The organism is Paramagnetospirillum caucaseum, assembly GCF_000342045.1.
GTDB lineage: Bacteria > Pseudomonadota > Alphaproteobacteria > Rhodospirillales > Magnetospirillaceae > Phaeospirillum > Phaeospirillum caucaseum.
Map to the genome: position 1 here is coordinate 1 of NZ_AONQ01000025.1, position 52,935 is coordinate 52,935.

At 64.6% G+C, this 52,935-nt stretch carries 68 protein-coding genes and 1 pseudogene (1 of these 69 only partly in view); 49 read left to right on the forward strand and 20 right to left on the reverse strand.

The genetic code is table 11. The features are described from left to right. Positions 1-508 (reverse strand): response regulator (locus tag H261_RS10645; RefSeq protein ID WP_235062912.1); only part of this gene is annotated, 508 nt, incomplete at its 3' end. Between H261_RS10645 and H261_RS26040 the strand changes: the two are divergent. Continuing rightward, positions 398-862: pseudogene (locus H261_RS26040) on the forward strand (diguanylate cyclase domain-containing protein). The gene H261_RS10645 and the pseudogene H261_RS26040 overlap by 111 nt on opposite strands. 158 nt (positions 863-1,020) lie before the next feature. Here H261_RS26040 and H261_RS10655 read toward each other — a convergent pair. Both H261_RS10655 and H261_RS24805 read right to left on the reverse strand, forming a co-directional pair. Then, entirely contained in the window at positions 1,021-2,421 is a 1,401-nt protein-coding gene (locus tag H261_RS10655) for a diguanylate cyclase (protein ID WP_008617241.1), read from the reverse strand. A gap of 5 nt (positions 2,422-2,426) precedes the next feature. After that, positions 2,427-3,788, reverse strand: coding sequence for a DcaP family trimeric outer membrane transporter (locus H261_RS24805; RefSeq protein WP_152426822.1), 1,362 nt, complete (start codon positions 3,786-3,788; stop codon positions 2,427-2,429). A 193-nt stretch (positions 3,789-3,981) separates the two neighbouring features. Between H261_RS24805 and H261_RS10665 the strand changes: the two genes are divergently transcribed. After that, complete coding sequence (locus H261_RS10665) at positions 3,982-4,410, forward strand: organic hydroperoxide resistance protein (RefSeq protein ID WP_040476234.1); 429 nt, start codon at positions 3,982-3,984, stop codon at positions 4,408-4,410. Positions 4,411-4,773: 363 nt separating this feature from the next. Here H261_RS10665 and H261_RS25430 read toward each other — a convergent pair whose 3' ends face one another. The 7 genes from H261_RS25430 to H261_RS10695 all read right to left on the reverse strand — a co-directional run bounded on the left by H261_RS25430 (position 4,774) and on the right by H261_RS10695 (position 8,538). Continuing rightward, complete coding sequence (locus tag H261_RS25430; RefSeq protein ID WP_024080711.1) at positions 4,774-4,941, reverse strand: hypothetical protein; 168 nt, start codon at positions 4,939-4,941, stop codon at positions 4,774-4,776. A 125-nt stretch (positions 4,942-5,066) separates the two neighbouring features. Then, entirely contained in the window at positions 5,067-5,312 is a 246-nt protein-coding gene (locus H261_RS10670; protein ID WP_008615258.1) for a hypothetical protein, read from the reverse strand. A 94-nt stretch (positions 5,313-5,406) separates the two neighbouring features. Then, positions 5,407-5,811 (reverse strand): hypothetical protein, encoded by a 405-nt coding sequence (locus tag H261_RS10675; RefSeq protein WP_008617245.1) that lies wholly within the window; start codon positions 5,809-5,811, stop codon positions 5,407-5,409. Continuing rightward, entirely contained in the window at positions 5,808-7,148 is a 1,341-nt protein-coding gene (locus H261_RS10680) for a recombinase family protein (protein ID WP_008617247.1), read from the reverse strand. The genes H261_RS10675 and H261_RS10680 overlap by 4 nt, the downstream gene beginning before the upstream one ends. Further along, positions 7,145-7,594: a DUF2924 domain-containing protein gene (locus H261_RS10685; RefSeq protein ID WP_008617249.1), complete on the reverse strand. Its 450-nt coding sequence runs from the start codon at positions 7,592-7,594 to the stop codon at positions 7,145-7,147. The genes H261_RS10680 and H261_RS10685 overlap by 4 nt, the downstream gene beginning before the upstream one ends. Then, the gene (locus H261_RS10690) at positions 7,591-7,794 is read right to left on the reverse strand and encodes a hypothetical protein (protein WP_008617251.1); all 204 of its coding nucleotides are present in this window, start codon (positions 7,792-7,794) and stop codon (positions 7,591-7,593) included. The genes H261_RS10685 and H261_RS10690 overlap by 4 nt, the downstream gene beginning before the upstream one ends. 72 nt (positions 7,795-7,866) lie before the next feature. Then, positions 7,867-8,538 carry a S24 family peptidase gene (locus H261_RS10695; protein ID WP_008617259.1) on the reverse strand — a complete coding sequence of 224 codons (672 nt, stop codon included), beginning with the start codon at positions 8,536-8,538 and terminating at the stop codon, positions 7,867-7,869. A gap of 97 nt (positions 8,539-8,635) precedes the next feature. Here H261_RS10695 and H261_RS10700 point away from each other — a divergent pair, with 97 nt between their 5' ends. From H261_RS10700 to H261_RS23315, 10 genes are all read left to right on the forward strand, one after another. Continuing rightward, positions 8,636-8,899, forward strand: coding sequence for a hypothetical protein (locus tag H261_RS10700; protein ID WP_008617270.1), 264 nt, complete (start codon positions 8,636-8,638; stop codon positions 8,897-8,899). Further along, positions 8,896-9,375, forward strand: a complete 480-nt coding sequence (locus tag H261_RS10705; RefSeq protein ID WP_008617272.1) for a hypothetical protein — start codon at positions 8,896-8,898, stop codon at positions 9,373-9,375. Before H261_RS10700 ends, H261_RS10705 begins: the two co-directional genes overlap by 4 nt. 99 nt (positions 9,376-9,474) lie before the next feature. Then, the gene (locus H261_RS10710) at positions 9,475-10,311 is read left to right on the forward strand and encodes an ATP-binding protein (protein ID WP_008617274.1); all 837 of its coding nucleotides are present in this window, start codon (positions 9,475-9,477) and stop codon (positions 10,309-10,311) included. 17 nt (positions 10,312-10,328) lie between these two features. After that, positions 10,329-11,078 carry a hypothetical protein gene (locus H261_RS10715; RefSeq protein WP_008617276.1) on the forward strand — a complete coding sequence of 250 codons (750 nt, stop codon included), beginning with the start codon at positions 10,329-10,331 and terminating at the stop codon, positions 11,076-11,078. A gap of 37 nt (positions 11,079-11,115) precedes the next feature. Next, complete coding sequence (locus tag H261_RS10720) at positions 11,116-11,343, forward strand: hypothetical protein (RefSeq protein ID WP_008617285.1); 228 nt, start codon at positions 11,116-11,118, stop codon at positions 11,341-11,343. Positions 11,344-11,483: 140 nt separating this feature from the next. Continuing rightward, on the forward strand, positions 11,484-11,711 hold the full coding sequence (locus H261_RS26045) for a DUF6511 domain-containing protein (RefSeq protein ID WP_235062913.1): 228 nt from the start codon (positions 11,484-11,486) through the stop codon (positions 11,709-11,711). 8 nt (positions 11,712-11,719) lie between these two features. After that, positions 11,720-12,517, forward strand: a complete 798-nt coding sequence (locus H261_RS10730; protein ID WP_008617320.1) for a hypothetical protein — start codon at positions 11,720-11,722, stop codon at positions 12,515-12,517. Continuing rightward, entirely contained in the window at positions 12,514-13,152 is a 639-nt protein-coding gene (locus tag H261_RS24810; RefSeq protein ID WP_152426824.1) for a hypothetical protein, read from the forward strand. The genes H261_RS10730 and H261_RS24810 overlap by 4 nt, the downstream gene beginning before the upstream one ends. A 17-nt stretch (positions 13,153-13,169) precedes the next feature. Then, complete coding sequence (locus tag H261_RS10745) at positions 13,170-14,474, forward strand: ATP-dependent DNA helicase (protein WP_008617326.1); 1,305 nt, start codon at positions 13,170-13,172, stop codon at positions 14,472-14,474. Then, positions 14,471-17,497, forward strand: a complete 3,027-nt coding sequence (locus H261_RS23315; RefSeq protein WP_081608901.1) for a DUF927 domain-containing protein — start codon at positions 14,471-14,473, stop codon at positions 17,495-17,497. Before H261_RS10745 ends, H261_RS23315 begins: the two co-directional genes overlap by 4 nt. A 3-nt stretch (positions 17,498-17,500) precedes the next feature. On the opposite strand, the gene H261_RS24815 is transcribed toward H261_RS23315, so the two are convergent. Then, on the reverse strand, positions 17,501-17,779 hold the full coding sequence (locus H261_RS24815) for a YozE family protein (RefSeq protein ID WP_008617330.1): 279 nt from the start codon (positions 17,777-17,779) through the stop codon (positions 17,501-17,503). A gap of 513 nt (positions 17,780-18,292) precedes the next feature. Here H261_RS24815 and H261_RS10760 point away from each other — a divergent pair. The 6 genes from H261_RS10760 (at position 18,293) to H261_RS10785 (ending at position 23,496) form a co-directional block, all read left to right on the forward strand. Further along, positions 18,293-18,760 carry a crossover junction endodeoxyribonuclease RuvC gene (locus H261_RS10760; protein WP_008617337.1) on the forward strand — a complete coding sequence of 156 codons (468 nt, stop codon included), beginning with the start codon at positions 18,293-18,295 and terminating at the stop codon, positions 18,758-18,760. Further along, the gene (locus tag H261_RS10765) at positions 18,757-18,948 is read left to right on the forward strand and encodes a hypothetical protein (protein ID WP_008617339.1); all 192 of its coding nucleotides are present in this window, start codon (positions 18,757-18,759) and stop codon (positions 18,946-18,948) included. Before H261_RS10760 ends, H261_RS10765 begins: the two co-directional genes overlap by 4 nt. Beyond that, on the forward strand, positions 18,941-19,429 hold the full coding sequence (locus H261_RS10770) for a DUF6362 family protein (protein WP_008617340.1): 489 nt from the start codon (positions 18,941-18,943) through the stop codon (positions 19,427-19,429). The genes H261_RS10765 and H261_RS10770 overlap by 8 nt, the downstream gene beginning before the upstream one ends. 343 nt (positions 19,430-19,772) lie before the next feature. Next, positions 19,773-21,356 (forward strand): DNA cytosine methyltransferase, encoded by a 1,584-nt coding sequence (locus tag H261_RS10775; protein WP_052004220.1) that lies wholly within the window; start codon positions 19,773-19,775, stop codon positions 21,354-21,356. Then, entirely contained in the window at positions 21,353-22,222 is an 870-nt protein-coding gene (locus tag H261_RS10780) for a phosphoadenosine phosphosulfate reductase domain-containing protein (protein ID WP_008617342.1), read from the forward strand. Before H261_RS10775 ends, H261_RS10780 begins: the two co-directional genes overlap by 4 nt. 2 nt (positions 22,223-22,224) lie before the next feature. Further along, positions 22,225-23,496, forward strand: coding sequence for a site-specific DNA-methyltransferase (locus H261_RS10785; protein ID WP_008617343.1), 1,272 nt, complete (start codon positions 22,225-22,227; stop codon positions 23,494-23,496). Here H261_RS10785 and H261_RS10790 read toward each other — a convergent pair. Together H261_RS10790 and H261_RS25780 are read right to left on the reverse strand one after the other, a co-directional pair. After that, positions 23,483-23,698 (reverse strand): hypothetical protein, encoded by a 216-nt coding sequence (locus H261_RS10790; RefSeq protein WP_040476236.1) that lies wholly within the window; start codon positions 23,696-23,698, stop codon positions 23,483-23,485. The two genes, H261_RS10785 and H261_RS10790, sit on opposite strands and share 14 nt — an antisense overlap. Positions 23,699-23,700: 2 nt before the next feature. Continuing rightward, positions 23,701-23,865, reverse strand: coding sequence for a DUF6900 domain-containing protein (locus tag H261_RS25780; RefSeq protein WP_008617346.1), 165 nt, complete (start codon positions 23,863-23,865; stop codon positions 23,701-23,703). 109 nt (positions 23,866-23,974) lie between these two features. Between H261_RS25780 and H261_RS10795 the strand changes: the two genes are divergently transcribed. From H261_RS10795 to H261_RS10805, 3 genes are all read left to right on the forward strand, one after another. Beyond that, positions 23,975-24,166, forward strand: a complete 192-nt coding sequence (locus tag H261_RS10795; protein ID WP_235062914.1) for a DUF7220 family protein — start codon at positions 23,975-23,977, stop codon at positions 24,164-24,166. Positions 24,167-24,241: 75 nt separating this feature from the next. Next, positions 24,242-24,511 carry an HU family DNA-binding protein gene (locus tag H261_RS10800; protein ID WP_040476237.1) on the forward strand — a complete coding sequence of 90 codons (270 nt, stop codon included), beginning with the start codon at positions 24,242-24,244 and terminating at the stop codon, positions 24,509-24,511. 3 nt (positions 24,512-24,514) lie between these two features. Further along, on the forward strand, positions 24,515-24,706 hold the full coding sequence (locus H261_RS10805; protein ID WP_040476238.1) for a hypothetical protein: 192 nt from the start codon (positions 24,515-24,517) through the stop codon (positions 24,704-24,706). Here the strand turns inward: H261_RS10805 and H261_RS10810 are convergent. From H261_RS10810 to H261_RS10820, 3 genes are all read right to left on the reverse strand, one after another. Next, complete coding sequence (locus tag H261_RS10810) at positions 24,682-25,260, reverse strand: DUF3489 domain-containing protein (protein WP_008617350.1); 579 nt, start codon at positions 25,258-25,260, stop codon at positions 24,682-24,684. The two genes, H261_RS10805 and H261_RS10810, sit on opposite strands and share 25 nt — an antisense overlap. 95 nt (positions 25,261-25,355) lie before the next feature. Then, positions 25,356-25,535, reverse strand: a complete 180-nt coding sequence (locus H261_RS10815) for a hypothetical protein (RefSeq protein WP_008617351.1) — start codon at positions 25,533-25,535, stop codon at positions 25,356-25,358. A 42-nt stretch (positions 25,536-25,577) separates the two neighbouring features. Further along, positions 25,578-25,937, reverse strand: a complete 360-nt coding sequence (locus H261_RS10820; protein ID WP_008617352.1) for a hypothetical protein — start codon at positions 25,935-25,937, stop codon at positions 25,578-25,580. Positions 25,938-26,034: 97 nt separating this feature from the next. On the opposite strand from H261_RS10820, the gene H261_RS10825 reads away from it, so the two are divergent. Genes H261_RS10825 through H261_RS10865 form a run of 9 tightly spaced genes read left to right on the forward strand, consistent with a single transcriptional unit; the run spans position 26,035 to position 33,775 of the window. Next, a complete protein-coding gene (locus H261_RS10825; protein WP_040476241.1) occupies positions 26,035-26,586 on the forward strand; it encodes a hypothetical protein in 552 nt (183 codons plus the stop codon). Between the two features lie 52 nt (positions 26,587-26,638). Next, positions 26,639-28,519 (forward strand): phage terminase large subunit family protein, encoded by a 1,881-nt coding sequence (locus tag H261_RS10830; protein ID WP_008617355.1) that lies wholly within the window; start codon positions 26,639-26,641, stop codon positions 28,517-28,519. Positions 28,520-28,521: 2 nt separating this feature from the next. Next, positions 28,522-28,731: a hypothetical protein gene (locus H261_RS10835; RefSeq protein WP_008617356.1), complete on the forward strand. Its 210-nt coding sequence runs from the start codon at positions 28,522-28,524 to the stop codon at positions 28,729-28,731. Between the two features lie 2 nt (positions 28,732-28,733). Next, positions 28,734-30,164 (forward strand): phage portal protein, encoded by a 1,431-nt coding sequence (locus tag H261_RS10840; protein WP_040476260.1) that lies wholly within the window; start codon positions 28,734-28,736, stop codon positions 30,162-30,164. An 8-nt stretch (positions 30,165-30,172) separates the two neighbouring features. Further along, positions 30,173-31,405 (forward strand): S49 family peptidase, encoded by a 1,233-nt coding sequence (locus tag H261_RS10845; protein ID WP_008617359.1) that lies wholly within the window; start codon positions 30,173-30,175, stop codon positions 31,403-31,405. A 12-nt stretch (positions 31,406-31,417) separates the two neighbouring features. Continuing rightward, complete coding sequence (locus H261_RS10850) at positions 31,418-31,807, forward strand: head decoration protein (protein WP_008617360.1); 390 nt, start codon at positions 31,418-31,420, stop codon at positions 31,805-31,807. Between the two features lie 14 nt (positions 31,808-31,821). After that, complete coding sequence (locus H261_RS10855; RefSeq protein WP_008617361.1) at positions 31,822-32,844, forward strand: major capsid protein; 1,023 nt, start codon at positions 31,822-31,824, stop codon at positions 32,842-32,844. Positions 32,845-32,846: 2 nt separating this feature from the next. Next, the gene (locus H261_RS10860) at positions 32,847-33,143 is read left to right on the forward strand and encodes a head-tail joining protein (protein ID WP_008617362.1); all 297 of its coding nucleotides are present in this window, start codon (positions 32,847-32,849) and stop codon (positions 33,141-33,143) included. Beyond that, a complete protein-coding gene (locus H261_RS10865) occupies positions 33,140-33,775 on the forward strand; it encodes a DUF6441 family protein (protein ID WP_008617363.1) in 636 nt (211 codons plus the stop codon). Before H261_RS10860 ends, H261_RS10865 begins: the two co-directional genes overlap by 4 nt. Positions 33,776-33,781: 6 nt before the next feature. Here the strand turns inward: H261_RS10865 and H261_RS10870 are convergent, their stop codons facing one another. After that, positions 33,782-34,207 carry an RES family NAD+ phosphorylase gene (locus tag H261_RS10870; RefSeq protein ID WP_008617364.1) on the reverse strand — a complete coding sequence of 142 codons (426 nt, stop codon included), beginning with the start codon at positions 34,205-34,207 and terminating at the stop codon, positions 33,782-33,784. After that, positions 34,207-34,638: a type II RES/Xre toxin-antitoxin system antitoxin gene (parS, locus tag H261_RS10875; RefSeq protein WP_008617373.1), complete on the reverse strand. Its 432-nt coding sequence runs from the start codon at positions 34,636-34,638 to the stop codon at positions 34,207-34,209. The genes H261_RS10870 and parS overlap by 1 nt, the downstream gene beginning before the upstream one ends. Positions 34,639-34,705: 67 nt before the next feature. On the opposite strand from parS, the gene H261_RS10880 reads away from it, so the two are divergent. Genes H261_RS10880 through H261_RS10935 form a run of 11 tightly spaced genes read left to right on the forward strand, consistent with a single transcriptional unit; the run spans position 34,706 to position 45,352 of the window. Next, complete coding sequence (locus tag H261_RS10880) at positions 34,706-35,134, forward strand: hypothetical protein (protein ID WP_008617376.1); 429 nt, start codon at positions 34,706-34,708, stop codon at positions 35,132-35,134. Between the two features lie 27 nt (positions 35,135-35,161). Continuing rightward, positions 35,162-36,121, forward strand: a complete 960-nt coding sequence (locus tag H261_RS10885) for a phage tail tube protein (protein ID WP_008617378.1) — start codon at positions 35,162-35,164, stop codon at positions 36,119-36,121. Between the two features lie 11 nt (positions 36,122-36,132). Next, positions 36,133-36,648 (forward strand): hypothetical protein, encoded by a 516-nt coding sequence (locus H261_RS10890; RefSeq protein WP_008617379.1) that lies wholly within the window; start codon positions 36,133-36,135, stop codon positions 36,646-36,648. A gap of 26 nt (positions 36,649-36,674) precedes the next feature. Beyond that, positions 36,675-36,860 carry a DUF7697 family protein gene (locus tag H261_RS10895; RefSeq protein ID WP_008617380.1) on the forward strand — a complete coding sequence of 62 codons (186 nt, stop codon included), beginning with the start codon at positions 36,675-36,677 and terminating at the stop codon, positions 36,858-36,860. 3 nt (positions 36,861-36,863) lie between these two features. Further along, complete coding sequence (locus tag H261_RS10900) at positions 36,864-39,848, forward strand: tape measure protein (RefSeq protein WP_008617381.1); 2,985 nt, start codon at positions 36,864-36,866, stop codon at positions 39,846-39,848. Next, a complete protein-coding gene (locus tag H261_RS10905; RefSeq protein ID WP_008617384.1) occupies positions 39,845-40,321 on the forward strand; it encodes a hypothetical protein in 477 nt (158 codons plus the stop codon). Before H261_RS10900 ends, H261_RS10905 begins: the two co-directional genes overlap by 4 nt. Positions 40,322-40,324: 3 nt before the next feature. Continuing rightward, positions 40,325-41,368, forward strand: coding sequence for a hypothetical protein (locus H261_RS23320; protein ID WP_008617386.1), 1,044 nt, complete (start codon positions 40,325-40,327; stop codon positions 41,366-41,368). Positions 41,369-41,382: 14 nt separating this feature from the next. Further along, entirely contained in the window at positions 41,383-42,180 is a 798-nt protein-coding gene (locus H261_RS10920) for a hypothetical protein (protein WP_008617388.1), read from the forward strand. Continuing rightward, the gene (locus tag H261_RS10925; RefSeq protein ID WP_008617396.1) at positions 42,180-43,475 is read left to right on the forward strand and encodes a radical SAM/SPASM domain-containing protein; all 1,296 of its coding nucleotides are present in this window, start codon (positions 42,180-42,182) and stop codon (positions 43,473-43,475) included. Before H261_RS10920 ends, H261_RS10925 begins: the two co-directional genes overlap by 1 nt. A 12-nt stretch (positions 43,476-43,487) precedes the next feature. Further along, positions 43,488-44,723: a radical SAM/SPASM domain-containing protein gene (locus tag H261_RS10930; RefSeq protein WP_008617398.1), complete on the forward strand. Its 1,236-nt coding sequence runs from the start codon at positions 43,488-43,490 to the stop codon at positions 44,721-44,723. A 2-nt stretch (positions 44,724-44,725) separates the two neighbouring features. Continuing rightward, positions 44,726-45,352, forward strand: coding sequence for a DUF1833 family protein (locus H261_RS10935; RefSeq protein WP_008617400.1), 627 nt, complete (start codon positions 44,726-44,728; stop codon positions 45,350-45,352). A 27-nt stretch (positions 45,353-45,379) separates the two neighbouring features. Here the strand turns inward: H261_RS10935 and H261_RS10940 are convergent, their stop codons facing one another. Further along, positions 45,380-46,285 (reverse strand): LysR family transcriptional regulator, encoded by a 906-nt coding sequence (locus tag H261_RS10940; RefSeq protein WP_008617402.1) that lies wholly within the window; start codon positions 46,283-46,285, stop codon positions 45,380-45,382. Between the two features lie 112 nt (positions 46,286-46,397). Between H261_RS10940 and H261_RS24820 the strand changes: the two genes are divergently transcribed. Then, complete coding sequence (locus H261_RS24820; RefSeq protein WP_152426825.1) at positions 46,398-46,667, forward strand: GNAT family N-acetyltransferase; 270 nt, start codon at positions 46,398-46,400, stop codon at positions 46,665-46,667. Here the strand turns inward: H261_RS24820 and H261_RS10945 are convergent, their stop codons facing one another. Then, positions 46,668-47,873 carry an IS256 family transposase gene (locus tag H261_RS10945; RefSeq protein ID WP_008617404.1) on the reverse strand — a complete coding sequence of 402 codons (1,206 nt, stop codon included), beginning with the start codon at positions 47,871-47,873 and terminating at the stop codon, positions 46,668-46,670. A gap of 172 nt (positions 47,874-48,045) precedes the next feature. Between H261_RS10945 and H261_RS10950 the strand changes: the two genes are divergently transcribed. From H261_RS10950 to H261_RS10975, 7 genes are all read left to right on the forward strand, one after another. Beyond that, positions 48,046-48,447: a GNAT family N-acetyltransferase gene (locus H261_RS10950; RefSeq protein WP_040476266.1), complete on the forward strand. Its 402-nt coding sequence runs from the start codon at positions 48,046-48,048 to the stop codon at positions 48,445-48,447. Continuing rightward, complete coding sequence (locus H261_RS23840) at positions 48,438-48,713, forward strand: GntR family transcriptional regulator (protein WP_081608903.1); 276 nt, start codon at positions 48,438-48,440, stop codon at positions 48,711-48,713. Before H261_RS10950 ends, H261_RS23840 begins: the two co-directional genes overlap by 10 nt. A 401-nt stretch (positions 48,714-49,114) precedes the next feature. After that, on the forward strand, positions 49,115-49,519 hold the full coding sequence (locus H261_RS10955; RefSeq protein ID WP_008617407.1) for an NlpC/P60 family protein: 405 nt from the start codon (positions 49,115-49,117) through the stop codon (positions 49,517-49,519). Next, a complete protein-coding gene (locus H261_RS10960; protein ID WP_008617408.1) occupies positions 49,516-51,876 on the forward strand; it encodes a host specificity factor TipJ family phage tail protein in 2,361 nt (786 codons plus the stop codon). Before H261_RS10955 ends, H261_RS10960 begins: the two co-directional genes overlap by 4 nt. 121 nt (positions 51,877-51,997) lie before the next feature. Further along, the gene (locus H261_RS10965; protein WP_008617409.1) at positions 51,998-52,327 is read left to right on the forward strand and encodes a phage holin family protein; all 330 of its coding nucleotides are present in this window, start codon (positions 51,998-52,000) and stop codon (positions 52,325-52,327) included. 64 nt (positions 52,328-52,391) lie between these two features. Further along, positions 52,392-52,829 carry a hypothetical protein gene (locus H261_RS10970; RefSeq protein WP_008617410.1) on the forward strand — a complete coding sequence of 146 codons (438 nt, stop codon included), beginning with the start codon at positions 52,392-52,394 and terminating at the stop codon, positions 52,827-52,829. A 2-nt stretch (positions 52,830-52,831) separates the two neighbouring features. After that, positions 52,832-52,935: the 5' portion of a hypothetical protein gene (locus H261_RS10975; protein WP_008617411.1), read on the forward strand. It continues 496 nt past the right edge of the window; the window shows 104 of its 600 coding nt (coding positions 1-104); the start codon lies at positions 52,832-52,834; its stop codon lies beyond the right edge, outside the window.

The window sequence follows — 52,935 nt, forward strand, 5'->3', positions numbered from 1 at the left end:
AGCCAAGCACCTTCTCCACGCCAGTGTGCAGAATTTTCACGGAGACTGGCTTCTCGAGAAATAGATCGACTCCCGCAGCATAAGCCGTCTCGGCATTCTTCTCACCGACCATCCCAGTTACCAGAACGATAACCGTTTTCGGATCGATCCCGTCTACACCTGCTCGGATTCGACGGGTGCATTCCAGTCCGTCCATTACATCCATCTGCCAGTCCATGAAGACGATGTCTGCCCCGCCAGCCTGGAGGGCGGAAATGGCCTCGGCACCATTGGCAGCCGAGACGATCTCCGTAATGCCGAGAGCCCCTAAAACCATATGGATCAGTTCTCTCATCTGGGCATTAGCCGCGAGGCCAATTTTGATCCGCTGACAGACCTGCCCAACCGCCGCCACCTCATTCACAAACTTGAACGGATAATTGAGAAAGCCTCGGAGGAGCGGCGGCAGCTGGCAGTGTTGTTCGTCGATTTGGACCACTTCAAACCCGTCAACGACACTCTTGGGCACCAAATCGGCGATCGGCTCCTGGTTGAGGTCGCCGTCCGCCTGAAATCTTGTGTTAGAGGTTCGGATGTTGTCGCCCGGCTTGGCGGCGACTAGTTTCTGGTGGTGCTTGAAGCAGTCTCATCCCCGGAGTCCACCGCCATGGTCGCCGACAACATCATTACCGCTATCGGCCTGCCCTACACGATCGAGGATCAACAAATCGAAATTGGCGCCAGCATCGGCGTGGCGGTATTTCCAGGCGACGGCACCGATCCCGACACCTTGATCCAACAGGCGGACAAGGCAATGTACGCCGCAAAGGCTAATGGACGAGGCGGGTTCAGCAACGCGACGGCTGCGGGCGCCAGCCTCTGAGTATTCCTGTCCCGCCCATTGACAGAATTGGCTCAGCCTCGGCAGGTTGGCCCCGGTGCTGAGGCTGACCGCTTGCCCCCATATACCCGCCATTCGGCGAGAACGGTTTCTGCGCTCCCGTTGTGCCATGAGCGGTCTCTTGTTCCAGCGACGGCGGATCAGGTGCCTGTCAGGTCAGCTTCCGAGCAGACCCGGTCGCGACCGCTGCTCTTGCCTATGTAGAGGGCCTGATCCGCGCGGTTCAGCAATTGGTCGATATCGTCAGATGGTCCGAGGGTAGCGACACCTATGCTGACAGTCTGTCGCCGGCCAGTGTCGAAGTCATGATCGCGCACCGCCTGGCGGATACGTTCAGCAAGGATCAGGGCCTGATCTAGGTGGGAATCTGGGCATAGTACCACAAGTTCCTCGCCACCCCAGCGGGCAGGCAGGTCGATGGCTCGCACCGAGCGGCGAACGAGATCCGACATGGCGATCAGGACCTTGTCTCCGACCAGATGCCCGAATTCATCGTTTATCCGTTTGAAATGATCGACGTCGATCATGATCAGCGACAGCCCCTGCCCCAGGCGGCGGGCCCTGGCTAATTCGATGGGAAACTGCAGGTTCAATCGGGTCCGGTTGGGCAGGTTGGTCAGGTTGTCGGTCTGGGAGAGCCGGTCCAGTTCCTGGCTCAGCTTGCGCATCCGCCATCCCCAATAGGCCACTATTGCCAGGACGGCGATCAGGCCCAGTGCAATCTTGATGGTCAGGGCATAGTCAATGCCGGTCTGGACTTGAATTGCGACGTGCTGGTTGATGATCTGGCCCCGTTCGGTGGGGGTGATCGTGGCGATGGCCTTGTTCAGGATATCGCGCAGCCTCGGCTGGTCGCGGAGGACGCCGATACGCAGATTGTTTGAGTAATTTGGCATCTGGCCGGCAATTTTGAGATTGAATAGCCCTTCCTTCCGGATGGTGTAGGCCGCGACAATCAGCGAGCGCAGGGTCATCGATGCCTGCCTCGTCGAGACCATATCGATGGCCGACTTCTCACTGTCAGTGATGATTACGCGCAGATTTGGATAGTCCCGACGGATACGTTCTTCCATCGAGGTGCCGCTAGGCAGGGCGATGCTTTCCCCGCTCAGGATCGCCGGATCAATGATGAAAGGATGTTCCTCGCGGGTGATGAAGACGTTGCTGTCGGTGAACAGGGGATCGGTGAACAAGAGCCACTCGTCCCGCTTCGGAGTCTGGTTGAGAAAACTCAGCAAGGTGCACTGACCGGCTTTGGAGGTGGCGATGCTTTCATCCCAATCCGTGGTCGGCACCAACTCCAGGCTCAACCCCGCCCGGCCGGTCACCAGTCGAAGTAGGTCGGCAGCGATGCCTTGATGCTGCCCTGCCGGTGAAATAATCTCGAATGGCTCCCAGTCCGGATCAACGCAAAAACTCACCTTTCCCAGCGAAGCCGCATAGGCGCGGTCGCTATCGGTCAACTCGGCAGCCCCCGCCGACCACGCTGCCGTGCAAAGCAGCCAGACCACAAGCCAGGTGATGGACGAGAGCGAGCGCATGGGCGTCAGTATCCGTATTTCACCACGCCCAGCACCCGCGAGGCGGTTCCGGTTCCGGTTGGGCTGGCGGTGAATGCCTCGTAGCCATATTCGATGCCGACATCCATGGGGGCGATTGGGCTGTAGACGATATTGCCATGGACCGAAGCCAGGCTGCGAATGCCCAAGCCATTGGTGCCGATATTCCGGCTGGCGTTGGCAAATTGGTCATAGCCGACCGCTAGGGTCGAGCGCAGCTTCGGATTCCAATAATGCTTGTAAGCCAAGGAACCGCCAAAGGCATCGAAGGTCTGAAACGACCTGTTGACTACGGCTGCGGAAAGCCCGGTCCCCTGGTTGAGGGCGCCTCCCACGCCGGTTCCATCCACCGTCTGAAGGGTCAGGATGTCGTCACCGAAGGTCTTGATACTCACGCCGCCGAGAAAGCCCCAGACGATCTGGTCGGCCTTGTCGCCAGTCCCGGTGTCTGACCGCAGATAGCGGACCATGCCGCCAAGCGCATAATGCCCCCAAGATTGCCCGGCCGTGTATTTGAGCACAAGATCCGGAGCGGTATTGATCGCCGAAGGGGCGGAATAGTCGGACGTCGGCACTTCGGCGGCCATGTCCAATTTGTCCCGATCGCCGGTCTGAATGGAATATCGAACCTGGGGACGGCGCAGCCAGCTGTAACCGACCGATCCCCCCGCCGATAGCAGGTCCGGCAGGCTGTCCATGTCCATGAAAGTTGACCAGGTCTGCCCGGCCAGCCAATCGGCATTGGCGATATACGCATGACGAAGCCTGAATGTGGGCGAAGCATCTGTCCCCAGATCGAATTCAAGGAACGATTTCATGTCACCGATTTCGGTGTGGCTCAACGTCCCGAAATTAAACCGCGAACCCGAAATGGATCCGTTCAGAGCGCCATTGCGGTTTGCTTTCGCAGTGCCGCGGGCCGGGATGGCGGTGGCGTCGTCCGTTCGTCCTCCCTGGGTCGATTGAACGTCATCCCAAACCTCGGCACGGATAGCTCCTCCAAACTTGACGGCGGTGCTGGTCCCAGGGACCGGGATGTAGCCTTTCGGCCAGGCTGGCTGCTCCTGTGCTTCGGGGGACGCCGGAGCGGCGGTGTTTGTAGGATGGGTGGACTGGGCGGCTGACGAAGTCGCGGTGGAGACTGTTGTATTCGGGGAGCGAGGGGCAGGTTGGCCGCGTTCTGCCTGCAGCTGTACCTGGATGCGGGATAGGGATTCCTGCAACAACCGAACCTGATCTTCCAAATCAGAAATTCGGTCTGCCTTTACCGGTTCTGCATGAATTCCAATTGCGGTTGCAAGCATCAGTATGGAGAGTTTCCGCACCTGCGCCAAAGACAGAAGCCGCATTTTTTCACCCCATGGCCGCTACCGCCCATAGCTCAGGCAGCACTTGCGCTTGAGGAGGTGCCATACTTTGGTGTGGAGGCATATAAACAAAATGTAACAATCTTTTCGGCTGCCCTCATTGTTATACCTCTAAAGGGCAAGAGTCACCTTGTCGGTGACGTCTCATGTGCCGCACAACCCAGGAGAACTAAGCATGGTGACGAAGTTGGAAAAGATTCTCTATACCGCGAAGGCCCACACAACCGGCGGCCGTGACGGCCGCTCGGTCAGCGATGACGGTCTGCTCAACGTCAAGCTAAGCCCCCCCAAGGCTATGGGCGGCGCCGGTGACGCCACCAATCCCGAGCAACTATTCGCCGCCGGTTATTCCGCCTGCTTTATGGGGGCGCTCAAGTTCGTCGCCGGCGGTAAGAAGATCCCCGTGCCCACCGACGCTGCCATCGACGCCAGCGTGTCCATCGGTCCCATTCCACAAGGGTTCGGCATCTCCGCGCAGTTGGTTATCAGCCTGCCAGGCATGGACCGCCAAGTCGCCCAGGAACTGTTGGAGGCGGCTCACCAAGTCTGCCCCTATTCCAACGCCACTCGCGGTAACATCGACGTCGTACTTATCCTCGCCTAATCCAGAGTTAGGCGGGCGGTGGGGCGGTGTGCAACACAACTCACCGCCCTGCCATACGTTCACTGATCGGGGGAGCGGTTGGGCAGAGGCCAAATGTCTTATGTGGGTCACAAAGGGCCGGTTGGGTGGGGCGCGGTGGGTGGCCGCTGTGCCCCCGGCAGCCGCCAGTCATCGGCAACGTCTGCCATGCCGACTGTGGATCATGTCCGGCACTTCGAGACCGACGCCAGGAAGAAGCTCAACGTGCCACCCCGAACATCTCCCGCTGCTGGTTCCATTCCACCGGCATGTCGTCCATCAGGTCGGCCAGTTGCACGGCCCGCATCTGCCGGTCGCCGGGCATGGCTTACACCCCGGCCGCCTTCACGCCGCGCGGGCGAGACGCTGCCTGACCTCCCTGACGAGGGTCCGCACATGATCGACGGAAAGGCGATCCCGCCGCAGAAAGGCATGCATGGTTGGATCGTCGAGGAGATCGTCCAGCGACGGCTCCCATATCCACCGATCAAGCCCGAAGTCTTGCGCCCGCATTTGCCCCTCCCAAGGTCTGCTATTCTTGACGACGGCTGATGTCTACACCGCATCCGCCCGCTCGTCCGTGAACATTTGCACACAATTACTACCCAGCCGACAAAGCCAGGATGGCCAAGCACAATTCAGTTTTCGGCCTTCGGCACGGACCCCAGACGCTGCAGAAATTCAGGCTCGTCGTAATCGCCCATTTCAGGGTCGGCGGTCTGACGGACGACATCCACGCCGGCAACGCTGCCACCCTCCATCATGCGGCTGGCGCGTTGCAGGGCCTGTGGCTCGGTCTTGTAGGAAATGGGGGGCTGAGGTTTCAGTCCACCCCTTTTGCCGAGGATGTACGGCTGGCAGATGAACAAGGTTTCGAGGGCCATGGCGGTATTCCTGCGGCAAGGGCGACTACCGCAGGGTGTTTCTATTTCGTTCTTTTGTCAATATGCATGGTCGCGCCGGGATTCGCGCCCCCGGTCACCGCGCCGTGATCCCGTACCTTTCCCGCTGCCGGTCCCATTCCACCGGCATGTCGTCCATCAGGTTGGCAAGCTGGATTGTCCGCGGCTGGCGTCCATCGAGGATGGTTTCGACGATGTCGGGGGCCAGCAAGGTCAGGCGGTAGATGCGGGTCAGGTAAGACGGATTGATCTTCTCGGCTTCGGACAATTCGTTCAGGGATGCCACCTTCCCGGATTCAAGCATGCGCTTCCAGCGGTGGGCACGGGCCAGCGCCTTCAGCAGCGTGTCGTCGGGGGTGGGTTTGGCGCGCACCGGCACGCCGTCGCCCTCAGGCACGATCACCAGCTTGCGGCCGCCATATCGCCGCAGAGTCAGCGGCACACGGATGGTCAGGGTGTCGATCCGGATGTCGGCGGTCATGCCGCGCTCCTGTCGCCAGTCTGGGCGGTGATGTCGGCGATGACGCTGGCCAACCCCTCGGCGCGGAGGCGGACCTCGGCGCCGTCGGGGGTGATGGACACTTTCTCGACCAGAAGCTGGAGGATGCGGGCCTGCTCGGCCGGGAACAACTCGTCCCAGAGTGCCTCGAAGCGGTCGAGGGCGGCGTGCAGATCGGCCGGGGCCATGGTTGGTGCCATCCGTTCGGCCCGCGCCCGGATCTCGGGGGCGCGCAACAATGCCCGGACCTGTCCGATGACGGCCGCCTCGATCTCACCGGCGGCAATGCTGCGGACCGGGCAGGACTCGTGGCCGGAATGGATCGCCTTCATGCAGGTATAGTACCGGTACAGCCGCCCCTTCTTGCGGGTATGGCTCGGCGTCATGGCCCGGCCACAATGGGCGCATTGGATCAGCCCCTTCAGCGGAGCCGGGGTCGAAGATCGCACCGCGTTGGCCCGCTTGCGGGGAGCATTATCGGTCTTCACCGCCATCACCTTGTCCCAGGTGGCCCGATCGATGATGGCAGGATGCTCACCGGCATGGACTTCGCCCTTGTGGACGGCCTCGCCGAGATAGACCCGGTTGTCGAGCAGCTTGTAGAGGAAGTTCTTGGTGATGGGCGCGCCGTCGCGGTGCTTGCCGTCCTGGGTGGTCCAGGACTTGGTATGGTGACCGGCGGCGTTGAGTTCCTTCACCAGCAGGGTGGCGGAGCCGACCTTGAGGAAGCGGTCGAAGATGTGGCGGACCAGATCGGCCTCTGGCGGGTTGACCACCAGCTTGCGGGCGACGACGTCGTAGCCGAGCGGCGGCACCCCACCCATCCACATGCCCTTGCGGCGGGAGGCGGCGAATTTATCGCGGATGCGCTCGCCGATCACCTCGCGCTCGAACTGGGCGAAGCTGAGCAGGATGTTCAGCGTCAACCGCCCCATGGACGTGGTGGTGTTGAACGACTGCGTTACCGACACGAAGGTGACGGCGTTTCGGTCGAACACCTCGACCAGCTTGGAGAAATCCATCAGCGAGCGCGACAGGCGGTCGATCTTGTAGACCACCACCACGTCGATCAGCCCGGACTCGATGTCGGCCAGCAGACGCTTCAGGGCGGGACGTTCCAGGTTACCGCCGGAGAAGCCTCCATCATCATAGTGATCGGGAACCGGGACCCAGCCCTCGGCCTTCTGGCTGGTGATGTAGGCATCACAGGATTCCCGCTGGGCGTCGAGGCTGTTGAATTCCATCTCCAGCCCCTCTTCCGAGGACTTGCGGGTGTAGATGGCGCAGCGGACCTTGCGGATAGGCTTGGGCGGGTTCATCGGCTGGCCTCCAGCTTGCCGTGTTTCCGAAGTCCGAAAAACAACGGCCCGTTCCAGCGGGTGCCGGTAATGGCGCGGGCCACCGCCGACAGGCTCTGGTAGCGGCGGCCCTGCCATTCGAAGCCATCGGCCAGTGCGGTCACCTCCTGCAGCACGCCTTGCCATTCCCGGATCAGCTTGGTGCCGACGATGGGGGCTGTCATGTCCTTGGGTTTGGGCTTCTTCTTGCCGTCCAACTCATCGACCAGATCGTCGAGGCGGCGTTCGGCCTGGGCCGACAACCCGCCAAAAGCCAGTTCCTGGATCCGGTAGGCCAGTCGCTTGACCAGGAAGGTGCGGTTGTAGGGCGGCGGCTCGGTGCCGGTCAGCTCCCGCCACATCGCCTTCAACTTGGGCGTCGGCAGGGTCGGCAATTCGGCCACCTGGGAAAGGATCGCGGTTGTCATTTACGGGGTCTCCTGCAATTGCGGTCAGACCCATGGACGCTCTGGTTGGCGGTGAAGTCGACGGAACAGTCTCCGGCGTCAGCAGATAAACGAGTGGACTTCCGCGCCATCAGGCGCATGGCCCCGGTCGCCAGAATCTCGGCGATTTCGTCGAGGCGTTCGGCGGCGGTCATGTGGTCGGGATGGAGGGCGATGGACATGGGGCATACCGGGAATGAGGAACGATTAGTGATCATTCCCTTATGACTCGCCGATATGTATTCGGACTATTCCTAATTGTCAAACAGGCGTCGCGAGACCCAGACGATTCGACCGGCAATGCGGATTTCCTCGGCTATACGCTCATAGGGGCTGTAGCGGGAATTGTCGGAGATGATCCGCAGGGTCGGCGATTCGCCGCCGGAGAGGCGCTCCAGCCGCTTGGCCACCAGACCAAATCCGTCATACAGGACGAAGATGCCGGTGGGCCTTGGATTGGTCTGGGTGGTGTCGATCATCACCACGTCGCCGCTCATCAAGGTCGGCTCCATACTGTCGCCGCGCACCCGGATCAGTCTCAAACCGGCGGGCTTGAGGCTTAAGATGTCGCGCAGCCAATGTCGTGGAAAGTACCAGGGCGCTCCCTCCGGCTCGTCATCGACGGCAGCGCCGCCGCCCATATCGGCCTCGACATTGACGAACGGCACCGCTGCGTAATCGCGCTCCGGCATGGCGTCGTCGTCGGGGGCATTGCTCGCTCCTTCACCATAAACCAGGGCCTCCACCGACATTTTCAGTACGGCGGCGACGCGGGACAATTTCTCGCTGGATGGGTCGGCCGACCTCCCACGCAAGATGTCGTAAACGAATGACCGTCCGACGCCGGCAGCCTCGGCGACGTGCAGCGCCTTCATGTGAAGTTCCTTCATGCGGGCGCGCATGCGGTCGGCCAGGGTCTCGGTCATGGGGGCTCCTCGAATTTGTACTTCTCCATAAAATAGGATTCGTCCTAACTGTGTCAAGCTTGATACGCTCCGGCCATCCGATACGAAGGGGGGCCACATGGGCACCAGCAAAGACAATATCGCCAACCACGTCAGCTCGTTCATCGCCGATGTCCAGCAGGAGGTGGATTCCTATCTGGCGGCAACCGGGACGGCACCGACCATGTTCTGCAAGGCAGCGGTCAACGATCCCAATCTGCTGCGCCATATCGAGCAGGGGCGCCGCCGCCTGACCTTCGCCATGGCTGTCCGCCTACGCGATTACCTTTCCGAACAAAAGCACAACATTGACAGTGCCGGTTGCGGGAGGGTCGCCCAATGACAATCCCCAACCGCCCCAGCCTCGGCGATCTGATCGGCATGCCGGTCGGTGATGTCGCCGCCCTGCCGGCCGATATGCTGGCCATGCTCCAGGAAGAGGTCGACGAGTCCCTGCGTCGTGCCAAGGCCGTCAAGGACCGGCTCGATGGAGCGCTGGACAGGAAATACGGCACCATCGCCGCCGAGTTGCGGAGTCGGGAGGGCAAGGACACCGGCACGGTGCGTTTCGATGATGGCGCCGTCACCGTGGCGGTTGATCTGCCCAAGAAGGTGGACTGGGATCAGGAGCAACTGGCGGCCACCGTCGAGCGCATCCGCGTCGCCGGTGACGATCCGGCCGAATACGTCGATCTCGCCTTCAAGGTGCCGGAGCGCAAATACGCCGCCTGGCCAGCCCACATCCGAACTGCCTTCCAGGCCGCCCGCACGGTGAAGACCGGCAAGCCCAGCTTCGTGCTGAAACCCATCACCCCCTGAGACAACGACGGGGCAGCCCGTACCGCAAGGGCGGGCAGGTATCCCTTCGGCGCCCGGTCAAAGCCCCGTCGTCCCCGCTCTGAATTGGAGAATCTCCCCATGGCCGTTCGCATCATCACCGCCGACGAGCGCCTGTCGTCCGCCGCCAACAAGACCTCGGTGGCCATTTTCGGCCCACCTGGAGTCGGCAAAACCTCGCTGCTGAAGACCCTGCCGCCCGCCCACACCGTCTGCCTCGACTTGGAGGCGGGCATGAAGTCGGTCCAGGACTGGTCCGGCGCCAGCATCCCGGTGCGCAGCTTCGGCGACTTCCGGGACTTGGTGGTGCTGATCGGTGGCCCCGATCCGGCGGCCGATCCCAACGCCTATTACAGCGCCCAGCATCACCAGCATGTGCGTTCACTCTATGCCGGATCGGGCGTCGAAGAATTCCTCGCCTCCATGCCGGTGATCTTCGTCGATTCCATCACCGACCTAACTCGCCAGGCCATGGCCTTCGCCAAGCAGCAGCCGGAAGCCTTCTCCGATCGCACCGGCAAGCCTGATATCCGCGGCGCCTATGGCCTGCTGGGCCGGGAAGTCATCCAGGCGCTGAAGCACCTGCAGCACGCGCCGGGCAAGACGGTGATCTTCGTCGGCGTGCTGGAGAAGGTCACCGATGAATTCAACGCCATCAGCTGGCAGCCGCAGATGGAGGGATCGAAGGCGGGGCGCGAACTGCCCGGCATCGTCGATCAGGTCATCTCAATGCACCTGTTCTCCCACGACGCCGACGGCAACTGGGAACTGAACGAGAAGGCCGCCGAGCGCCGCCTCGTTTGCCGCTCCGGCAATTCCTACGGCCTGCCTGCCAAGGACCGCTCCGGCCGCCTGGAGGTGACCGAGCCGCCCGATCTGGGTGCCCTGCTGGCCAAGATCAACCGTATCCCCGCCTGACCGAGAGGAGATTTCCCATGTCCTACGACTTCAACGACGCCCAACCCCAGATGATGCCCCAGGGCGAAGTGATCCCAGACGGCACCTTCGCCAAGATCCGCATGACCATCCGCCCCGGCGGCACCAACGGCTCGGCCCCCATGGATGCCGGCCTGCTCAAGGCCTCGGCCGACAGCGACGCCAAAATGCTCGACTGCGAATTCACCGTGGTCGAGGGGCGGTTCGTGCGCCGCAAGTTCTGGCAGAACTTCACCGTCTCTGGCGGCAAGCTGGACGACAAGGGCCAGAGCAAGGGCTGGAACATCTCGAAGGCATCGTTCCGCGCCATGGTCGATAGCGCCCTGGGCCTCAACCCCAAGGATATGAGCGAGGCGGCCAAGGCCAAGCGGGTGATCCAGGGCTTGAAACAATTGGACGGCATCGTCTTCGTCGCCCGCATCATGGTTGAGCCTCCCTCCGATCCCAAATTCCGCGCCAGGAACAAGCTGGCTAATGTAGTGCTGCCAGGAGAGCCGCAATTCGACGCGGTGATGCGGGGCGAAGAGGTCGAACCCGATCCGGTTGATGCCAAGCCGCAGAAGTCGGCTTCGGGCACGGTGGCGCAGAACGCCCCCGCCTGGGCGGCCGATGCGGCTCCGGCGCCTTCATCCTCGGCTGGCGCGCAACAGCAGGGTGGTGCGTCGTGGACTCAGCAGCCCCCGGCGGCGGCCCCGCCGCAGGCCTCACCGCAGCCGGCGGCCAACGGCCCGGCTTGGCTCAATGGCTGAGGGAGATGCCGCTCGTCCTCGGGCGGGCGGCCCCACCATGACCGATGATGAATGGCAGGCGCATACGACGCGCCAAGCGGCAAAGGCGATCGGCGAATGGCTCGAAGCCCGAGGAAAACTGCACCAGCCCATAAGGGCGCTGGCCATGTGGGAGTTGGAGGCCATGGCCTCCAACGCCATCGGCAACTTCATCGTGCTTGCCTCGCAGCGGATCAAGGCGGAGCCCGATCAGCACCCGGAGCTGACCCGGCTCTTGCTGGGCTGAACCTTTGCGCCATCTGCGGTCGCGAGGCCAGGGGGTTCGGCTATGTCCACCGGCTGCGCCATGACGAATACCCGTTCCACCGCTTCTGCTCAATGCGCTGCCAGCAGGCCGGCGCCAAGATCGCAAGGGACCATAACGGCATGATCGACAAGACCGCCCGAGAAAACCAGGCCATCCGAGATGCCCGCCGTCCCTTCGCCGAGGCACTGACGGCGCTGGCCCTGATGGAGCCGTTCTACCACCGCACTGCCGAGGATATCGACCGCCTGATCGAAGCCGCCGTGACCGGCTATGTCGAGTCCATGCAGCGCCAAGCCGGTGTCAAGGAACGTTCTGGCCTGCCGTTCGACGACGAAATTCCATTTTGAGGCCCGCCATGCTCGATCTCAACACCGGCTCCGGCTGCCAGTACCAGAAACCCGACCGCGATCCCGGTATCACCGTGGCGGTCAACGCCGCCATTGATGCGGCGCTGGTGGTGCGCAATCGAGAGCAGGCCGCCCGCCAGTATGTCAGCACGTCGGGCATCGGCCGCGAATGCCTGCGCCAGATCCAGTACGACTATCTCGCCGTGCCCAAGGACGACGGGCGCGATTTCGAACCCAAGACGCTCCGCATCTTCGAAGCCGGACACCGCGGTGAAGACGTGGTGGCGGCGTGGCTGCGCGCGGCCGAATTCGATCTGCGCACGGAACGCCGTGACGGGCGGCAGTTCGGGTTCTCGGCGCTGGGTGGACGCTTCAAGGGCCACATCGATGGCTGTCTGGTCGGCGGCCCGGTGGCCATGGCCTATCCCGCCCTGTGGGAGAACAAGGCGCTGGGCGTGTCCTCCTGGAAGGACGTGGTGAAACGCGGCGTGGTGCTGTCCAAGCCGGTCTACGCCGCCCAGCTTGCCCTCTACCAGGCCTATATGGATCTGCCGGCCCCGGCGCTGTTCACCGCGCTCAACCGGGATACCTGGGAAATCCACTGCGAGCTGGTGCCGTTCGATGCGGCCCTGGCCCAGATCATGAGCGATCGCGCCGTCCAGGTGGTGCAATCCAGCGACGCCCAGGAATTTCTGCCGCGCGCTGCTGCCGAACGGACCTCGGTGGTCTGCCGCGGCGGCAAGACGGCAGGCGGCTGGCATTCATCCTGCTCGTGGCAGGACCGCTGCTGGGGAGATGCACGATGACGACGCAACATCGCCCCTTGAGCTACGAGATCCTCCAAATTCGCGAGACTGGCGGCCCCCGCACCATCGCCCGGATCTGGTGCGCCGCATGCGGCGACACCCTCGATCTCACCCTCACCGCGAATCGTCACGCCGACAACGTCGAGCGGCGGGCCAAGGCCAAGGGGTGGGACTGCGACAAGAACCGCGCCAGCCGCACCATCTGCCCCGACTGCAAGGCGGCTCCTCCCGCGAGAATTAAGCCGGCCATGCCCGTCGCACCGAAAGCCTGCCGATCCGCCACTGCGGCGAAATCCGCTGTCCCAATCATCAATATGGAGCCACCGATGACCGCCATCACCCCTGCCGTCCGCCCCGCCACCCCCGACGAGCGCATGCGCATCCGCCACAAGCTGGACGGGGTGTTCGACGATGCCAAGGGCATGTACTTGGATGGCTACAGCGACCAGCGCGTGGCCGAGGAACTGAAGCTGCCGCGCAAGATGATCGAGCAGATCCGCGAAGCCGCCTATGGCCCGATCCGCACCGATCCCGAGATCGAGCAACTGCGGACCGACATCACTTCCCTGGTTTCCCAGGCCAGCGCCCTGGCCAACCGGCTGGCCGAGGTCGAGAAGCGTTTCCAGCCCAGATAACCGGGAGCCTGCCCGCGATGACCGACATCACGCCTTCGGATAATCAGGCCCGCGCCATCGTTGCCATCCGCGACTGGTTCCAGAATCGCAGCGATGAGCAGCCGGTGTTCCGGCTGTTCGGCTTTGCCGGCACCGGCAAGTCCACCGTGCTGAAATTCGCCCTCGACGATCTGGGCCTCAGCCCCCATGCCGAGGATAGGCCCGGCGTGGTCACCGCCACCTTCACCGGCAAGGCCGCCTTGGTGCTGCGGCGCAAGGGAACTCCGGCGCGGACCATCCACAGCCTGATCTACAGCGTCATCGAGGCCACCGACGAGGAGATCGAGGAAGCAGGAAAGCGCATCACTCAGGCGGAATTGAATGCCCGTGGGTTGATCGGTTTCGACCGCACCGCCGCCGAGGCCGCCATCGAGGCCATGCGCCAGACGCTACGCGACATGAAGAAACCGCGCTTCGCCCTTAATCCCGACAGCCCTGCCGCCAGCGCCAAGCTGATCGTCTTGGACGAGGTGTCCATGGTCGGAGACGAGATGGCCCGCGACCTGATGAGCTTCGATCGCCCCATCCTGGTGCTGGGCGATCCCGGCCAGTTGCCGCCGATCAAGGGCGAGGGTGCGTTTACCCAGGCGGCCCCCGACATCATGCTGACCGAGATCCACCGCCAGGCCGCCGAGAGCGCAATCATCCGTCTCGCCACCATGGCCCGCGAAGGCCAGCCCATCGGCTTCGGCCAATATGACGACCATGCCTGGAAGATGCGGATGGCCGACGTCACCCCGCAGCAAGCCCTGCGCGGTGGTCAGGTGATCTGCGGCCGCAATACCACCCGGTTCCAGTTGAACAACGCGCTCCGTCGCGCTGCCGGATTCGGCGGATCGTATCTGCCCACTGGCGCCGACGAGAAGGTGATCTGCCTCAAAAATCAGAATGATCTGGGCCTTATCAACGGCATGTTCCTGACTCTTGCTGACATTGTCGACGAGGGCAGCGTTTATTTCTCCGCCACCGTTACCGACGAGGCCGGCACTCCCATTGGCCCGCCAGCCAAGGATGGCAAGCCGGGGCGACTGATGCTCTACAAGGGGCACTTCGAGGATCATGTCGCCCTTGATCCCCACCGCCATGACCGAGACTGGCGGGACAAGAAGAAGCTGACCGAGGCCACTTTTGGTTGGGCGATCACCTGCCACAAGGCGCAGGGCTCCCAATGGGAGAACGTCATCGTCTGGGACGATGGCCTGGGCCGCACAGAGCAGGACCGCCGCCGCTGGCTATACACCGCCATTACTCGTGCAGAAAGGGGGCTGGTGATACTCGCATGATCGACCTCAATGACGTCTGGCAACCGCCTGCCCGTTTTGACCTGCCCGAAATTCGTGGTCGCCTGGCCGCCACGGCACCGGACTGGCTGCCGGGGCTGTTTCCTCAAGGTCGGCTGTCCCCGGATCGCCGGACGCTGCGCTGTGCCGATTTGTCGGGGCGTTCGCCGCGCAAGGACGGCTCGTGCATCATCCATCTTGGCGGTCACCATGCCGGTTGGGGCTTCGACCATGCCACCGGCGAGAGCGCCGGTCCCATCGATCTAATCCACCACGCCACCGGTCTTGCCGACCGCGACCTGTTCGAGGAAGCCGCCCGGCTGGCCCGCATGGATCTGCCCGCCCCGCAACGAGCCATGACGCCCAAGCCGACGCATGACCTGGAAATCGCCCGCATCCTCGGCGGTGTCCGGCCGCTGGTCGGCACCATCGGCGAGATCTATCTCCGCCACCGTGGTGTCGGCGATCCGCGGTCGCCCGATCTGCTGTACCACGACGACCTTCCCGACTTCGACGGACGGCGAGGCTGGCCAGGGCTGGTGGGGATTGTCCGTGACGGTGCCGGCAACCCCATCGGCGGTATCCACCGCACCTTCCTGCTCGACGATGGCAGCGGCAAAGCGCCACCCGGCAAAAAGATGCTGGGATCGGTGGCCGGCGGTTCTGTCCGCTTGTCACCCATTCCCGCCGACGGCCATCTCGGCATCGGCGAGGGCATCGAGACCGCGCTGTCGGCCTGGGCCATCTTCGGCATCCCCACCTGGGCGGCACTGTCGGCGGGCAATCTGCGCGACTGGCAGTGGCCCGAGGGCATCCGGCGCGTCACCATCTTCGCCGATGCCGGTGATGCTGGCATGCAAGCTGCCGCCACCCTGGCCGAGCGGCTCAACGCGGCCGGCATCCCGTCCACCATCGTCGCGCCCCTGCATGGCGACGACGTCAACGACGATCTCGGGAAGGGCGCGGCGGTTGCGCATTATAATGTGCAGCCCGCTGTCGAGGAGGCCCCGCCCACCTTCGAGAGTCTGATGGCGCAGGTGGAATGCCTGCAAGACGGCGATGCCATCGCCCTGGGCCGCCTCTATGCCCAGATCGCCAGCGGCAACCTGGAGATTTTCCAGCAGGACAAGCTGTTCGCCGCCATCAGAAAGCAGGCCGGCATCGGTATCCCCACCTCGCGGCGACAGGTGGCCGCCCTGCGGAAGACGCTGGATGCTGCGGCGGCGGATCACGAGGCCGACGATGTCAGCTTCGACGACGAAGTACGGCAGATGGCCACCCTCTATCCACTGCCCCGAACCGAGGGTGTCGATCTGCGTCTGTGCCGCGCGTCCCGTTCCGGCGAGATCATGGTCCATCGCAACATGGGCAGCGGCAAGGATGGCCGAACCGTGTGGCAGCCGGTTGCCAGCCCGTTCGGCATTCCCTTCCGGCTGCGCTATCTCGACCAGGACGACGCCTACGGTTTGCGGATGGTCATCCGCGATATGCATGGAACTTCTCGGGTGGTGGACTTTCCCCGTTCGGCCATCGCCCAGCAAGGGGCGCAGGAAATCCGCTCCGCCCTTTATGCCGCCGGTCTGCGCACCTGTGCCGACGGCGATCAGGTCGCCGTCATGCTGCTGAAGGCCGTCAATCCCCAGGCAGAGACCCTGGTGGTCAGCCGTCCTGGCTGGCATCGGCTGGAAGGCCGCGATCATCCAGTGTTTGTTACTCCGGCAGGAAAGGCCATCGGCGATGCCTCGGCATTGGAATTGGCAGCCAATGCCCGCACCGAATCCGTCCGCGGCAGCCTCGACGGCTGGAAGGCGGCGGTGGCGGCAGCTGCTTTAGTCCAGGGCTGTCCGCATTTCCTGCTCGGCGTCCTGGCTGGGTTCTCGGGCGTGGTGCAGTCGCTGGCCGGTCTGGACAGTTGCGGCCTCAATCTCAGCGGCCTGTCGTCCAGCGGCAAGACGACGGCGCAGAAGTTGGCGGTCTCCGCCTGGACCTCCACCGGAATCGGTGCCGGGCTGCTGCAATCCATGCGATCGACCGAGAATGCCGTGGAAGTCATCGCGCAAGGAGCCAGCGGCACCGTCCTCGCTCTGGACGAACTGGCCCATGTCGATGGCCGCACCATCGCCAAGCTGATCTATGCCATTGCCGGCGGCCAGGGTAAGGCGCGCATGACGGCAGGCGCCATGCTCAAGCAACGCTATGCCTGGTCGACCTATGCCCTGCTGTCCAGCGAATGCTCCCTGGAGGAAAAGGTGCGGGCCGATGGCGGTGCCTGGATCGCCGGCATGGCGGTGCGCATTGTCGACGTGGACGTCACTGACGTGGATCGCGCCGTTCCAGCCACCACGCTGCGAGCAATTGCCGGGATCGACGAAAACCATGGCCACGCGGGACCGGCTTTCGTCGAGCGGCTCATCGCCACCGGTCTGCACCAGTCCCCCGACACGCTGCGGGACCGCATTCTGGCCGAGGCCCGCAAGTTGGCGGGCGACACCACCGATTCCGCCCGCATCCGTGCCGCCACCTGTCTGGCCCTGCCACTGGTCGCGGGTCAACTGGCCCAGGAATTCGGGTTGCTGCCGACCTTCATCGACATCGAAACCCCTGTGCGCTGGGCATGGAGCCGCTTCCAGAAATCCTCGGATGCCGAGGCGCTGGAGCCTGGGGAACAGGTCGTCTCAATGCTGCGGGCCTGGATCGCCGAACGCTGGGACGTTACCATCAAGGCGGTCGATGCGGGCGAACTCAGCTTCGACCGCAAGGCCAATAACCGCGAAGCCGTGGCATGGTATGACCACGACGCCATTTACATCCCCGCTCACCGTCTGCGTGAGGCAGCGGGCGAGACTCTCAAAGCGGTGCAGATCAGTAAAATCCTGGCCGACCGCGACATGCTGTCGCGCCGCCACAACGATAAGCGGGCCATCGTCCGCTTCGTGCCGGGCATCGGTCGCCTCGACGCCTATGCGCTGAAACGTTCCGAACTCGGTCGCAGCCCTCGTTGGGTCGGCGAAGACGACGACCTATAAGGCTCAGGCCCCTGCCTGCCGTCGCAGGGCGGCACGATATCCCTGCCAGACGATCTGCGCTGCAGCGATGGCCTCCTCGCAGGCACCCCTCCTCACCAGATAGAGCTTCAGGCCCGGCCACGACTGCACGTCGGGGAAATTTCGGTCGCGCCGAGCATCTCCGACGAAATCGCCCTGGGGATTATCCCCGCAGCGTCTTTGCGCGATGTATTCCCGGAACGTCATGGGCCACCTGTACATGATCAGGTGGCCCACGATAATCGTGTCCGATACCGCGATCAATCTCCGTGTTCCCCGAAAGTTCTCATTGGCTGTGTGCGACCTGGGCCACAGGCACCGCCGTTGGGCCACCAGTGGCCACTTTTGTCGATCAGTGGGCCACCTGAAAAGCACCCGGTGGCCCACTAATTTCTCCAGGAAAATCAATGCAATGATCTGGTTGTGGGCCACTGTGGGCCACTTGGGCCACCTGTTCAGCACGATGTAGAGGGATCGGGATAAAAAAATTCAGCGGCACGATGGCTCAGAAAAAATTTTCGAAGTCGCGTGGCGAGCTTATGTTTTTGGAGAAAAGGTGGCCCACAGTGGCCCACTCTCTTTCAATCTATTGTTTTTAAATAACAAAACTGTGGGCCACCTTGGAAAATTGGTGGCCCACTGGGTGGCCCACTCGCAATAAGCGCAATCATCTGGCATCCATAACCCGAGAACGATTCCGATTGCGCCTGAGAATCGCCCCTCGTAGACTCCGCCCTGACCAAAGCCGAAGGCCCACCGATCTTGTGAGCCTTCACCATGACCACCATTCTTGCCCTTGATTTGGGATCGACCGCCGGATGGGCCATACGCCTTGCCGACGGTGTCATTGTCTCCGGCACCATGGAGTTCCGCCCCGGCCGATTCGAGGGCGGAGGAATACGCTTCCTGCGCTTCCGATCCTGGCTGGACCACCTCGAAGCCGGTGCCAAGGGCATCGGCACGGTCTATTTCGAAGAAGTACGCCGCCACGCCGGCACCGACGCCGCACACATCTATGGCGGATTCCTCGCCCATCTCACCGCTTGGTGCGAACTCAAGCACATCCCCTATCAGGGCGTTCCGGTCGGCACCATCAAGCGCCACGCCACCGGCAAGGGCAATGCCAGCAAGGACATGGTGATCTCCGCCATGCAGGCGCGCGGCTTCAATCCCGAGGACGACAACGAGGCCGACGCCCTGGCCATCCTGACCTGGGCCATCGACACCGATGGAGGAGTGCGATGAACTGGCACCCTCCCGGTTACGGTGGCACCCGCCGCGATCCTGAGCAGGTCAAGCGGGACGGCTGGCAGGAACGTGGCGTCCTGGTCATTGCCGAAGACGACCAGCGCCTGTCCTGGCCCGAGCGGGAACTGATCCGCCAGTTGGGCGCCAAGCTGTATGGTCCGCGCCCGGAGGTGTCCTATGGCTGAGATCCATTGGACGCCTTCCCTGGTCGAAGACCGCCTTGCCGAAGCCGCCGACACCCTGCGTCGACTTCCCGAAACCAGAATCCAGGGGCACGCCAGCACCTGGCCACCCTATGTGCAGGAATGCTTGGAATCCACCGAGGTGAAGCTGCGCCGTCCGCCACCCTCCGCCGCCGCCATCACCCGCATGGACGAAGCCTTGCCCTGGTTACGCCACCTCGATCCCACCGACGCCAAGATCATCTGGCTGCGGGCCACCAACGCGCCATGGAAAGTGATCTGCTGGCAGGTCGGCATGACGCGGGCGACCGCTCACCGGCACTGGCTGTTCGCGCTGTGCGTCATGGCCTGGAAGCTGAACGGCAAGCGCATCCCTCGTCACATTTCCAAGGTCGATCTGATCGCCCGCACCAAGGCGGCGGAGGAAAGCGAAAAGTGTATCGATACATCGCAGGGCGCGACAGTGATGGCCAGTTTGGGATAGATGTAAGTCCAGGCTCGCGGAACGGGCGGCGGCGACGATCACTAAATGATCCGCCGCCCAGAGCGGGCGAAAGATTAGAACACCGTACCGTGGAGAATTGGTTCCTCCCCGGCACCTTTCGCTATGCGGGGGGCATCAGCGCCGAATATCGCTAGCGACAGCCGAAAATTCTGGGTTTCCACTTAGGTTTCCAGTTTCCACCCCGTGAGGCGCGCAAGGCCATGGCCAGCGCGCCTTTCGCGTTTCCGGGCGACCTGGAAGCCGGGGCGGAAACCACCCTGGAAACCTGACCGGGTTTCCACCTGTCGGTTTCCAGTTTCCACCAGCCCAGGTTTCCACCTCCATGCAGCTTGCTCTTCCCGAGCCGGTCCCACCGGCCATCGGCGCGATGTCGTGCGCCTTGGCCGCCGAAGGGCTGGTCTATGGCAGCGTGTGCAGCGGGATCGAGGCGGCGACGGTGGCGTGGGAGCCGCTGGGCTGGCGGCCTGCCTTCTTCGCCGAGATCGAACCCTTCCCGTCCGCCGTGCTGGCCCACCATTACCCCTATGTTCCCAACCTGGGCGACATGACCGCCATCGACGGTCGGGCCTGGCGGGGCAAGATCGACGTGCTGGTGGGCGGCACGCCCTGTCAGGCGTTCTCGGTGGCGGGCCTGCGCAAGTCGCTCGACGATGCGCGCGGCAACCTTGCCCTCACATTCGTGGAACTCGCCGATGCCATCGACCCAGCTTGGATTGTTTGGGAGAACGTCCCCGGCGTCCTGTCCACCCGCGACAACGCCTTCGGATGCCTTCTGGGCGGACTGGCCGGCGAAGATGGTCCGGTTGTCCCGCCAGGGGGCAAATGGACGGACGCTGGTGTTGTCTTTGGACCCACGCGCACAGTCGCGTGGCGGGTGCTCGACGCCCAATATTTCGGCTTGGCCCAACGCCGCCGCCGTGTGTTCGTTGTGGCAGGTCCTCGAGACCGGGCCGATCCCGTCGCGGTACTTTTTGAGCGCCAAGGCGTGCGCCGGGATCATCCGCCGAGCCGAGAAGCGGGGCAAGGCATTGCCCCGACAATTAGCGCACGCACTCGCGGCGGTGGCGGGCTCGGTACCGATTTCGACATCGACGGCGGACTAATCGCCGAGGCCTTCGGCGGCAACAACACCTCCGGTCCCATCGAGGTGGCCACCGCGCTCAATGCCTGCCATTCCGCCAGTGGCCGGATGGATTTCGAGTCCGAGACCTTCGTTGCCACCACATTGCGCGCTCGCGATATGTCCCGTGGCGTCGATAGCGATTGCACCGACACGCTGATCGCCCATTCGCTTCGCGGCGAGGGCTTCGACGCCTCGGAAGACGGCACCGGACGCGGCACGCCGCTGGTGCCGGTCACCATCGCCATTCCGATCCAGGAAGCCGGTGCCCGCACGGGCGTCAGCACCACCGATCCCCGTGCCGGAATCGGCATCGGCTGTGATGGCGATCCCATGTTCACCTTGCAGGCGGGCAAGCAGCACGCCGTGGCGTTCACCCAGAATCAACGGAACGAGATCCGTCACCTGACAATTGCCGGTGCCCTGGCCGCCGAGCCGGGAACCAAGCAGCAGACCTATGTCGCTTTCGACTGCAAGGCCGGCACTGGGTTCCAGACGGTCGAGGCCGATGGCGTCACCCCGACGCTCCGGGCGATGAATGCCCAAGGCAGGGAGAATGCCGGTGGCCAGTTGGCGATCCAGCACGACATGGCGGTGCGCCGCCTGACTCCCCGCGAATGCGAGCGGCTGCAAGGCTTTCCCGACGATTACACCGGCATCCCTTGGCGCGGTAAGCCGGCGGATCGGTGCCCCGATGGCCCCCGGTATCGGGGCCTGGGGAATTCCATGGCCACCACCGTCATGAATTGGCTGGGGCGCCGCATCCAGGCCGCCGGGACTCGATGATGGCCCGCAATCCCTATCGCCTCGACGGCCCGGCGCTGGTGTCGTTCTCGGGCGGGCGGACTTCGGGGTTCATGCTGCGCCAGATCCTGGACGCCTATGACGGCCAACTGCCCGCCGACATCCATGTGGTGTTCTTCAACACCGGCCGCGAGTTCGAGCAGACGCTGCGCTTCGTCCACGAATGCTCGGTGCGCTGGCAGGTCGCCATAACCTGGCTGGAATTCGATCCCGCCGAGCCGTTTGACACCAGCGTGGTGGGCTACAACAGCGCGTCGCGTGATGGCGAGCCCTTCGCCAAGGTGATCCGGGTCCGGGGCTTTCTGCCCAATCCGACCATGCGGCTCTGCACCCATTACCTCAAGGTCAAGCGCGGCATCGCCTTCATGCGCGACATCATGGGCTACGAGGAATGGGTCAATGTGGTCGGCCTGCGCCATGACGAACCGCGCCGGGTTGCCCGCCAGAAGGCCATGAACGAAGCCGACAAGGAACGCTTCGAGACGGTGCTGCCGCTCGACGCCGCCAAGGTGAATCGCCGCGACGTGTCGGCGTTCTGGAAGCGCCAGCCCTTCGATCTCGGCTTGCCCGACAACAACGGCAAGACGCCGCTGGGCAATTGCGACCTCTGCTTCATGAAAGGGGCCGTGACCATCAAGGGGATCATGCGGCTGTTCCCCGACCGGGCCAAATGGTGGATCGACCAGGAGCGTAATGCTCCGGCGCTCGGCACCCTGACCAAACCGGAAATGGCGCTGTTCCGCGCCGACCGGCCCAGCTACCGCGAACTGCTCAATTTCGTCCGCCGCCAGCGGGATTTCGAGGGCGGCCCATCCGATGACTGCCTGCCCTGCGACTGCACGGACTGATCATGACCCATCCGTTTCCCGAAACGGTCGAGGCTTGGCCCATCGACCGGCTGATCCCCTATGGCCGCAATGCGCGGACCCATTCGGATGGCCAGGTGGCCCAGATCGCCGCCAGCATCGTTGAATTCGGCTGGACCAACCCGGTTCTGGCCGACAGCCAGGGCAACGTCATCGCCGGGCATGGCCGGCTGGCCGCCGCCAAGTCGCTGGGCCTGGACACCGTGCCGGTGGTGCTGCTCGATCACCTCACCGAGGCCCAACGGCGGGCCTATATCCTGGCCGACAACAAACTGGCGCTCAATGCTGGCTGGGATGAGGAGACCCTGGCGGCCGAACTGCACGCGCTGAACGGCGACGGCTACGATCTGGGCATCATCGGCTTCTCCGACGAGGAGTTGGAGGCGCTGATGGCCCCTCTTGATGACGAGGATACGGGCCAGGGCGACGGCGCGGGCGAGGATGAGGCGCCGGAACCGCCCGCCGATCCGGTGACGCGGCCGGGTGATCTGTGGATTTTGGGCCAGCATCGCCTGCTTTGCGGCGATTCCACCGTGGTGACCGATGTGGATCGCCTGCTGGGCGGGGCAAAACCCCATCTTCTGGTCAGCGATCCGCCCTATGGGGTCGAATATGCCCCGGAATGGCGCAATGAGGCTGGAGTTTCGACCACTACCCGCACAGGCAAGGTCGCCAACGATGATCGTGCCGACTGGCGCGAAGCCTGGGCGCTGTTTCCCGGCGAAGTTGCCTATGTCTGGCATGCCGGTATCCATGCCGGCGTGGTGGCCGAGTCGCTGCGGGCCTGTGACTTCGAGATCCGGTCGCAGATCATCTGGTCGAAGCCGCGTTTCGTCCTCAGCCGGGGCCATTACCACTGGCAGCACGAGCCCTGCTGGTACGCGGTGCGCAAGACCGCCACCGGCCATTGGCAGGGAGCGCGGGATCAGGCCACCGTGTGGGCCATCGGCTCGGGCGGGGACGAAGACGAGGCCACAGTCCACGGTACCCAGAAGCCGGTGGAATGCATGCGTCGGCCGATGATCAACAACAGCGCCGAGGGTGACGGGGTCTACGAACCCTTCGCCGGCAGCGGTACCACGGTGATTGCCGCCGAGACCACCGGGCGGGTCTGCTTCGCCATGGAATTGAACCCCGCCTATGCCGATGTGACCGTCGGCCGCTGGCAGAAGATGACCGGACAGAAGGCCATTCTGGATGGCGACGGTCGGTGCTTCGAGGAGATTGCTGCCGGGAAAGCGGTCAGCGCCGGGTGATCCGGCGCAGGGAATGCTGGTACTTGGCGTCGGTGGGCTTCCATTTCAGCGGCTTGCAACCGAGCCGCAGATCACGGTTCCAGAATTCCAGGATCTGCTGGTTGGAATAGTCCCGGCCCCGGAAGTACTCGAAGTCGGTCTGCGACCATTGCGGATGTGCCTTTAGCAAGGCGCTTGGGCGAACGGTCAACCGGGCCGCCATGGTCACTTCGCCTCCTGGCCAGCGGTAAATGCGGCTTCCAGGGCCTTCTTGATCTGCCAAACCGACAACTCGTGGAAGTCGAGGCGGTCGCTGTTGCGGGTGTCCAGGGTTTCGAGGTCGAGGATCTGGGTGGCGATCTCGGTCAGGGCTTGGTCTCGGGCTTTCATGCTCTTGGCCTCCGTTGTGGTGGGGCCAGTACCGCTCTATGTCGCCGACAGATCAAGTCGATTAAGCGTGCAATTTCAATAAGGTGATCGATTGGGCCAATCCCACCGCATGTCTATGGTCGAGGCCGTCGCCAACGTGGTGATCGGCTATGGCATCGCCGTCGCCACCCAGGTGGTGGTGTTCCCGATCTTCGGCATTCACATCACCCTGGCCGATGATCTGGCGATCGGCTTGGTGTTTTTGCTGGTCTCTCTGATCAGGAGCTACATGCTGAGGCGGGTCTTTGAACGGCTGCTATGAGGATGATATTGCGGGCTTGGATTCGTCCGCCTCTGAATCTACTCTTCCGGCCTTGATTTCCGAGGGGAGAGCATCATGAGTAAATCCGCCATGTCCAAGGCCATCCGCCAAGCCGCTGGCTGCACTGTCGCCCAGGCTGATGCCGCCGTCGAAGCGGTGCTGGCCACCATCGTCGAAGGCGTCAAGACCGAGGGCCGTTTCAGCCTTATCGGTTTCGGCTCCTTCTCCAAGTCCGAGCGGCCGGCCCGTCAGGGTCGCAATCCGCGGACCGGCAAGACCATCGACATTGCCGCCTCGACCTCGATCAAGTTCAGCACCTCGGCGGCACTGAAGAAGACCCTGTAGCCAATGGCGGTTGATCCCGAGCAGGTGGCGCGCAGCGCGGACGATCTGATCGATCACTACGGTCAAACCGCTCTCGAAGTGGCCCGCCAGCAGGTTGAACGTGCGTCGAGGGCCGGTGATATGCCGGCCCTCGATCTGGCGCTGATGGTGCTGAGCGAAATCGAGCGCCGTCAGACTACAGAATCCAATTTGTAAACCCGGCCCCGGCCTTCGATCTTCTCGCTGGTGACGTCCAGGCCGAGCTTCTTCTTCAAGGCCCCGGCAATGGCTCCCCTCGCGGTGTGTGGCAACCAGCCGAACTCGGCGGTGATCTCGGCGATGCTGCTGCCCTCGGGCCGCTTCAGCATGGCGATCAGCGCCTCCTGCTTGGTGCCTTCGCGGGACTTGCGGGCCGGTTTCGCGACGTGGGCGTCCGTGGGCGGGGATTCTGCCTCGTCGGCCATATCAGTCGCCGGTTCTTCTTCCGGCGCCGTGTCCGCGCCCGTGTCGGCGACAATGCCCAACGCCGTGTAGGCGGCGGCCGTGGCAACTAGCGTTAGCGGGGTTCCGTCCTCGTCTTCGCGCCAGACCGGGGCACCGGCTTCAACCGGAATCGCCTCGATCAGGCCCTTCTTGATCATGCTGGTCAGCACCATGTCGATCGCACCGCCCTTCAAAGATGTGCTGATCGGCAGGACCAGCCCGCCCTCGCGGGCGCAGGCGGTGGCGAGGATGACGGATTGGGTGTCGGAAAGCTGAATCGTGGTCATGGTGGTTCCTCTCGGGTGCGGCGCGGTCAATCCGCGCCCTACCACCTCGAGCCCAACCGGGCGGACCCGGTCGGGCGATGCGGGAACCAAGGGCGTCAGGCGGCCATGTTGGCCAGGAGACGGCGGGCTTCGTAAATCGCCGTCCACATGGCGCGGTCATCGGCGGGCCCGTCGGTTGTTTCGATCTCGGTGGCAGCGCGGTCGATGGCCCGCAGCGTTTCCAGCATGGCGGCATTATCAGTGCGCAGGCGGTCGAGTTCGGCGGAGTCGGTCATCCATGTCTCCTTTCTTGACGGTGCTGCCGGCGAGGTCGGACGTCAGGCTGCCGCGTCGGCCATGATTTCGAAATGGGTAACGAAGCCGGTGAGGTAGGGCAGCCCGTGCGGGATGCCGGTTTCCCGCGCCGTGTGGCGGCTGATGGTCCAGGCCATCCAGCGGGCCACCGCCGCGTCAATTGCCGCCGCCAGCCCGAGACAGCGAAACAATCCGTTGGCGACGTCGTCGGCGAAGTGGCGGCCCTGGGTGCTGTCGAGGAAATCGCGCACCGCCGTGTCCGGGCAGCCGGTGGCGGTCTGGATCGCGGGCATCGCCAGTTTCCAGGCTTCGGCCGGGTCGGCATGATCGGCCATGGTACCGAAGAAGCCCCATTCGGTGTTGTTAGTCGGCAGGATCGTCATGCTGGTCTCCTCTGTTCGTGGAACCATCCATCGCTCTGTCGGCCCGGCACATCAACTGGAATAGCGGATCATTTCCTTTCGTTTTAAGGCTTCGATCATGGGGGTGTCCGTTCGCGAATATGCCCGCAGGCGTGGTGTCAGCCATACCGCCGTGCGCAAGGCGGTTCAGACGGGCCGGATTCCACAGGAGCCCGATGGCACCATCGACCCGGTAAAGGCCGACGCCGCCTGGGATTCCCAGACCGACCCGGCCCGACGGGCGGCAGCACCGCCGCCCTCAATGCCATCCCCCACCCCGAAGCCATCCTCGTCGCCATCACTCCAGCGCGAGACCGTTCCGCCATTGCCCAGCACCTCCGGCGCCACCTTCAACCAAGCCCGCACGGCCCATGAAGTCGCCAAGGCCCAGAAAGCCCGCATCCAGGTGGATCGCCTCAAGGAAGAGGTGGTCGATCGGGCGCGGGCCACCGCCCTGGTGTTCAAGCTGGCCCGGCAGGAGCGCGATTCCTGGATCACCTGGCCGGCGCGGGTCGCCGGGCAGATGGCCGCGGAGATCGGCATCGACCCGCATGTGATGCAGACCCTGCTGGAAGCCCATGTCCACGCCCATCTCGACGAACTCGCCGCCATCGAACCGAACTTCCGATGACGCGCTTGGGTTCCGTGGGGCCGATGCTGTGCTGCTGGCATGGCAGGACGGGATGCGTCCTGATCCCCGCCTGACCGTATCCCAATGGGCCGATCAGCACCGCATGCTGTCGAGCCGGGCCTCGGCGGAACCGGGCCGGTACCGCACGGCCCGTACCCCTTACATGCGCGACATCATGGACGCGCTGTCGCCTACCAATCCGGTACAGCGGGTGGTGTTCATGAAGGCGGCCCAGGTGGGGGCGACTGAAGCGGGTTGCTGCTTCATCGGCTTTGTCATCCACCATGCGCCGGGGCCGATGCTCTGCGTCCAGCCCACGGTGGAGATGGCGAAGCGGGCGTCGCGCCAGCGCATCGACCCTCTGATCGAGGAAAGCCCGGCGATCCGCGATCGGGTCAAACCGGCCCGGTCGCGTGACGCGGGCAATACCATGCTGTCGAAGGATTTCCCCGGCGGCACCCTGGTGCTGACCGGGGCCAACAGCGCTGTCGGCCTGCGCTCCATGCCGGCCCGTTACCTGTTTCTCGACGAGGTCGATGCCTACCCGGCTTCCGCCGACGAGGAAGGTGATCCGGTCGGGCTGGCCGAGGCCCGCTCGCTGACCTTCGCCCATCGCCGAAAAGTGTTCCTGGCCTCGACCCCGACCATCCGGGGCATGTCGCGCATCGAGCGGGAATACGAGGCCAGCGACCAGCGCCGGTTCTTCGTGCCGTGTCCCCATTGCGGGAGTATGCAGTGGCTGAAATTCGAGCGGCTGCGCTGGGACAAGGGCCGCCCCGAGACGGTGCGCTATCACTGCGAATCCTGTGACCAGGAGATCGCCGAGCACCACAAAGGCGCGATGCTGGCGGCAGGCGTTTGGCGGGCGACGGCCACGGGCACTGATCCCGGTACCATCGGCTTTCACATCTCGGCGCTGTATTCGCCGCCGGGCTGGCAGTCGTGGCGGGACATCGTCCGCCTGTGGGAAGCGGCGCAAGGAAATGACGATGCGCTCCGGGTGTTCAAGAACACCGTGCTGGGCGAAACCTGGACCGAATCCGGCGAGGCTCCCGATTGGCAGCGGCTCTACGATCGTCGCGAGACCTGGAGCAACGGCACCGTCCCGGCGGGCGGGTTGTTTCTCACCGCCGGGGCCGACGTCCAGAAGGACCGTGTCGAGATCGATGTCTGGGCCTGGGGGCGCAACCTGGAAAGCTGGCTGATCGACCACATCGTCATCGACGGCGGGCCGGAACATGCCGAAACCTGGGCGGCGCTGGAGCGGGTGCTGGGGCAAACCTGGACCCATGCCAGCGGCGCGGCCCTGAAGATCGCCCGTCTGGCCATCGATTCCGGCTACGAATCCTCGGCGGTCTACACCTGGGCTCGCCGGATGGGCGTCGGCCAGGTCTCGCCGATCAAGGGCGTCGAGGGCTTCAACCGCTCCAGCCCGGTGTCCGGTCCCACCTTGGTGGACGCCACCGAGGGCGGCAAGAAGATCCGCCGCGGTGCCCGGCTGTGGACGGTGGCGGTGTCCACCTTCAAAACCGAAACCTACCGCTTCCTGCGCCTGGAGCGCCCCACCGACGAGGAATTGGCCGAGGGAATCCGTTACCCGGCCGGAACGGTGCATCTGCCATCGTGGGCGGACTCGGAGTGGTGCAAGCAGTTCGTCGCCGAGCAGTTGGTGACGGTCAAAAACCGGCGCGGCTTCACCAAGCTGGAATGGCAGAAGCTGCGCGAGCGCAACGAGGCGCTGGATTGCCGGGTCTATGCCCGCGCCGCCGCCTGGATCGTCGGCGCCGACCGCTGGTCAGAGGCCAAATGGCGGGATCTCGAGAAGCAGGTGGCGATGAACGACCGGCTTCCCGCCAGTGACCCGGAGGCCGGGCAGATCCGCCGCACCGTCCGTCGCCCCCGGCGGATCATCAAGTTCAGCGGGATGCACTGATCATGACTCTCGACGAGATGAAGGCTGAGCGCGAGCGAGTGCTGGCGCGGCGCAACTCGCTGGTCGCCCGTGTCACGGTGGGCGACCGCACTGTCCAATACGACCTGACCCAGGCCAACCATGTCCTGACCGATCTGGACCGCCGCATCGCCGTGCTGGAGGGCAAGAAGCCCCGCCGCCGAATTCTCGCCGTCGCCACCAAGGGGCTGTGATCATGCTGTCGGGACTGCGCAGGAGGATCGGTGCCCTGATCGGTGGCTTCGAGGCCGCCCAGGGCAGCCGCCGGCTCAAGGGCTTCCAGCCCAGCCGCGCCCATGTCAACACCTTGATCTCCGCCACCGGTTCCGACATCACGGCGCGAGCCCGATATCTGGTCCGCAACAACGGCTATGCCCTCAATGCCGCCGAAAGCTGGACCGGCAACGCGGTCGGCACCGGCATCAAGCCGTCATCCCTGATCGCCGACAAGGATCTGAAGACCCTGGTGCAGCAGCTCTGGCTGGCCTGGACCGACGAATCCGATGCCGAGGAACTGACCGATTTCTATGGCCAGCAGCGCCGGGCCGCCCGCGAGGTGTTCATCGCCGGGGAAGTGTTCTTCCGCCTGCGCCCGCGTCGTCCGGAAGACGGCCTGACGGTGCCGCTGCAATTGCAGATGCTGCCCTCCGAGATGCTACCCCTGACCCGAACCGAGGTTCTTCCCAACGGCAACACCATCCGTCAGGGCATTGAGTTCGACCGCATCGGTCGGCGGGTGGCATATTGGTTCCTGCGCCGTCATCCCGGTGATCTCACCGACCCCGGCATGGTCGGCGAAATGGTGCGCGTTCCGGCTGCCGAAATCATCCATGTCATCGACCCGGTGGAATCCGGCCAGCTTCGCGGCGTCTCCCGTCTGGCCCCGGCCATCGTCAAGCTGTTCCTGCTCGACCAGTACGACGACGCCGAACTGGAGCGCAAGAAGATCGCGGCGATGTACGCGATGTTCGTCATCTCGCCGGCACCAACCGATATTATCGATGTGACCCCAGCCGACGATGGTTCCGGCGACCGCATCGTCGAGGTCCAGCCCGGCCAGGTGGTGCCCTTGGAGCCGGGCGAGCAGATACAGACCTCGGCCCCCGCCGATGTGGGCGGATCGTATGAGCCATTCGAGTATCGGACGCTGCTGCAGATCTCGGCCGCCACCGGCATCCCTTACGCCTATTTGTCCAACGACATGCTGAAGGCCAATTACTCCAACTCGCGCATGGCGCTGCTGGAATTCCGCCGCCGGGTCGAGGCATGGCAGCACTCGGTGATGGTCCACCAAATGTGTAGGAAAGTGTGGCAGCGCTGGTTGGATGTGGCCGTCCTGTCCGGAGCGCTCGACATTTCCGGCTATGAACGCAACCGCGCCAGCTTCATCGCCTGTTCCTGGCTGCCGCCGAAATGGGACTGGGTCGATCCGCTGAAGGACGCCAAGGCCGAGATCGAGCAGATCGGGGCGGGTCTGAAAAGCAGGACGCAGGCACTGGCCGAACGCGGCTACGACGCCGAGCAGGTGGATGCCGAGATCGCCGCTGATCGGGAACGCGAACAGCGGCTGGGACTGACCTTCGGTTCCGATCCGACACCGCTCTTGTTGCCCCCACCGACATCGTAAGGACGGACATGCACGATTTGCCCCATCTCGCGGCTCGTCTGTACGGGACGCCGCTGCTGGTCGCCCGCAGTAAGCTGGATGTGATCCTGGGTGCTCTCGGCCCCCGGCTGGCTGGGCAGTCCATCTCCTTCGACGGTGATACGGCTCCATCCGCCGATGTGGCGGTGACGCCCGACGGCATCGCCATCGTGCCGGTGGTGGGAACCCTGGTGGCCCGCTCCGGCTATCTCGGCGCCGCCAGCGGCTTGACCGGTTATGGCGACATCGCCGATGCCATCGAGGCGGCAGCCACCGATCCCGGCGTTCGCGCCATTCTGCTGGATGTGGACTCCTCCGGTGGCGAGGTGGGCGGGTTGTTCGATCTGGTCGACCACATCCAGGCCATCCGCAGCCAGTGTGGCAAGCCCATCTGGGCGGTAGCCGATGAAGCGGCGCTGTCGGCGGCCTATGCCATCGCCTGCACCGCCGACCGCCTCTACGTCACCCAGACCGGCGAGGTCGGGTCCATCGGCGTCGTGGCTGTTCACCGCGACGAATCGGGAGCCGATGCCCAGGCTGGGCTGGCGTGGACCTTCGTCCATGCCGGTGCCGCCAAGGTCGATGGCAATCCCCACCAGCCGCTGTCCGACTCTGCCCGTGCCGGTCTGCAGGCTGACGTCGATGCCCTTTATGATCGCTTCATCGCTCTGGTGGCCCGGTGCCGCAAGCAGCCGCCGGAGGCGATCCGCGCCACCGAGGCTGCGGTCTATCGCGGTGACCAGGCGGTGGCCGCCGGTCTGGCCGACAAGGTCGGCACGCTCCGCGTTGCCCTGGCCGATCTCGGAGCCGTGCTGGCGCGCCCGTCTATCCGTTCCCCCGTCCTGTCCAAACCCAAGGAGACCACCATGTCCGAGCAAACGGGGGACATCCCCGTCATCGAAACCGAGCGCCCCACTCCGGGAGCCATTGTTCCGGTGCCCGGCGAAGTAACCGCCCAGGTGGAACAGCGCCTGCGCGCCGAATATTCCGAAATCAGCGCCATCGCCGCCCAGGCCGCCCGGCTGGGCGTGACCATCGATCCCGCCGAGGCCATGGCCAAGGGCATCCGCCCCGAGGCGTTGCGGCGCACCGTGCTGGAGCAACTGGCTGAGCGCTCCGAGGCCACCGATGTGGTCGCCGCCGCTCCGGCGGGAGCCGCCCCCAAGTCCGAAGCCGAAAGCCCCATCGTCCGGCGTGCCCGTGAAGCCGCCGCCCGTAAGTAAGGAACAGCCCCCATGCCTGTGCTGACTGCTCCGCCCACCCTGGGCGATCTGCTGAAGTTCGAACTGAACGCCAGCTACACCCGCGAGACCGTCACCCTGAAGGCGGGGACCAGTTATCCCCTGGGTTCCGTGCTGGGCCGCATCTCCGCCAGCGATGAATACCGTCTGTCCCCCGCCGCCGAGGTGGTGGGGGACGAAGGGGCGGAGGTGGCCGTCGCCGTGCTGCTGGACGCGGTGGACGCCACCGATGCCGCCGTCACCGGCCTCATCGCCGCCCGCGGTCCCGTCATTCTGGCCGATGGTGCCCTGGCGTTCGATGCCTCGGTCGACCAACCTGCCGAACGGGCCGCCAAGATTGTCCAGCTTGCCACCGTGGGGCTGGTCGCCCGCGCCACCGTCTGATCGGAGCCTTTCCCATGACCCAGATCATCAATCCCTTCGACGTGGGCGGCTACTCGCTCGCCGAGATGACCCAGGCCATCAACATCCTGCCCAACCTGTACACCCGGTTGGGCCAGATGGGGCTGTTCCGCTTCGAGGGCGTCACCCAGCGCAGCGTCATCATCGAGCAGGCCGAGGGTGTCCTCAACCTGCTGCCCACCGTTCCCCTGGGCGGCCCGGCCACCGTCGCCAATCGTGATGCCCGGTCCATGCGCTCCTTCACCGTGCCGTGGATTCCGCACGATGATTCCATCACCCCTCAGGACGTCCAGGGCGTGCGTGGCTTTGGCGTCGCCGATGCCGCCGATCCGCTGGCCACGGTGATGGAACGCAAGCTGACCCGCATGCGGAGCAAGCACGCCCAGACTCGGGAGTTCATGGAGGTCAATGCGCTCCGCGGCATCATTCGCGACGGCTCCGGTGCGACCCTGTACGACTACTTCAGCGAGTTCGCCCTGAGCCGCCAGCAGGTGGATTTCACCCTGGGTACCGCCACCACCAATGTCCAGGCCAAGATCCGCGAGACCTTGCGCAAGGTGGAGACCGAACTGAAGGGCGAGACCATGACCAGCGTGCTGGCCCTGGTCAGCCCGGAATTCTTCGACAAGTTGATCAGCCATGCCAAGGTCGAGCAGGCGTACCAGTACTATTCCTCGACCGGTGCTCAGCCGCTGCGGGAAGACGTCCGCCGCCGCTTCCCCTTCGCCGGCATGGTGTTCGAGGAATACAGCGCCACCGTCACCCTCTCCACCGGTGCGACCGAAACCCTGATCCCGGCCGGCGAGGGCATCGCCTTCCCGCTGGGTACCATGGACACCTTCGTCACCTATGGCGCCCCGGCCAATCTGATCGAAACCGTCAACACCCTGGGCGTTCCCATGTATGCCCGGCAGCTTGCCCGCCAGGATGGCAGCGCCATCGACGTCAAGACCGAGGCGTCGATCCTGCCGGTCAACAAGCGGCCGCGTCTAGCGGTGCGTCTGTTCTCGGGCAACTGACCATGACCGCCTTTGCCGACGCCATCGACGACCTGTTCGCCGATCCGAACATGGCGGTTACCGTCAGCTACCAGGGCCGGTCCATCCGCGCCCTGGTACGGCGGCCCGACCGCGATATCGAATTCTCGGACGTCACCGTGCATACCAGCACGGCGGTGTTCGAGATCCGGCGGCGGGAGGTTCCGGCACCCCAGGCGGGGGATGTGATCGTCCACGATGGCGACAGCTTCGTCGTCCAGGGCGAACCCCGTCTGGATGCCGAGCGGCTGGTTTGGACAATCGACGTGAGACCGGCATGAAACTGGCGGCGGCTATTTCCGGCGATCTGCGCAAGATCATGGCCGAGGAAATCAAGGCCGCCGAGGACGCGGTCACCGCCGCCATGCGCCAAGCCGCCGACGGGTTGAAGGCCGACCTCCGCCGCCAGGTTACCGAGGCGGGCATGGGCCAGCGCCTCGCCAAAACTTGGCGGGCCGAGCTTTATCCCAAGGGTCGCAAAAGCATCAAGGCGGCGGGCTTCGTCTTCACCAGGGCTCCCACCATCATCCGCGCCTTCGACCAGGGTGCCGTGATCAAATCCAAGCACGGCTTCTGGTTGGCCATTCCCACACCCGCCGCCGGAACCGGCGCCCGCGGCAAGCGCATGACGCCCGGCCTATGGGAACAGATGCACGGCAGCCGGTTGCGGTTTATCTACCGCCGGGGTGCCCCCTCGCTGCTGGTGGCCGAGAACATGCGGGTCCGCACCGGCAAGCGGGGTGGTTTCGCCAAGGGCAGCGCCTCGGCACTCCGCTCCGGGCGTGGGATGACCAGTGTGGTGATGTTCATCCTGGTGCCGCAGGTCTCCTTGAAGAAGCGCCTCGACGTGGACGGCGTCGCCGAGCGGTGGGCTTCGGCGCTGCCGGAGATGATCGTCAGGAATTGGCCGTAACGCTGATCAGAACAATCGTGAATCGAACAAAAAGGGCCGCCGCGATATGACCTGAATGTGTTGTGCGTGGCCATGAAGTGGATTGATCAAGACGTTCCATTCTTCGGGCAGGATGATCGACGGCACCCGCAGAATCGCCGATCTCCCCGAGGCGAGCCACGCGTCGCCAAAGGCCCTGGCCGTCTCCACCGCTTGGGGCGGGGCGTCTTCGAATTCCGCGTCGCCGGTCTCTACCGCGAATAGCCGGTAATCCTCGGGCAGAAGGTCGAGAGGCAGGTCCATATGGACGCGAACCTCAAGAACGGCCAGCGCGGCCGACCCGGCGCAATACACGGCGGGCCGCCCTGGTGAATTCCAGCGCCCCCCGAACATGCGGGCACCCTCGCCGTCCAGGGCGGAATGGGCCTCACGGGCCAGTCGCCACAGACGCATCAGGCGGCGATCCCATGGGCTATGCGGCCCAAAATGATTTCGACTTCACGAGCCCCTTCCTCGGTATCGAGCAGATCGAGGGGAACCTCATTCGCCAGCGCGCTGGTGGGCCGCCGTAGCCAGCGATGCGCCTTGTCCTGGGTGCCAAAGACTTCCTCGGCGACAGCCAGGACACGGGCGACCCGCATTAGACGGTCGGATTGATCCACGGTCAGGGTGCCGATGCGCTCCCGATGGGCAAGAGTCTTGCGCGGCAGCACCACCCGGTCGGTCTCCGCTCGGGACAACCGCCCCGACTGCATCAGGGCATGGACGGCGTTGACGGGCAGTCCGGCCCGAACGGCGCGAATCAGGTCGAACTGATTGACGATCAGCGAACCGACGACCGAAGGGCCTCCGACGACGTCGATGATGGCGGTTGGCGTGGGCATAACGGCTCTCCTTGGCGATATGCCCAGTATGTACGTGCAAATGGCCGAAATGCAAGGGTGATGATCCATGCCAACCGTCCGCGAACAGATCCTCGCCGCCCTGCTGGTGCGGCTGGAAACGGTGCCCGGTGCCACGGTCAAACGGGAGGCGCCTTTGCCGGAAGCGGTCCCCGCCGGTGGCCTGATCATCCTGCGTGACGGTGATCCCGGCGACCCGGAGGTGCTGCTATCACCGCTCTCCTATCTCTGGGAACACCAGACCGAGGTCGAGGTGATCATCCAGCGTGGTGCCTCCGACGAAAGCGCTGCTTTGGACACCTTGCTGACGGCGGTAGGGGCGGCGCTGGCCGCCGACCGTTCCCTCGGTGGTCTGGCGGAATGGCTAGACTGGGGCGCTCCCAAGACTTCCGGCCTAGCCATCGACGGAGCTGCTGCCCTGCGCGGCGCCACGGTACCGATCACCATCCATTACGGCTCCAGCGACCCGCTGGGCTGAGCCACATCTTATATATGGGAGTTCCCCATGGCGAAAACTCGGGCCTATGGCGCCGATTGCATCCTGCTGGCCGCCTTCGAGACGGTTTATGGCACCCTGCCTGCCGATGGCTATACCCGGCTGTCGTTCAAGGAATCGAGCCTGGGGGCCGAGCGTCCGCTGGGCTACGACCCGCTGCTGGGCCAGGGCCGTGACGCCCAGGACCCGTTCTACGAGGCGATCAAGGACGAAGGCGAAATCGGCGTGCCGCTGGATGTGCGGGCGCTCGGCTTCTGGCTGAAGGGTCTGTTTGGCACCCCCGCCACCGCCGATAACGGTGACGGCACCTTCGACCATGTATTCACCTCGGGCGGCACGCTGCCCAGCCTCGCCATCGAGGTCGGCCATGCCCAACTGGCGGTACCGAAATTCTTCCGCCATGGCGGGGCCAAGCTGGACAAGCTGTCCTTCGATATGGCCCGCTCCGGTGCCGCCAACGCCACCCTCTCGGTGATCGCCCAGGGCGAGGCCGAGTCCGCCACCACCATTGATGCCACCCCGACCACCTTCGCCCTGAAGCGGTTCAGCCAGGGCAGCGGTGCCATCCGGGTCGGCGGTGGCCAACTGGCCAACGTGGTGGGCGGCAAGCTGTCGTTTTCCAACAACCTGGAGCGGGTCGAGACCATCCGCGCCGACGGGCTGATCGACGGTGTTGATGAGACCGAGGCTACCGCCGAGGGTTCGGTGGATGTCCGCTTCGGTACCGACACCACGCTGACGTCCGCCATCGCCGCCGAGAGCCCGGTGGAAATGGAATACGGTTTCACCATCCCCGGCTCGCCCTTCGCGCTGACCTTCCATCTGCCCCGTGTCTTTCTGCCCAAGAAGAAGCAGGAGATCAAAGGTCCCGGCGGCATCCAGGCCAGTTACGACTGGCGGGCGGCCCGCGGTCCGGTGGCCGGGTATCTGCTGCGGGTCACCCTGGTCAACGACGTCTCCTCCTATTGAAGGCGGCTCCCATGATCCGACTCTCCCTGCCTAAGGAGCCGTACTGGCTCGATCTGCCCCATGGGGTGCGGGTGTTCGTGCGCCCGCTCAATACGGCTGTCTACGAGGCCGCCCGGTCGCGGGGCTGGCGCATGGCCCGCGCCATCGCCGCCGAGCATGCCGATCTGAAAGCCGCCGGGGCCGATATTACCGGCCTGCCGGATCTGTCTGACGAGGACGCCCTGGCCGGACTGTCGCAGATGCTGTTCGCGCAGGGCCTCGCTCGTTCCGCCATCACCAAATGGGAGGGCGTGCTGGACGAGGCCGATCAACCGGCGGAAGTCACCGACACCGCCATCGCCGAGTTGATGCAGCTTCCCCGCATGGCCGAGTCCTTCGTCGTCCAGTACACCGAAACCCACGAAGCGGTCATCGCCGAGGGAAACGTCTCCAGGCCCGCGCCGAATGGCACTTCGGCGGCGGGCCTGACTACTGCCGAGGCTGCGGCGGAAACTGCGACTGCCCCTACGACCGCAACGCCCCCCTGACCGAAGCAGGCTGGCAAGCCTGGGAATTGCTGACCGGCGCCATCGGCGCTATTCGCATCGGCCCCCGTGGCGGCATCACCGGCCTCGACCTTCCGGCCCTGCTGATCCAGGCGAAGGCACTCGGCTACGATGAAACCCTGCTGGCTCGGCTGCTGCCCTTCGCCGAGCGGGGGATGGTGGTGGGAGCGGCAAAGCAGCAAACCGAGACCTGATCCATGGCCACCAAATCCGTCTCCATCCGCCTGTCCCTGCAGGACGGCGAAACCGTTCGGCGTAGCCTGATCCAACTGGGTAACGACGGCCAGAAGGCGCTGGCCCGGATCGAGACGGCGGCGCAACCGGCGTCGAAGTCATTGCTAGCCATGAATGCCGTCAGCCAGGATATCCAGGGCGGCATGGCGGGGTTCGCCTCGCGCCTCGGCCCCATCGGCTCGGTGATGATGGCGCTGGGCCCGGCCGGGCTGGCGGCGGGCGCGGCCATCGGCTTCTTCGGCAAGGCCATGGTCGAGTCCACCATCAAGGTAGAAAGCCTGGAGGCCCGGCTCAAGGGTTTGGTCGGCGCCGCCGCCTTGACCGAAACCACCTCGTATCTCTATGCCCAAGCCCAGAAGACCGGCACGGCGCTGGAGACGGTGGTCGGGGCCTATTCCCGGTTGGCGGCGTTGCAGAAGGCCGGGATCATCACCACCGGCGAGAGCCGCGCCCTGCTGGAGGGCTTCCAGTCCACCGCCATTGCCCTGGGCGCCTCGTCCGAACAGTTGGAGCAATCGCTGTTCGGTCTGGCCCAGGGGCTGTCGTCGGGGACACTGCGGGCCGAGGAACTCAACCAGATCGTCGAGCCCATGCCGGGGCTGTTGCAGGCCCTGGACCGCGCCGCCGCTCTGCCCTCGGGCGGGTTCCGCCAGATGGTCACCCAGGGCAAGGTCACGGCGGATTTCTTCCGCGACACCTTGATCAAGGCGCTGCGGGGCTTTGACGAGGCGGCCAAGGAAAGCGCCGACACCGCCGAGCGCTCCTTCACCCGCATGGCCAATGCCTGGCAGGGCTTCACCAACGCCCCCTGGCTGCGCAAGGTTCTGTCGGGCGGCGCCAATGCCGGGGCGGCGACGCTGGAATCGCTGACGCCGGGCGAATCCACCGTCAAGTCGCGGCTGGCCGATCTGGATCGGCGCATCGCCGCCCTGGGGGGCGAGCAGGCGCTCGACAAGCCGCTGCCCGCCGGCACCCATTCGGTGGTGGTGCAGGCGGTCAGGGAGGAGAACGAGGAACTGCGCCGCCTGCTGGCCGAGCGCCAGGATGTCGCCGCTGATCTCGACGAGATCACCCGCAAGCGGGCGGGCATGGAAGCCCATGCCAAGATGGAGCGCGACCGGGTCCGGGCCGAGCAGCGCGAGCCCAGCTATCTGGAGAAGCTGACCGACCTCAAATTCGAGGTGGAATGGCAGGAGAGGCTCAACACGGCCCGCGCCGCCGGTAACGCCGAGTTCTCCCGCACCAAGGCCCAATACGAGGCCGCCAAGGGCTTTCGCCAGATCGAGAAGGAGCTGTTCCAGCAAGGTGGCGTCTATCGCACCCAGCCCAAGGAACAGGAGATCAAGGATCTGCTGGCCCGCGAGGCCGAAGCCAAGGGGGCGGGAGAGATGTCCGCCCAGGCCCAGGCCGAGGTGCTGGGCTTAAACCTCCAGGCCCGTGGCCAGGAACGTCTGGCTGAAGCCGCCCGCACCGGCGGACAGGCCCAGATCGACGCGGCCAGAGCCGCCAAGGTGCTGGAGTTCGCCTTCAAGAATAACGGCGCGGCGGTGGCCGAATACGACCGGGCGCTGCGCCGCATCGACGCCGCCAAGCTGCTGGAACAGACCAACGGCCTGATCCGCACCATGGGGCAGGAAGCCGCCGCCAATGACCGCCTCGCCGATGCGGCCAAAGGCTCGGTGGCCGACACCATTCTGGCGGAACGGACCAACTGGCTGGCCGAGCAGGCTTCCAAGGGGCTGACCGATGCCAATGGCGACTTGGCAGCCTCCTACGCCCAGGTTCAGAAATCGCGCGCCAACAGCGAAGCGGCCCGCGCCGTCGCCGATCTGGAACGCGAGATCAATGCCCAGGTTCGTCTGGCCGAGGCGGTGCGCAGCAGTGAACGCACCAAAGTCCGCGACGTCACCATCGACAATGATGTCGCCAAATTCGCCCGCGGCCACAAGCTGGCCGAGGATGATCCCAAGGTGGATGAGTACCGGGCGGCCCGCTCGCGGCAATACGCCGAAGCGGTCAAGGACGAGGCCCGCCAAACCACGCTGGCCTATGACGCCACGCAGCGGTTTGCCGAGGAACTGGCCAAGCTCAACGAGCAGCGGGCCAGCGGCGCTTTGTCGGAAGAGGCCTATACCCGCCGTTATCGGGAATTGGAGCAGGACAAACTGGCCGCCAGCCGCGATTGGCAGGACGGCGCCATCCGGGCGGTGCGGGCCTATGCCGACGAAGCCAGCAACGCGGCGGCTTCAGCAGAGCGGGCCATGTCGGGGGCCTTGCGGGCCAGCGAGGATGCCTTCGTCAAATGGGCCATGACCGGCAAGCTGGCCGGGCAGGATCTATTCAACAGCCTGGCCGAGGAGGCCCTGCGCGCCGCCTGGCGCATGTCGGTGGTGGCGCCCATCTTCGGTGGAGCCGGCGGCGGCATCTTCGGTTCCATGATCAGCGGCCTCGGTGGTTGGATCTCCGGTGGCAGCGGTGGCACCAGCAGCGGTTCCGTCCCGGTGCCGGACACCGGCGCTTTCGCCATCGCCCATACCGGCGGCTTGATCGGTCTCGACCGGCTGGAGACACGGTCGTTCGATCCGGCGGTGTTCATCGGCGCGCCTCGCTTCCATCGGGGCGGCCTAGTTCCCGGTGAGGTGCCGATCATCGCCCAGAAGGGTGAGGAGGTGCTGACGCGGGGCGATCCTCGTCATCGCTTCAACCTGCGCCCCCGCGACGATGCCCCGGTGATGGTCAGTGTGCCGGTCTCGGTCAATATCCAGACGCCCCAGGGCACCCAGGCACGCACTGCGCAGCGCCGCGATTCCGGCGGCGGTCTGACGCTCGACATCATCGTCGAGCAGATCACCGACGCCATGTCCGGCGACATCGTCCGCGGCCAGGGCATTGCTCCGGTGCTGGAGCGCCAGTACGGACTCAACCGCGCCAACGGGGCTTATCGATGATCCGCTTTCCCGCCACCCTGCCCATGCCGCTGGCGGAGCCCTACGCGGTCAAGCCCGCCGACGGGGTGGTCCGCACCGATATGGAGCAGGGACCGGCCCGCCAGCGCCGCGAGTTCACCCAAGTTCCGACCAAAATTCCGGTGAAATGGCGCTTCACCGATGCCCAATACGCGGTGTTCGACGCCTGGTACCAGTGGAAGGGCAAGGCCGGGGCAGAGTGGTTCGTGATCCCGCTGCGCAGCGGTCTTGGCGTGATCGACCATGTCGCCCGCTTCACCAAACAGTACGAGGCGCCGCTGTCCTCGGGCGGTTTCTGGCTGGTGACGGTGGAACTGGAAGTCCGTGACCGCCCGGTCCTATCTGAGGCCGAACTCGACATCCTGCTGGATTCTTCTTGGACCGACCTGTCCGGCGCGGTCACCGGCCTCGATTCCCTCGCCAATATCATCCTGTCCGATCACATCGGAGCCTGATCCATGACCATCAAGGACGACCTTCTCGCCGCCACCGCCAAGGCCGACGGGGCGGCGCAGATTCTGCACGACGTCGCCCATGGCCCCGCCACGGGGGCAGGCAGCACCGTGGCCACCGGTACTGGCTCGGTCAAGACGGTGGCCAAGGCGATGGCCGATATGGAAGCCGACATCACCAGCCGGATCGGCTCCATCGATCAGGCGGTCACCGATACCGCCGCCGATGCCGAGGCGGCTGCCTTGTCCGCTGCCATTGCCCAGGCCAGCGAATTGGCTGCTGCCGCCTCGGCCAGCGCAGCCCAGGTGGCCAAGGTCACCTGGAAAGGACCCTGGTCCGCCGTCACCGCCTATGCCGTGCATGACGCGGTATCCTTAAGCGGCTCGTCCTATGTCGCCATTGCTCCCGGCACCAACCAGCCGCCGCCCGATGTGGCCTATTGGCAGGTTCTGGCCGCCAAGGGTCTCGACGGCATCGGAGCCGGCGACATGCTGGCAGCCCAGAATCTCGCCGATTTGCCCGACAAGGCGGCGGCCCGGAGCAATCTCGGCCTGGCGATCGGCACCCATGTTCAGGCCCATGATGCTGAACTGGATGCCCTGGCCGGTCTGGTCAGCGCCGCCAACAAGCTGCCCTATTTCACCGGAGGGGGCAGCGCTGCCCTGGCGGACCTGACCGCCGCCGGCCGCGCCCTGCTCGACGATGTGGATGCTGCGGCTCAGCGTACCACATTGGGCCTGTCCGACGCGGCCACCACCACGGTGGCGACCATCCGGGCCGGGGTGGACGTCTCCAGCCGGGTGGCCAAGACCGGGGATACCATGACCGGGTCGTTGACGGCACCGGGCTTCACCACATCGGGAAGCTCCTCCACCGCTACCGGCTTCAAAATCGCCAGCGGCACCGACCTCGCCAATATCTTCGCCCGCCAGCTGTCGCTGGGCGGCAGCCTCAGCGGCAACCTGACCAACGGCGTGCTGACGCTGTCGGGCGGCTATTGCTCCTACTGCTCGTACTGCACCTGCGCGTGCAGCGACTGCTCCTGCTGAACCGGGGAATCGCCATGTCCATCAGCTATACGGTCACCGGCAAGGTCGGCGTCGGCTTTGCCGTCAGCGTCTCCGCCTCGGGATTTACGAGCCGGGTCTATTCGGAGGATTCCTATCATTTCGGCTCCCCAGGAACGGTGGCGCCGGTTGACGGAGATACTCTTCACCCTGATCTGGCCGGGAAAAGCATATTTGTTGGTCCCGAGATACCATTCGACTGGGACTGCTTCCAGACGTTGACCGAGGTTTCGGATCGCGCGTGCATCGTGTTCCCCCTCCATTATCGGGGTCAGGTCGAAGCGCCATACAACCGTGATCTCGACACCTACCTGTCGAAGCGGTCTGGGGCCGACGAGTTCATCAAAAACAGGGTTCATACTGCATTTCACCTCTACGTGCCCGAGAAGGGATGCAGCTTCACCGACTGCGCCCTGCATGCCTTCATCGGCTCGGACTATCCCCTGATCACCAACGTGGAGATGGTGGCCAGAACCGCAGACGAGATCAGGGCTTCGGCGATGCCGGGATTGAAGCTGTCCGGCCCGTCCGGGATCAGCCCGGAAGCGTATGCCCTTATCCAGGTGGTGGCGACCAATGCGGATGGCAGCATTCGGGACACCGTGTCCAGCACGGTATTCCTGGAAGAGGTCAACGGCTATCTGCCCAAGCGGCGGGTTGACCTGGTCAACGGCGTCGGACAGTTCCGAGTCGGCGCCCTCGGCCTGGTCAGTGGCGATACCGTGCGGGTCAAGGCCGGGTTTCGCTTCTACACCGGCCTGGCCGACATCACCCTTCCGGTCGGGGAGGTGTGATGTTCACCCTGATCATGCGCCGACCGGACGGCTCCACCTTCCGGCTCGTCCTGGACATCCGCACCAGCCGCCTCACCGACGAGGCCGGGCGGCTGATCGACATCTCGCCCCTGGGCGTGGTTTACGACAATGAGGGGGAGACGCTGCGCGACGCTCCCGGTACCACCAGGGAGCGGGCCGAACCGAAATCCAGGTCCGTCAAAGTGCTGCGCATCCAGCTTGGGCTGGCCTGCAATTTCTCCTGCGCCTATTGCGTCCAGGACCGGGCACGACCAGCCCATGACGAGAAACCCTCCGACGTGGCGGCGTTCATCGCCGGGCTTGATGCTTGGATATCCGGTGCGCCGGCCGTGGTCGAACTGTGGGGCGGGGAGCCTTTGCTCTACTGGCACAAGCTCAAGCCCCTGGTGGAAGGACTGCGCCACCGTTGGCCGGAGGTCAAGCTTCGGCTGACCACCAACGGCTCGCTGCTGGACATGGACAAGGTGGATTGGCTGGTAAGCCTCGGGGACGTCTCGGTGACGGTCTCCCATGACGGCCCCGGACAGCATCTGCGGGGGAAAGACCCGCTGGACACCCTCGAGACGCTGGAGGCCATCCGCTCCCTGTTCGCCCGGCTCGGCACCTTCGCCAAGTTCCATGCGGTGATGTCGCTGCCCCATCACAGCCCCATCGCCCTCCTGCACTACTTCTTCGACCGGCTGGGCACCACCGACATCCAGGTCTCCAGCAGCGGGCTCAAATACCCGCCCACGAAGGATTCCGGGCTGCATCTGGTGCCCGGCAATCCTGATGAATACACGGCGATGCGCCACGACTTGGCCAGGGAGTTCCGCACCCCTTACGTCTTCGCCAACGCCATCGTGGCAGCGCCGCTCCGCCATCTGCTCTACCAGTTCGCCAAATCGGTTCCCGCCCGCGCCCGTGGCCAGGGCTGCAACATGGACAACCCCGAGCATCTGGCGGTGACGCTCAGCGGCGATGTCATCGTCTGCCACAACACCAGCCCGGCCACCCACAAGATCGGCAGTGTCCATGATTTCGACGCCATTCGGCTGGGCCATAGCACCTCGTGGCACCACCGGCCGGAATGCAGTTCCTGCCCGGCGCTGCTGAGCTGCGGCGGGGCCTGCATGATGATGGAGGGCCGGGAGCGCGTGCTGTCCTGCGACAACAACTTCTCCCATGGCCTGGTCTATCTGGCGACGCTGCTCTACGCCCTGACCGGGGCCAAACTGCTGCGGATCGAAGGCCAGCGCATCCGCCATCTGGGTATCACCAGCTTCGATTTCTGAAGGGGAACGACCATGCTTTTCCGCCTGCATCTGATGGGGCCGGACGGCGCGTCGAAGACGGCCATCTACGACACCACGACGTCGGGCCTGATTATCGACGGCCAGCCCTTCGCCGAGGTCGAGAAGGACTGCGCCACCCCACCGTCCGTTTTGGTCTCGCCATCGACGCCTGGATACAAGGGCGGCCCGTTCAAGCGCCTCAAGATCCAGATGGGTCTGGCCTGCAACATGGCCTGCTCCTACTGCCTCCAGGTGACTCATCGGGAGGAGAAGACCAGCACCCTCGATGCCGAGGTGTTCCTCGCGGGCCTCGACACTTGGTGGCGGCCGGACAGGGATGAAAACCTGCGCATCGAGATCTGGGGAGGCGAGCCGCTGCTGCATATGGCCAAGCTGCGGATTCTGGTGACCGGGCTACGAGCTCGCCACCCCAAGGCCAACATGTTGGTCATCACCAACGGCACCCTGTTGACCCTGGAGATCGCCCGGTGGGCGCGGGAGATGGGGCTGCATCTGGCCATCTCCCATGATGGGCCGGGCCAGAGATCCATGCGCGGCCTCGATCCGCTGGAAATCCCGGCGGCGCTGGAGGCCATCCGGTGGCTGGTGGCCGAGCATCCCCATCACGTCAACTTCAACTGCGTCCTTACGCCGGGGAATCTCAGTCTTGGCCGCATCCGCCACCACCTGGAAAAGGCCCTGGGCGTGGAGGAGATCGCCCTCTCGACCGAGGGCCTAGTGCAGGTCGATGGCGGTCAGACCTCCCCCCTGTCGGATGTGGACCACGAGGCCATCCGCCTCTCCCTGCTGGACGAGATGATCAGCGGCGAGGGCTTGCGCAACATCACCATCGCCCAGAAGGTCCGGGATTTCCACCTGTCGCTGGCCAGTCGGCGACCGCTGTCCTCAGTGGGGCAGCGGTGCGGCATGGACCGGCATCACCAGATCGCGGTGGATTTGAAGGGCAACGTGCTCACCTGCCAGAACACCCCGGACCGGGAAATGCGGATCGGCCACGTCTCCGCCATGGACAATGTTCGTCTCGACACCGCGACGCATTTCAGTCACCGGCCCGGATGCATGGCCTGCCCGGTGGTCCATCTGTGCCAGGGGGCCTGCATGTACGCAGAGGGCGACGACTGGGACGCCACCTGCCGCAACAGCTTCACCTTCCACGCGGCAATCATGTCGGGCGCCATGGTCCACCTGACCGGCATGGCGATCACCGACATCGAGACTCTCCGGTAATCATGCCCGATCCCGCTCTCGAAGAGGCGATCCGCGAGGCCTATGCCTCGTGCCCCACCAACGCCATTCCGCTCCACACCATGGAACTGCGCCATCCCGCCTTCGTCGATGACTTGGGCAACCCCACCGCTGTCCGGGTGGTTCGCAATTACGAAGACGAGGTCACTTGGCGCGAACGCGGCGGCGCCGAGGTCGCAGCGGTGCTGGACGTCATGACCCCCGAGGCCCGCAGCCGGGTCGGGCTGGTGGCCCGCCTCGAGCCCGACGCCCCGGTCAATGCCGGCCAGATGGTCCCCTTCATCGCGCTCGCCTTCGATTTCCAATTACCCGAGGTCAGTTCCGCCCCGGTGCCCGAACTCACCGTCACCATGGACAATGTCGGCCGCGAGCTGATGGAGCCGCTCGAAGCCGCCGCCACCTCCCTGGTCCGTATCGAGGTCACCTACCGTCCCTATCTCGACATCGATCTCGACGGTCCCCAGATGGACCCGCCGCTGACCATGACCCTGGTCCACGTTAACTGCACCGCCACCCAGATCACCGCCCGCGCCCAGATGTCCCAGATCGGCAACAAGGCCTTCCCCTGGCGCACCTATACCCAGCGCTGCTTTCCGGGGCTGGGGGGATGAAAGCTCACGAAAGGTGGTGTGGTGATCCTATTTTCGCGATGGCGATCCCGGTCCTTCGTCTCGGAACAGAGTATCGGAAAGGTGGCGTATCATGGTCCTGACCGTGGCGTCGTCCTTGACATCTTTGTGGCAGACCAGAAAGAAAGGCAACTCAGCTCGGACACCGAGATCGAGAGCCACCGCGTCGGGCTCCCGGTCCAGCAGCCCGACCGGCTGAAGCGACAGGCCGATTCCCATCCGTGTCACGTTCCCCAATACGATGGATGATCCGGTTCTGTAGGGCACCATGGGGTGTCGCTCCAGCATTTCCGCCCATGGCCGCATTCCCCCTTCCTTCCGGTAATGCATGACATGGGCACAGACGGGGAAGTTGACGACGTCTTCAAGAGAGGTTGGCCGCCCCCAGTCGTCGATGAATGATCTGCTGCAGACCGGGACCAGCACCAGCGAGGATTTCTGAAGGACCACCACATCCGGATCGGTCGGGTAGGCGTAGACCACGGTAATGTCGGCTTCACGCCTCGTCAGATCGACGCTCTGGCCAGCATCCAGAATCTGGACGTCAAGGGTCACATTGGGATGCTCCCGGTGAAATCTCCGGAGCTTCGGAGCCAGCCAATAACCTGCCATCCCATCGGTCATGGCCAGGCGTAGACGACCGGAAATGGCGCTGCTCCGCTCCATATCCAACGCCGCCGACGCCATCAATCGCTCCATTTGCTCCGCCAACCGATACAGACGGTTGCCAGCCTGGGTCAGAGTGAGTCCGACGCTGGTCCGGAAGAACAGTTTCGCCCCAACATCGGCTTCAAGATCACTCATTCTCTTGCCCAACGTCGGCTGGGTAAGCGTCAATGTTTTTGACGCTGCCCGCAGCGAACCGGCGCGCGCGACCCCGAGGAAAATATAGACAAGCTCCCAGTTTCTCAGCATTGGACGCCTCATCTCCGTGATAAATCAGCTTATCACCATGCCACAGATTATGAATTACACCTCGTCGCTATTGATTGCATACGATCCGCCGCATGTTTTCACGAGGTGCGCCATGCAGTCCGAGACCAGAAAAAATAATCAAATTCAGGTAAAGATCGCTGGTGGTATTGAGGAGATGGTTCAAGCCATCGCCATCCGCTCGGCTGTTTACGTGGGGGAGCGGGGATGGTCGTTTAAGGAGGAATGGGACGGGAATGATTTCACTGCCACCCATCTGATCGCGACTGTGAATGGGGATCCCGCCGGAACCATGGATCGCGTCCCAAGACGTGGTGTAACAGCGGTGTCGCCGTCTGATCCTCGGCCGGGTTGGCCGTGTTGATCAAGCTGCCGCGACGGGCGGCAGGCTCACCAGGGGATCATCGCTCAGGGGAGCGACGGTTTCCAGGGTCATGTAGCGGGATCGCTGCACGGCCCATTCGTCGTTCTGTTCAAGGAGGATGGCGCCGATGAGGCGGGTGATGGCGTCTTCGTTGGGGAAGATGCCGACCACCTCGGTGCGGCGCTTGATCTCGCCGTTGAGGCGCTCGATGGGATTGGTCGAGTGCAGCTTGGTGCGGTGCGCCTGCGGGAAGTCCATGTAGGCCAGGACATCCATCTCGGCATGGTCCATCAACTCGGCCAGCTTGTGCGCCCTGGGGCGAAGCTGATCGGCGACCTGGCGCCATTGGGCGTGGGCGGCGGCATTGGTTTCCTGGGCAAAGGCGGTGCCGATGAAGGCGGAGACCACCCGGCGGCCCTGCTTGCCGGCATGGGCCAGGACGTTGCGCATGAAGTGGACGCGGCAGCGCTGCCAGGTCGCATTAAAGACCTTGGAGACGGCGGCCTTGATGCCCTCGTGGGCGTCGGAGACCACCAACTTGACGCCGCGCAGGCCGCGACGGGCCAGCTTGCGCAGGAAGTCCTTCCAGAAGATCTCGGCCTCCGAGGCGCCGATGGCCATGCCCAGCACCTCGCGCCGCCCGGCGGTGTTGGCGCCCACCGCGATGATCACCGCCACGCTGACGATACGCCCGTCCTGGCGCACCTTCACATAGGTGGCGTCCAGCCAGACATAGGGCCAGTCGCCCTCGATGGGCCGTTCCAGGAAGGTGGTGATCTTGCCATCGATCTCGGCGCACAGGCGCGAGACCTGGCTCTTGGAGATGCCGCTCATGCCCATGGCCTTGACCAGATCGTCCACCGAGCGGGTCGAGATGCCCTGGACGTAGGCCTCCTGGATGACGGCGGTCAAAGCCTTTTCCGCCATGCGGCGCGGCTCCAGGAAGCCGGGGAAGTAGCTGCCCTTCCGCAGCTTCGGGATGCGCAGTTCCACCGTCCCGGCCCGGGTCTCCCAGTCCCGCTCCCGGTAGCCGTTGCGCTGGGCCAGTCGGACGGTCGGGTTGCGCTCACCGTGTCCGGCGCCGGTCAGTCCCTCGACCTCAAGCGCCATCAGCCGCTCGGCAGCAAAGCCAATCATCTCGCGCAGCAGGTCGGAATCAGCGCTCTTCTCCAGAAGCCCGCGAAGGGCCATCATCTCGTCGGTCATCGTCTTCATCCTTGGTTCGGTTGTCGGTGTCGCAACCAAACCCTACCGAAGATCGACGATGACCACCCCGAGATTGGGGCCGCCTGGGGACGACGTCTCCGGGCGCTACGCGCCCTACGCCATCATCCCCAGGCAAACGCTGCTACACCACTCGGCGGGACGTGACCGAACCATGCGGATTCGATACTTCGCTGATTTTGTGAAGATCGAGCGACTGGCCATTCTTCCCCATTACCGGAAAAGCCGGTATGGCGCGCGTGGTGTCGCCTGGGCCTTGGGTGAGTTCGCGCTGGATTTTTGCCGCCGCAAAGGGTTTACGCGATTCTATGGTCACGCACTGGAGGATCTGGTTCCGTTCTGGAATAAGCTATCTGGTGGATTCCTGCTTCCCATGCCGGGTGAAGCCCCGTTCGAATGCTCCGGTAAGATGGTGGTTCCCATGTTCGGAGAGACGGAGGCGAAATCCGACGCGATCACTCACGACAGTGGCCATTACGTCATCGTTCGGCCCGAAGGGAACTGGGATAGCCCCGGATACTGGGAACTCAGCGAGGTTCCAGTGAAATGCGCCTGACGGACGAAGTCATTTCCCGGCTGATCCGTGATATCGCGGCGGGCATCTTCCCTCCGGGCGAACGCCTGCGCGAAATCCCCATCGCTCAACGATATGGGGTTTCCCGCACTCCGGTTCGCGAAGCACTCGTGGCATTATCGGTTCGCGGAGTGGCGGAAATCCGCAATGGCCGCGGCTACATCGTCTCCAAGCCGCTTCCCGCGCCGATCATCCAGTGTCCTCACTGTGGCGGCACGATAGAGTCGAGGCCTGTTTTCAGCGCATAGCCGCCCATCGCACCCAGGTGGCCGACCATCTGGTGCGTCAAGATAGTCTGCGGTTTTCTCGCGCCTTCTATCCATCGCGCCGAGTTGGCTTTTTCATATTTCTTCCCCGCTTTCAGCCCCCCGACGCCCCAACCGAAGATTCGCGGTCTGTCGTCCATGCCCGCTTGTGGGCTGCGGTTATTTTTGCGTGACCGCCTTCGGCGTCGTCGCCGCCTTGTAGGCACGAGCCCCCCCCCATTCCTTCTGAAAATCAAATGAGGCCTGGAGCATCGAACTTCGAGGCACAGTCTCTCGTCTTTTCACCAGCCAAGTCTCCACCGGAGACTTGGCTGCCTTCGGCACCGGTTCAAAGCCGTGCCCGGTTTGGGCGGGAGCCCAACCGCGAAGCGGAGCATTCCACCATGCACTGGGCCACGCCCTATATCGGCCAGCCGTGGTCGAAGCACGGCCAGGGGCCGGAAGCTTGGAACTGCTGGAGCTTCTTCCGCCATGTCCAGCAGGCCCATTTTGAGGTCGAGACCCCAATGGTGCCCTATGCCGACGATCTGCTGGTGCTGGCGCGGCTGTTTCGCGATCACCAGGAGCGCGGGCACTGGCAGCCGGTGACCGCGTATCGAGACGGTGACGGGGTGATGATGCGCACCGCCCGCTACCCCATCCATGTGGGGGTGTGGCTGGAGGTGGACGGCGGCAGGGTGCTGCACTGCGCCGCCGGATCGGGGGTGGTGTGCCAATCCCGGCGCGATCTGGCAGCCAATGGCTGGCGGATCGACGGGGTTTACCGCCATCGGGGAGCGACATCATGAGGGCGCGCGTCACCCTGGTGGCGGATGCCTTCAATCCGCTGCGCTCCATGCAGGTGGTGGAGGTCTCCGAACATCTGACTATCCGCACCTTCCTGGATGGTCGCGGCATCAAGGAATTCCCGGTTCCCACCATCTGCCTGAGGAATGGCCGCCCGCTGCTGCGCCGGGATTGGGCCGGGACCGTTATCGACCATGACAATATCGTCGCCTTCATCGCCCAGCCGCTGGGCGGCGGTGGGGGCGGCGGCGGCAAGAACCCGCTGACCACCGTGCTGATGGTGGCGGTGATGGTCGTGGCCATGGTGCTGGGCCAGTACTATGTCGGGCCGATGCTGGCCTCGTCCCTGGGCGTCACCAGCGCCGCCGGCATCGCTACCGTCGGGGCCATTTCGACGGCGGCCATCGCCTCGGTGGGCATGATGGCGGTGGGCGCCCTGGTCTCGGCCCCCAGCCCCGCCACGCCCTCGCTCAACTGGGGCGGCGGTGGCGGGGTGGCGCCGTCTCCCACCTACAGCCTGACCGCGTCCGGCAATCAGGCCCGCCTGGGCCAGCCGATCCCCGAGATCTTCGGGCGTCACAAGGTGGTGTTCGACCTCGCCGCCACCCCCTACCAAGAATATGTGGCTGGCGAGCAATACCTGTTCCAGCTTCATTGCATCGGGGTGGGCCAATACCGGCTCGATGCTCTGATGATCGACGACACCCCGTTGGCCTCGTTCGAGGAGGTGCAATATCAGGTCGTCCCGCCCGGTGCCGCCGTCACCCTGATGGATGCCTGGGTGGTCACCGCGGTGGAAGTCGCGGGCCAGGAGTTGAAAGGCCCCAACCAGCTGACCAATGGCGAGACCGGCTGGGTCGGTCCCTTCGTCGCCAATCCCGCCGCCACCACCGCCCATCACATCGGCATCGACGTGGTGTTCACCAACGGCCTCTACTACGCCAACAATTCCGGCACCCTCGATCCCAAGACGGTGAATTGGGAGGTATGGGGCCGACGGATCGATGATCTCGGGGCGGCGCTGGGGGACTTCATCCTGCTGGCCGCCGAGACCTATACGGCGGCCACCAACACCCAGATCCGGCTGTCCTATAAATATGCCGTCGCTTCGGCCCGCTGGGAGGTGAGGCTCCGCCGCATCAATGACCGTGATCAGGATGGCCGCACCGCCCATGAGATCCGCTGGGGCGAGATGCGATCCTATCTGGAGGGTTCTCCCGATTACGGCGACGTCACCCTGCTGGCGATCAAGATGCGGGCCACCGACAATCTGAGCCAGCGCTCAAGCCGCCTGATCAACGGCATCGTCACCCGCAAGCTCCCCATCTGGTCGCCGGACACCGGCTGGTCCGAGCCGGTTCCCACCCAGGCCATCGCCCCAGTGGCGGCCTATATCATGCGCGCCGCCAACGGGGCGCAACTGGCCGATACCCGCCAGGATCTCGACATGCTGTGGCGGCTGCACTCCGTCTGGGAGGCCCGTGGCGACCGCTTCAGCGGGGTGTTCGACACCACCACCACCGCCTGGGAGGCCCTGGTCAAGGTGCTGCGGACAGGGCGGGCCGCGCCCTATCAGCAGGGCGGTATCGTCCGCTATATCCGCGACGAGCCCCGCACCCTGCCGGCGGCCCTGTTCAACGGCCGCAACATCGTCCGCGGCAGCTTCGCCATCGAATACGTCATGCCCGGCGAGGACACCGCCGATGCGGTGACGGTGGAGTTCTTCGACGAAATCACCTGGAAGATCGCCGAGATCACCGCCGCCCAACGGGGCGGTGCTATCCGGGTGCTGACGCCATCCGAGATGATCAACGCCCCACCGGAAAAGCCGGGCCGGGTGCAGATGTTCGGCATCACCAATCGCGACCATGCCGGTCGCGAGGCCTGCTTCCTGGTGGCCTGCAACATCTACCGCCGCCGCCTGCCCACCTGGAAGACCGAGCTGGACGGCATGATCCTGTCCTATGGCGAACTGGTGGCCGTCTCTCACCCCATGCCCGCCTGGGGCCAGGGCGGCGAACTGGTCGAGTGGGACGAGACCGCCGGAATCCTCACCCTGTCTGAGCCGGTGCGCTGGAGCGACGGCCAGGCCCACTTCATGGCGCTGCGCCGTCGTGACGGTCGCCTCGATGATCCGGTGGAGATCGAACCGGCCCCCGGCGGTGATCCCTTCCAAATCCGTGCCCTCGACCCGCTGCCCATCACCCCCGACACCGGCGGCGACCGCGAACGCACCTACTACGCCCTCGGCCCCGGCACCACCTGGGCCCAGCGCGTCCTGGTCCGCTCGCTCCGGCCCCGCTCGCGTCAGGTCGAGATTTCCGGAATCTGCGAGGACGACCGTGTCCACGTCAATTGAACCCGACGAGCCTCCTGGCGAGGAGTTGCGGGCAAGGCCCGGCGCCGCTCGTGCGGCGAAAGCCAAGCTGCCGGAGGCAGCGTCCGGCGATTGAGGACAACCAAATGAAAGGAGCACCACCATGGTTTGGCGCAACCTGCCGCCCGAGATGCAGCACACCCTGGCCGGACTGGCCTGGGCCTGTTGGTGGGCGTTGATCGGCCGCTCGCTCTATCACGCCAATCTGGTCCGCCAGGGGAGGCGGCGGTTCTGGTCGCTCACTTTGGCCTGGGAACTGATGATCGCCATCGGCATGGGCGTGGTGGCCGGAGGCGCCGCCGAATACCTCCAGCTTTCCGGCATGGCCGCCGCCGGCTTCATCGCCGCCATCAGCTATCTCGGCCCCCGCAGCATCGAAGCCGTCCAGATTTGGGCCGAACGCAAGGTCGGCATTTCTGATCCCAAGGACTGAGCAAATCCCGCCTTTTTCATTCCCCATGGCCGCCTCAGGGCGGCTTTTCCATTGGAGGTTCCCCATGACCAAGGACAGTGTCGTGCCGCGCGGCATCCGCCTCAACAATCCCGGCAACATCAAGGAATCCCCCGGCGACAAGACTCAGTGGCAGGGCGAGCGGGCCACCGACGACGATCCGGTGTTCGAGGAATTCATCAGCCCCGAGGCCGGTATCCGTGCCCTGGCCCGCATCCTGCTCGGCTATCAACGCCGCTATGGCCTCAATACCGTGACGGGGATCATCACCCGTTGGGCGCCGGGCTGCGAAAATAACACCGGCTCCTACATCACCCATGTCGTATCCCGCCTGGGCGTAGCGCGCGATCAGGCCATTGACCTGACCAACGCCGACACCATGGTGGGATTGATCGAAGCCATCATCCGTCATGAAAACGGCCAGCAGCCCTATGCCAGAGAGGTGATTTTGGCCGGGGTTGGCATGGGGCTGGGGAGCGCCTGACCATGACCCTGCTCGAACTCCTCGGCGATGCCGCCGCCATCGCCGCCAATCCCATCGCAGGGCTGGCCAAGGTAGCGCTGGACGTCGCCCCCGACATCGCCAGTCT

Excerpts from the sequence above, each read along its gene's own strand:
- H261_RS10845 (WP_008617359.1), top strand. The coding sequence starts at position 30,173 with ATGCACGATTTGCCCCATCTCGCGGCTCGTCTGTACGGGACGCCGCTG.
- H261_RS10930 (WP_008617398.1), top strand. The coding sequence starts at position 43,488 with ATGCTTTTCCGCCTGCATCTGATGGGGCCGGACGGCGCGTCGAAGACG.
- H261_RS10820 (WP_008617352.1), bottom strand. The coding sequence starts at position 25,937 with ATGACGATCCTGCCGACTAACAACACCGAATGGGGCTTCTTCGGTACC.
- H261_RS10775 (WP_052004220.1), top strand. The coding sequence starts at position 19,773 with ATGCAGCTTGCTCTTCCCGAGCCGGTCCCACCGGCCATCGGCGCGATG.
- H261_RS25430 (WP_024080711.1), bottom strand. The coding sequence starts at position 4,941 with ATGCGGGCGCAAGACTTCGGGCTTGATCGGTGGATATGGGAGCCGTCG.
- H261_RS10770 (WP_008617340.1), top strand. The coding sequence starts at position 18,941 with ATGGCTGAGATCCATTGGACGCCTTCCCTGGTCGAAGACCGCCTTGCC.
- H261_RS10675 (WP_008617245.1), bottom strand. The coding sequence starts at position 5,811 with ATGACCGCCGACATCCGGATCGACACCCTGACCATCCGTGTGCCGCTG.
- H261_RS10715 (WP_008617276.1), top strand. The coding sequence starts at position 10,329 with ATGTCCTACGACTTCAACGACGCCCAACCCCAGATGATGCCCCAGGGC.
- H261_RS10865 (WP_008617363.1), top strand. The coding sequence starts at position 33,140 with ATGAAACTGGCGGCGGCTATTTCCGGCGATCTGCGCAAGATCATGGCC.
- parS (WP_008617373.1), bottom strand. The coding sequence starts at position 34,638 with ATGCCCACGCCAACCGCCATCATCGACGTCGTCGGAGGCCCTTCGGTC.
- H261_RS10800 (WP_040476237.1), top strand. The coding sequence starts at position 24,242 with ATGAGTAAATCCGCCATGTCCAAGGCCATCCGCCAAGCCGCTGGCTGC.
- H261_RS10920 (WP_008617388.1), top strand. The coding sequence starts at position 41,383 with ATGTCCATCAGCTATACGGTCACCGGCAAGGTCGGCGTCGGCTTTGCC.
- H261_RS10805 (WP_040476238.1), top strand. The coding sequence starts at position 24,515 with ATGGCGGTTGATCCCGAGCAGGTGGCGCGCAGCGCGGACGATCTGATC.
- H261_RS10925 (WP_008617396.1), top strand. The coding sequence starts at position 42,180 with ATGTTCACCCTGATCATGCGCCGACCGGACGGCTCCACCTTCCGGCTC.
- H261_RS10960 (WP_008617408.1), top strand. The coding sequence starts at position 49,516 with ATGAGGGCGCGCGTCACCCTGGTGGCGGATGCCTTCAATCCGCTGCGC.
- H261_RS10860 (WP_008617362.1), top strand. The coding sequence starts at position 32,847 with ATGACCGCCTTTGCCGACGCCATCGACGACCTGTTCGCCGATCCGAAC.
- H261_RS10765 (WP_008617339.1), top strand. The coding sequence starts at position 18,757 with ATGAACTGGCACCCTCCCGGTTACGGTGGCACCCGCCGCGATCCTGAG.
- H261_RS10745 (WP_008617326.1), top strand. The coding sequence starts at position 13,170 with ATGACCGACATCACGCCTTCGGATAATCAGGCCCGCGCCATCGTTGCC.
- H261_RS10935 (WP_008617400.1), top strand. The coding sequence starts at position 44,726 with ATGCCCGATCCCGCTCTCGAAGAGGCGATCCGCGAGGCCTATGCCTCG.
- H261_RS10965 (WP_008617409.1), top strand. The coding sequence starts at position 51,998 with ATGGTTTGGCGCAACCTGCCGCCCGAGATGCAGCACACCCTGGCCGGA.
- H261_RS10655 (WP_008617241.1), bottom strand. The coding sequence starts at position 2,421 with ATGCGCTCGCTCTCGTCCATCACCTGGCTTGTGGTCTGGCTGCTTTGC.
- H261_RS10695 (WP_008617259.1), bottom strand. The coding sequence starts at position 8,538 with ATGACCGAGACCCTGGCCGACCGCATGCGCGCCCGCATGAAGGAACTT.
- H261_RS10850 (WP_008617360.1), top strand. The coding sequence starts at position 31,418 with ATGCCTGTGCTGACTGCTCCGCCCACCCTGGGCGATCTGCTGAAGTTC.
- H261_RS10970 (WP_008617410.1), top strand. The coding sequence starts at position 52,392 with ATGACCAAGGACAGTGTCGTGCCGCGCGGCATCCGCCTCAACAATCCC.
- H261_RS23315 (WP_081608901.1), top strand. The coding sequence starts at position 14,471 with ATGATCGACCTCAATGACGTCTGGCAACCGCCTGCCCGTTTTGACCTG.
- H261_RS10855 (WP_008617361.1), top strand. The coding sequence starts at position 31,822 with ATGACCCAGATCATCAATCCCTTCGACGTGGGCGGCTACTCGCTCGCC.
- H261_RS10840 (WP_040476260.1), top strand. The coding sequence starts at position 28,734 with ATGCTGTCGGGACTGCGCAGGAGGATCGGTGCCCTGATCGGTGGCTTC.
- H261_RS10720 (WP_008617285.1), top strand. The coding sequence starts at position 11,116 with ATGACCGATGATGAATGGCAGGCGCATACGACGCGCCAAGCGGCAAAG.
- H261_RS10955 (WP_008617407.1), top strand. The coding sequence starts at position 49,115 with ATGCACTGGGCCACGCCCTATATCGGCCAGCCGTGGTCGAAGCACGGC.
- H261_RS25780 (WP_008617346.1), bottom strand. The coding sequence starts at position 23,865 with ATGAAAGCCCGAGACCAAGCCCTGACCGAGATCGCCACCCAGATCCTC.
- H261_RS10880 (WP_008617376.1), top strand. The coding sequence starts at position 34,706 with ATGCCAACCGTCCGCGAACAGATCCTCGCCGCCCTGCTGGTGCGGCTG.
- H261_RS10870 (WP_008617364.1), bottom strand. The coding sequence starts at position 34,207 with ATGCGTCTGTGGCGACTGGCCCGTGAGGCCCATTCCGCCCTGGACGGC.
- H261_RS10950 (WP_040476266.1), top strand. The coding sequence starts at position 48,046 with ATGCGGATTCGATACTTCGCTGATTTTGTGAAGATCGAGCGACTGGCC.
- H261_RS26045 (WP_235062913.1), top strand. The coding sequence starts at position 11,484 with ATGATCGACAAGACCGCCCGAGAAAACCAGGCCATCCGAGATGCCCGC.
- H261_RS10905 (WP_008617384.1), top strand. The coding sequence starts at position 39,845 with ATGATCCGCTTTCCCGCCACCCTGCCCATGCCGCTGGCGGAGCCCTAC.
- H261_RS10665 (WP_040476234.1), top strand. The coding sequence starts at position 3,982 with ATGGTGACGAAGTTGGAAAAGATTCTCTATACCGCGAAGGCCCACACA.
- H261_RS10885 (WP_008617378.1), top strand. The coding sequence starts at position 35,162 with ATGGCGAAAACTCGGGCCTATGGCGCCGATTGCATCCTGCTGGCCGCC.
- H261_RS10945 (WP_008617404.1), bottom strand. The coding sequence starts at position 47,873 with ATGACCGACGAGATGATGGCCCTTCGCGGGCTTCTGGAGAAGAGCGCT.
- H261_RS23320 (WP_008617386.1), top strand. The coding sequence starts at position 40,325 with ATGACCATCAAGGACGACCTTCTCGCCGCCACCGCCAAGGCCGACGGG.
- H261_RS24820 (WP_152426825.1), top strand. The coding sequence starts at position 46,398 with ATGCAGTCCGAGACCAGAAAAAATAATCAAATTCAGGTAAAGATCGCT.
- H261_RS10700 (WP_008617270.1), top strand. The coding sequence starts at position 8,636 with ATGGGCACCAGCAAAGACAATATCGCCAACCACGTCAGCTCGTTCATC.
- H261_RS10835 (WP_008617356.1), top strand. The coding sequence starts at position 28,522 with ATGACTCTCGACGAGATGAAGGCTGAGCGCGAGCGAGTGCTGGCGCGG.
- H261_RS10680 (WP_008617247.1), bottom strand. The coding sequence starts at position 7,148 with ATGAACCCGCCCAAGCCTATCCGCAAGGTCCGCTGCGCCATCTACACC.
- H261_RS10900 (WP_008617381.1), top strand. The coding sequence starts at position 36,864 with ATGGCCACCAAATCCGTCTCCATCCGCCTGTCCCTGCAGGACGGCGAA.
- H261_RS10830 (WP_008617355.1), top strand. The coding sequence starts at position 26,639 with ATGCGTCCTGATCCCCGCCTGACCGTATCCCAATGGGCCGATCAGCAC.
- H261_RS10705 (WP_008617272.1), top strand. The coding sequence starts at position 8,896 with ATGACAATCCCCAACCGCCCCAGCCTCGGCGATCTGATCGGCATGCCG.
- H261_RS10685 (WP_008617249.1), bottom strand. The coding sequence starts at position 7,594 with ATGACAACCGCGATCCTTTCCCAGGTGGCCGAATTGCCGACCCTGCCG.
- H261_RS10670 (WP_008615258.1), bottom strand. The coding sequence starts at position 5,312 with ATGGCCCTCGAAACCTTGTTCATCTGCCAGCCGTACATCCTCGGCAAA.
- H261_RS23840 (WP_081608903.1), top strand. The coding sequence starts at position 48,438 with ATGCGCCTGACGGACGAAGTCATTTCCCGGCTGATCCGTGATATCGCG.
- H261_RS10940 (WP_008617402.1), bottom strand. The coding sequence starts at position 46,285 with ATGCTGAGAAACTGGGAGCTTGTCTATATTTTCCTCGGGGTCGCGCGC.
- H261_RS10730 (WP_008617320.1), top strand. The coding sequence starts at position 11,720 with ATGCTCGATCTCAACACCGGCTCCGGCTGCCAGTACCAGAAACCCGAC.
- H261_RS10780 (WP_008617342.1), top strand. The coding sequence starts at position 21,353 with ATGATGGCCCGCAATCCCTATCGCCTCGACGGCCCGGCGCTGGTGTCG.
- H261_RS10710 (WP_008617274.1), top strand. The coding sequence starts at position 9,475 with ATGGCCGTTCGCATCATCACCGCCGACGAGCGCCTGTCGTCCGCCGCC.
- H261_RS10795 (WP_235062914.1), top strand. The coding sequence starts at position 23,975 with ATGTCTATGGTCGAGGCCGTCGCCAACGTGGTGATCGGCTATGGCATC.
- H261_RS24810 (WP_152426824.1), top strand. The coding sequence starts at position 12,514 with ATGACGACGCAACATCGCCCCTTGAGCTACGAGATCCTCCAAATTCGC.
- H261_RS10825 (WP_040476241.1), top strand. The coding sequence starts at position 26,035 with ATGGGGGTGTCCGTTCGCGAATATGCCCGCAGGCGTGGTGTCAGCCAT.
- H261_RS10690 (WP_008617251.1), bottom strand. The coding sequence starts at position 7,794 with ATGTCCATCGCCCTCCATCCCGACCACATGACCGCCGCCGAACGCCTC.
- H261_RS10890 (WP_008617379.1), top strand. The coding sequence starts at position 36,133 with ATGATCCGACTCTCCCTGCCTAAGGAGCCGTACTGGCTCGATCTGCCC.
- H261_RS10810 (WP_008617350.1), bottom strand. The coding sequence starts at position 25,260 with ATGACCACGATTCAGCTTTCCGACACCCAATCCGTCATCCTCGCCACC.
- H261_RS24805 (WP_152426822.1), bottom strand. The coding sequence starts at position 3,788 with ATGCGGCTTCTGTCTTTGGCGCAGGTGCGGAAACTCTCCATACTGATG.
- H261_RS10760 (WP_008617337.1), top strand. The coding sequence starts at position 18,293 with ATGACCACCATTCTTGCCCTTGATTTGGGATCGACCGCCGGATGGGCC.
- H261_RS10790 (WP_040476236.1), bottom strand. The coding sequence starts at position 23,698 with ATGGCGGCCCGGTTGACCGTTCGCCCAAGCGCCTTGCTAAAGGCACAT.
- H261_RS10785 (WP_008617343.1), top strand. The coding sequence starts at position 22,225 with ATGACCCATCCGTTTCCCGAAACGGTCGAGGCTTGGCCCATCGACCGG.
- H261_RS10815 (WP_008617351.1), bottom strand. The coding sequence starts at position 25,535 with ATGACCGACTCCGCCGAACTCGACCGCCTGCGCACTGATAATGCCGCC.